Source organism: Neobacillus niacini (assembly GCF_030817695.1).
Taxonomy (GTDB): domain Bacteria; phylum Bacillota; class Bacilli; order Bacillales; family Cytobacillaceae; genus Neobacillus; species Neobacillus niacini_F.
Map to the genome: position 1 here is coordinate 4,060,193 of NZ_JAUSZQ010000002.1, position 57,671 is coordinate 4,117,863.

A 57,671-nucleotide genomic window follows, 5' to 3' on the forward strand; every position below is an offset into this window, starting at 1 on the left:
GGCAGTACTTCGGCAGAGAGGATTTTTTGTTTTCCCCAAACGCCCGCTGCTTATTTGAATCCATCATCTCACTAAATGTGTCATTAAAGATATTCCCCAGCTTGTATTCAGGATACATAAAGTGATCACATGAATACGCATCTCCATTGTGTTCAACTATTCCCGCCCTCCCACACGTTTCGGCAAAAAAACATGTTGTCGCTGGAAGTCCTAACCATGAGGTAAGAGCGTGCTCAAAGTTCATTACATGGATTTTACCGACATCTTTTCTTACCCACTCATCGAAAATAGCAATTAGAAAATCTCCATATTTTTCGGAATCTACTGTCCAGGCAGAGACAGCTTTCTGGGCTTCTTCCTGTTTTACAGAGGGTGGTGTGGCATGTCGAAGGCCAAGTTTTATCGCTTCGGTATCTGGCAATCTTTCCACTATAGGAATAAACTGTATGAACTCTACTCCCTCTTTCTTAAAAAAGTTATAAATTTCTAACGGATACCTAGAAGAATTCTTTGTTACACATACGAGTACATTAAAGGAAACATTATATTTTTTTAATAAATGAAGTGCATATAGCACCCTATGGAAAGTCGGTTTTCCACCACGGTCTACTCTATAGCGGTCATGGATGGATTCTGGTCCATCAAGACTCAAGCCTACAAGAAAGTTATGATCGGCCAAAAACTTGCACCATTCTTCTGTTAACAGGGTTCCGTTTGTCTGGAGCGAATTGGTGATTCGTTTTCCTGTCCCATATTTCTTTTGTAATTCAATTACCCGCTTGTAAAAATCAAGGCCCATTAATGTTGGTTCTCCGCCCTGCCATACGAACGGGATTTCATCAACATCTTGAGCTTTTATGTATTGGCTAATAAATTCCTCTAGTGTCTCATCTGACATTCGGAAACGACTTTTCCCTGAAAATAGTGCTTTCTTTTCCGTATAAAAACAGTAATGACAATCTAGGTTACAAATAGGACCTGATGGTTTAGCCAGTATATGAAATGCTTTCGTCGCAGTTTTTGTATTCTCCATCTTATCTTCCTCTTTTCTTTAAAATAAAAGCCAGTAACGCTGATGTATTGTTACTGGCTTCTTTATTTTCTTCCAATGGATCATGTTTCTATTCTATTGTAGTTCGTAAACTACTTTTTCAAGCTCGCCTGAAAACTCAAAATTCCCTTCATTTTCATAGAAAGGACTCACTGGATAATGAGTATCCCTGCCGATGTCCAATCCTTCAAAACTAATTTTAAATTTATGAGTTTGATCGATTGTTACATTTCCCGCCTCTTTCCCATTGATAAAGAGACTACCAATACCTGTATGAGGGGTAGCAGGTTTAAACTCATACTTGATCGTGGATTGGCCAACAGGGGCTTTTGATTCAATCCGATAAACCTTTGTCCCAACGTTATACTCATAAACTAGTTTGTTATCTTTAATATAAAGTGAATAGCCGCTCTCATAGTTTCCTAATGCTAGTAGGACACCTTCATCCGATTCTTCCCGATTAATCGGAACCGTAATCGAATAGTGACGGTTTATGATAAATGGTGAAGCACCTTCTGGCAGCAGTGACATTCCTGGATAGAAGGTAAAGGTATTCCGGGCACGATTAGAATCACTAGGAATCACTAAAAACCCATCTCCCATTATGTCGGTCATTGGCAGAACATCATATTTTTTTGCTTCTTTGTCCCATAACTTCTGAAGTTCTTTTAACTTTTCTGGATATTTTGCCGCTAGGTTGTTTGATTCCGTAGGATCTTCTACTAAATGGTAGAGCTGCCATAGGTCATTTTTATATGGCTGCCCCTTCGTATGAAGAGCAATGGCTTTCCAGCCGTCATGGTAGATGGCCCGCTGGCCGTTGTTCTCGTAATATTGTGTAACTTTTCCTGGAGTTTGACTATTGTTAAATGTATCAGCAAAACTCTCACCTTGAAGCGGAATTTGTTTTACTCCCCTTATTTCTTTCGGCACCTCGATTCCCGCTAAGTCATAGACAGTTGGAGTAATATCGCTTACGTGTACATACTGATTACGAATTTCCCCTTTCTCTTTAATTGCTGCCGGGTAATATACAATCATTGGTGTTTTAGTTCCCGCTTCATACATCGTAGATTTATACAATTTAAATGGCGTATTACTAACCTGTGCCCAGCCAGCCGGGAATTCAACTTTTGTTTTGTCAGTACCAAAATTATCTATATTTTCGACGATATCATTTATGGTTTCTGGCAAATCGTTGTATGCCAATGTATGATTGATCGAACCTGTAGCTTTCCCCATAGCACTCGCACCGTTATCGGATAAAAAGACAATCATTGTATTATCTAGTTCGCCGACAGAACGTAAATTATCAATAAAACGTCCAATTTGCTCATCGGTATGTGTTAAGAAACCTGCATAAGTTTCTTGTAGACGAGCAAAAGCTCTTTTCTCATCATCTGTAAGCTGGTCCCAAGGTTTTACTCCTGGGTTAAGCGGCGATAACACTGAATTATTTGGTATAATACCTAGTTCCTTTTGCTTGTTGAATCTGTCTTCACGGATTTTATCCCAGCCTTTGTCGTAGACCCCTTTGTACTTATCGATGTATTCCTGAGGAACCTGAACCGGCTGGTGTTGAGCGCCGAAGGCTAGATACAGGAAGAAAGGCTTTTCTGGACTAATCGAGGCTTGGTCAGTAACATACTGATTGGCTTTATCTACAATGTCCTCCGAAAAATGATAGTTTTCCTTTTCCGGTGCATCAATAAAACTATTATCTTGGACAAGTTCTGGCTTATACTGATCACTGGAATCTTCCAAGATTCCGTAAAAACGGTCAAAGCCCTTACCGAGCGGCCAATTTTCAAACGGACCCGCAGGAGTTGCCTGGTGGGATGGAGATAAATGCCATTTCCCCAATGCATAGCTATTATATCCTTCTTCCTTAAGTACCTCCGCGATCGTGCCCGCTTCGGGATTGATCCGTCCCCGTTTATTCGGATATTCTGGTCCCATATCAAAATTGGCTACCGTTGCCATTCCAATATCATGAGGATTCCGCCCCGTCAGCAAGGCAGCACGTGTTGGAGAACACACTGGTGTAACATGAGAATTGTTGTAGCGAAGCCCGTTCTCCGATAACATATCTAAGTTTGGTGTTTGGATTTCTGATCCATAGCTTCCAAGGTCTGAATACCCTGAATCATCTAAAACAATATACACGATATTTGGTTTTGGAGAGTCTTCTCCTTCTTTTTGCTTCCCATTTTCATTCTTTACATTGGTCTTGTTAGTTTCTGCTTTTACTTCCTGCTCCATAAAGTTTTTATATGAACATCCTGATAATAATGCTAAGGCCGAAGCAAATACGGTTAACTTCTGAAATGGTGATTTACTTAATACTTTTAAACGATTATCCAACATATTTCCTCCTCTATTCCGTGAGTCTGGCACCAGCCATAGTGCGCCATCTGTAACTATATGTTTCCTTCATAACAGGAGACACCCCTTTCTATGTTGTAGTGAATGTAACCATTCAGCCATCCAAAAGAATGAGGTGTCTTTAATTTTTAAGTAGCTTTATGAATTTAAGGTAACCTCTAAATCCTTTTTCGGTTTCATAACGGTTACCGCCCAAATTAGAGCTAAAAGAATTAATCCTACAGAACTAATTGCTATCGGGAAACGGCCAATATCTTGATTAAAAATATTTAGGATCACTTGAAATCCAAATGGTCCTAGGATACCGCCTAATCCTTGGCCCACTACGACTAACCCTACTTGAGGAGGAGCACCAACAGGAGTAAGTTCTGAGACTTTGGTAAATACTCCAGGAAGTCCTATTCCCATCCCAGCACCGCCGATGATACTGCCGGCAAAAATCATTGTTAAGTTAGGAGAAAAATAACAGATGACCATTCCTAAACCCGTTACAAAGACTCCGACTGGAAGGTAGAAGTTTGGAAGTGCATGTTTTACTTTTCCAAAAACAAACCCAGCTAGCAGTGTCCCAAAAGTAAATATAGAGATTGCTAAACCAGCCTCCGTTGCACTGCCTAATTTATCACCTTGAATAACAACAGAAATGTTTGTTACATAACCAAAAATTAATGCAGAAAAAATCACCTGTCCTAAACATACCCAATAGATTGCCTTAGGAAACTTGACCTTAGCCTTTGAGCCAGTCGCTTCTGATACCTTTTTCTTCTCAGGTTCAGGAAGATAAACAATAGTCAAAGCCAGTATCCATATTGGGAAAAGGTACGTAAGGAATCCATATTGCCAGCCAAAGGAATCTGCTAAAATTCCTCCGCCTAATTGGAAGAAGATTGCTCCAATACATGCAATCGTGGAGGTTCCAAAACCAATTAAGAAATCTCTTTCCCTGCCATCAAAGAAATCTGTAATAATATCTATTGATAACGGCATTGTTATCCCTACACCAAGCCCTAGTAGTCCTCTCATTGCAATAATTAACGGAAGGTTATCAATAAAAGTTGGGAGTGTTCCGCCGATAATAAATAAGGACAACCCGATAAATAACAATGTTTTCTTTTTAAACACTTTTGTTAGTTTTCCATAAAATAGAGCAGGTACAATTTGTATAAGACCCGGGAAAGTAGCTACCAACATGACAATGGTGGGATCATAATCTGGAAATGCCTTAATAATGTCGGCCATAATCGATCCTGCTACTCCTGCTGCAACATCTTGGAAAGCTAGAATGACGACCAAAAATTTAAGCATATTTCTACTGATATTTTTTGCCATTTTTTATCCCCCTTGTATTTGTTTTTAGTTTTCAAAAAGCAACTTGTAATCGTTTTCATTTAATTAAAAGAAAAATCACTCTGCTCTGCTTGTGGCCCGCAAGCAGCAATAGCTGAAATTTCAGTTTTTGCTCAAACTAAAATTTTACATTCCTACTTTTCACGATTTTACCGGTAAAAACCATGAAAAAAAGCACTTCCTTTAACTAACTGTAATTCTACAGTCGTATAAAATACTTGTCAATATATTCATAATCATTTTTATTTTCTGAATAATTAACTACACAATTTCTCAATTTAAATTAAAAAAACACACATTTTCTATTGATTTTTAGCTAATTTCTTTGTGAAAATCTGAACTCTATTAATATTTTTTTACTATGGAACAGAAGCTAAAATTATATATATTTTAATTTTTTTTAAATGTAAACGTCTTCACTTAGATTTAGTTGATTTAAAATTTAAGAAAATATGTTATATTCTAATAAATGAAAAATGGGAGTGAAAAAATGAATACACTTGTCCAGCGTGCCTATAACTTTAATGCAGGTCCATCTGCTCTTCCGTTAGCAGTTCTTGAGAAAGCCCAACAGGAACTTATCGATTTTCGTGGCACGGGTATGTCAGTCATGGAGCTCAGCCATCGTAGTGCTGCCTATGAAGAAGTACATAACAACGCCATTGCACTTCTAAAAGAATTGTTATCTATTCCGGAAAATTACGAGGTCCTGTTTCTCCAAGGAGGAGGAAGTCTCCAATTTTCAATGATTCCCATGAACTTTTTGAAACCAGGAGAAAAAGCAGGATATATCATGTCCGGGTCATGGTCTGAAAAAGCATATTCTGAAGCAAAACTATTTGGGGAGGCTTATCATGCTGCCTCTACGAAGGAAGGACAATATCGCCGTGTCCCTCAATTTGACGAGTTGAAATACAATCCGACAGATGCCTATATTCATCTCACATCAAATAATACGATATACGGGACACAATGGAAGGACTTCCCAGATACAGGTGATGTACCATTGATTGCGGATATGTCCAGTGATATCTTATCCAAGCCTATTGATGTCAGCAAATTTTCATTAATTTATGCCGGCGCCCAAAAGAATCTTGGTCCTTCTGGTGTTACAGTAGCAATCATTCGCAAAGATCTGCTTGAAAAAGCGAATCCTAACATTCCGACTATGCTAAAGTATAGCACCCATTCAAAAAACAACTCTTTATATAACACACCGCCTACATTCGGAATTTATATGCTTGGCGAAGTTTTGAACTGGATAAAAGAAACAGGCGGAATTAATGAACTAACCAAACGAAACGAGGAAAAAGCAAAACTCATTTATGACGCAATCGATCAAAGTAATGGGTTTTATGTTGGTCACGCCGAAGTCGAAAGCCGCTCACTTATGAATATTACTTTCCGAGTGAAGGATGAAGAATTAGAGAAGAAATTCTTAGCTGAAGCAAAGAATGAAGGATTTATCGGTGTAAATGGTCACCGCTCTGTTGGAGGCTGCCGTGCATCTACCTACAACGCTGTCCCATACGAAACATGTAAAGCATTTAGTGAATTCATGGTGAAATTTCAAAATGCAAATCAATAAGTAAAATAAAAAGGGAAATATATAATTTTATATACTTCCCTTTTTTATTTTTCTAAACAAACGATATCCTTTTCTGACACTGTTAATGATAAAGAAAGGTATAGGAATATTATATTTATAAATAAAAGGCAGATAAATTTTGTAATAAGCCTTTTTCAGGTCATCCCACTTACGGCATTTACCCTGTTTATAAAAATCTGATACATCTACTATATACCCTCTCCCATTACTCATCACAACATTTTTTCCGTGTACATCAAAGGGATTCAGTCCAACCGACCTTGCATACGCAATCCCCTTATCTACATCGTGAATAACAGACTCAGGAATTCGGATTCCTTTCACCACCGCATTGAATAGATTAACGCCATCAATCCTTCTTAAGATTAAATAATTATCTCCGTAATCAATTAATGAAGAAAAGGATGGATGATTTCCGAGCCTCTTATATACTTCAACTTCTTTTTTTAATTCCTCAGGATTTCTTCCATACACCTTTACAACCCATTTAGGATTTGAGTGGTGCAAAAAGACACCTGCATAATTCCCGCTCCCAATTGTTTGCCAAGTATTCGAGTAATTTTTTACAATAATGGGATCAAATGGGCCATCGGTTGATAATTGGATATTGGGCAATAATTCACTTCCAATTAATTTTGTATATTTCTCAATTTTCATTTGTACACCTCAAAACAAACTGATAAAATTTCTTTCCTTTTAGTATACATCTCATATACACTTAGAAAAGATAAAATATTCTTTACTTTTAAAAAAACTTTATTACCTATGTATAATGAGGTGTTACTGTGTTATTTCCCACTTTAGAAACAGAACGGTTAAAACTAATTGAAATTACTCCTATTCATGCTGGCAGCTTATTTGAAATTTTATCATTAGATGAAGTAACCAGATATTACGGGACAGATACTTTCAGATCTATTGAAGAAGCCAAAAAGTTAATTGACATGTTCCGGAAAAATTTCTATGAAAAACGTTCCATGCGCTGGGGAATCGCCCTCAATGAAAACAATAAATTTATCGGAACATTAGGCCTCAATGGGTTACAGCTAAAAAATAAAAAAGCTGAAATTGGCTATGAAATACATCCCTCCTATTGGAGGCAAGGCTATACTTCAGAAGCGATCAAAGAGGTTTTGCGCTATAGCTATCAAGAGTTGGGATTAAATCGCATAGGGGCTGTCGTTTATTTAGAAAACGAGGCTTCAAGTAATCTTCTTCAAAAATTAGGTTTTAAAAAAGAAGGGGAATTGCGTGATTATTTGTTTCAAAATAATTCATATCATACCACCAGTATGTTTTCTTTACTAAAGCGTGAATGGGAACTGCTTGCAGCTGAATCAATGGGTGCACAAGCTTAATAAAAAGCCAGGAAAATCTCCTGGCTTACTCTTCAAAATAATCTCTAAACGCTTTGGGATCATTGGTTTCTTTTCCCTGATAATAGGGATTATTTTCAGTAGAATCCTGCGGGTCGAGATTTGTCTTAATAATCAAGTGTGGTCCTGATGGCTGCTCCACAATGATTCTGTCGTTTAATTGGTCGAAATCAGGCAGTTTGTTATTTCCAGGTTGTCTAGGCTCCATAACTGTGACACCTCCTAAAAATAGGTTGCTGATTTTTCTTTTTTATCATACATTCTTTCTTTTATTATAAAATAATAAAAAAGAAAAAACTAGGAAGTAGAGACTTCCTAGTATGGTTATTCTTCTTCGACGCCGAGTAAGAAATCTGGGTTTAATTCTTCAAATTCTTCGTCGTCAACATCCATTCCCCAATCATCGTCATCATCATGGCATCCCTTTGGATTAATGGCGACACATACTTTTGTTTCGCCAATGACTTCCACGAGGAATTCCCTTTCAACATGAACAATAATTCGATTGCCATTCGGGGAGATAACGGCTTCACAACAATTTGGCTGCTGCAAGACTCGAGCACAAATTTCATTGTCATCCAAGCAATCATGGTCACGGTATCGTAACTTAATGACATCTGTATACTGAACCTTCTCAGTGACTACTTCTGTTCTGGTATTATCATTAAATGAATACCAAACGTTGATGTCATACGAGCCGTGTATCTCTACAGTTTTGCCGACTTTTTTCGCGTTGTATTTATGGTTGATAATCCAACATCCAAGAATGCTTGTTGGACTATGTGCCGGGCTAATCGTATGATTGGACTGGGTGAATTTACGCCCTTTCGCTACTACGGCCTTCGTAATTATCTCTCTGTATTCTCCCATTTCGCGCGAACCCTCCTCATTCATTTTCATTTCATCCTATGCAAGATATTAGACTAGTGTGCGATATATTTCTGCGAATACTGGTTAAAAGTTTAGTCATAGTTCATTTTATGCGGGAGCTTTAGGTAGGTTCCTTTTTAGGCATGTACTTTACGTAAAGGGGGTATTTTTCTATAAGGGCTATTTAACGCAAAAAAAACCAGGCTTTAGGAAAGCCTGGTTTGGTTTATTTAATGTTCGTGGTCATGGTCGTGATTTCCGCAAGATCCACCGTTATTTATACTTGCACCTGTTTCACCTTTTAACACATCTCCGCCAGTTGACTCAATAATAACATCTGTTACCTTATTAGAGATTGTAGTAGCGATCAACTGAAGCAATTCATTTACTTCCAATTGGGACTGCTTAAATTCTTGAACAACTGGAATTTCATCTAATTCCTGTTCAATCGAAGCAATTTTGTCTTCTACTTTTTTCAATGCCTCAGGCTTACCGTAATGCTGTAAATTAACAGCTTGCTTTTGCAAACCCTTAATATCTGAAATTAACGTACTAACCTTTGGGTTTACGTGAATCTGTGCTTCTGCACGTTTAAAGAAATCAACTTCCTCCGTATCAGCTATAATGCGCGCCAATTCTTGTGCACGCGCAATGATATCATCTTTTGTATACTTCGCCACTTTACTCCACCTCGACTGGTTCTAATTCTTCCACCATTTCTCCGTTTAATGACCATGTTTTTGTATCAGTAATTTTCACCTTAACAATTTTTCCTATTGCTGATTTAGGAGCTGCAAAATTCACAAGCTTGTTTCTAGAAGTGTATCCTGCAAGGACATCAGGGTTGTTCTTGCTTTCCCCTTCAACAAGAACTTCAACAATTTGGCCTTTATATTTTTTCATCGCTTCTGCAGATAGCTCGTTCACCAAAGCATTTAAACGCTGTAAACGTTCCTTCTTAACTTCCATTGGAACATTATCCTGCATTTTTGCAGCTGGAGTTCCTTCACGAGGAGAATAAATGAACGTATAAGCTAATTCATAACCCACTTCACGATATAAAGATAATGTTTCTTCAAATTGTTCATCCGTTTCATTTGGATAACCAACGATAATATCAGTGGTTAATGCAACATTTGGGATAGCCGCTTTAATCTTGCGAACTAGCTCTAAATATTGTTCTCTCGTATATTTACGAGCCATAATTTTTAAAACATCAGTTGATCCTGATTGAACAGGCAGGTGAATATGATCCATTAGATTACCGCCTTTTGAAAGGACTTCAATCAAATGATCATCAAAGTCACGTGGGTGACTTGTCGTAAAACGAATACGTGGAATATCAATCTTCCGTAATTCATCCATAAGGTCACCTAGACCATAGTTCATACCTTCTAAATCTTTTCCATATGCATTAACGTTTTGACCCAATAGAGTAACTTCCTGATAACCCTGTGCAGCTAAGTGACGTACTTCCTGGATAATCTCTTCCGGACGTCGGCTTCGTTCCTTACCACGTGTATAGGGAACGATACAATAGGTACAAAATTTGTCACAGCCATACATAATGTTAACCCACGCCTTAATATTTCCGCGTCTTACTTTTGGAAGGTTTTCGATAACGTCACCTTCTTTAGACCACACCTCAACAACCATTTCTTTGGACATGTACGCTTCATGTAAAATATTTGGCAGACGATGAATATTATGAGTACCAAAAATCATGTCAACTTGGTTATAGGTTTTTAAGATTTTATTGACAACAGATTCTTCCTGGGACATACATCCACATACACCTAAAAGTAAATCCGGTTTCTCTGTCTTCAAATGCTTTAAATGTCCTAGTTCACCAAACACTTTATTTTCAGCGTTTTCACGAATGGCACACGTATTTAAGAGGATAACATTCGCATCTTCTGTATTGTCAGTCGGTTCATAGCCTAAAGCCAAAAAGATACCAGCCATTACTTCTGTATCATGTTCGTTCATCTGGCAGCCATAGGTACGGATATAAAACTTCCTGCCTTCCCCCATGCCGCGAAACTCTTCAGGAATGGAGAAATCGTTATGGTATTTAACTTCTTCTTTACCACGTTTTTTAGCGTCTTTTAAGGAAGGCGCTGTAATGACCTGCTCAAAGTATTGACTGTAATCCTTGGCGGATTTTTTGTCCGAAGAATTAGTAGCTTCAATTTGTTTAGATTCTAAACGCTGTTTTTCATTCATTAGTAAAAAAATCTCCTTTCAATGGTTTTAGCAGATGGTGTCTATTAATATTAATAAAGTAAATTTTTACCTGTACATAGTGTTAGAGCGCTCCTAACATACTTCTGCACATTATTATAGTATAAAGGTTAATAGGATTGAAAACAATAGAAAATCCCGTAGCAGCACACTACGGGACGTTTTCAAATTGCTATTACATAAATTCGCCAACTAATTTATCAAAATATCCTTGATCAAGGTTTAAATCAGCCTTTGATAAAGGAGTTTCAGAGTAACCATTGATTAATTCCTGATAAGATTGACGTTCTGTGTTTTGATAAATTAAACCAGTAACTAAGCCATTGTGCTTCATCAAAGTCTGCATAGCTTCTTCACGGTTTGAAGGATCATAACCTTCAATATCGCTTAATTTCGTTAGATTTTCTTTAAACCAGTCATATGTGTTGACTTTATTATACGTTACACATGGGCTGTATACGTTAATTAAAGAGAACCCTTTATGCCTAATACCTGCTTCAATTAAAGCAGTCAAATCCTTTAAATCCGTTGAAAAACTTTGTGCAACAAACGTTGCTCCAGCAGTTAGGGCCATCTCCATTGGAGAAATAGCTTGTTCAACCGAACCCATCGGAGTTGATTTTGTTTTAAATCCAGCAGCGGAACGCGGAGACGTTTGTCCCTTTGTTAAGCCATAGATTTGGTTATCCATTACAACGTAAGTAATATCAATATTTCTTCGAATTGCATGGATTGTATGACCCATACCAATTGCAAAACCGTCTCCGTCACCGCCGGAAGCGATAACCGTTAAATCACGGTTTGCCATTTTCACACCTTGTGCGATTGGTAATGAGCGGCCATGAATTCCATGGAAGCCATATGAATTAATGTATCCAGAGATACGGCCAGAACATCCAATACCAGAAATAACAGCTAAGTTTTCAGGCTCAAGACCTACATTCGCTGCTGCACGTTGCATTGCCGCTTGTACAGAGAAGTCGCCACAGCCAGGGCACCAGTTCGGTTTTACATTATTTCTAAAGTCTTTAAAAGTGGCCATGTTTAGAACAACTCCTTACATTTTGTATATACTTCGTGTGGTAAGAACGGATTACCGTCATATTTTAAATGTTTAATAATCTTCTCTGCATGACCGACATTCATTTTCATAATGTTAGCCAATTGTCCAGTAGCGTTGTTCTCAACAACTACTACTTTTTTAGCTGAACGAACAAGTGGTAATACTTCGTCCGTTGGGAATGGGTGAATCAAACGAATCTGAGCATGGTTTACTTTTAAGCCATCGTTTTCTAAACGAACCATTGCTTCTTCAATTACACCACGAGTTGAATTGAATCCAACAAATAAGACGTCTGCATCTTCATGTTTCACATTTTTATAAACTGGTGTGTTGAAACGAATATTTTCCACCTTACGGAATCGCTTGTCCATCTGTGCAATTCTGTTTGCTGCCGATTCAGATGGTTTACCCGTTTCATCATGTTCAACACCTGTTACATGGTGGATACCATTTTTCATACCAGGGATGACACGTGGTGAAACTCCATCAGCCGTCACTTCATAACGTTTGAAATATCCTTTGTTTTCATTTTCAGGAATTTCATCTGTTACCAGCTTACCGCGTCTGATTTCAACTTTATCGATACTTAAAGGTTCAACTGTCTGCTTACCTAGAGAAAGTTGAAGATCTGTAAGAACAATTACAGGACATTGATATTCTTCAGCAAGGTTAAATGCTTCAGCAGTATCATAGAATGCTTCCTCTACAGTACTTGGAGCCATTACGATTTTAGGGATTTCTCCATGTGTTCCATAGATCATCGCCATTAAATCAGACTGTTCTTGCTTTGTTGGTAATCCTGTAGATGGACCTCCACGCTGGGTGTCAACAATAACAAGCGGAGTTTCTGTAATACCAGATAATCCGATTGCTTCCATCTTTAATGATAGTCCTGGCCCAGCAGATGCAGTAATTGTGCGAACACCAGCATAGTTGGCACCAATTGCCATTGTACATGCTGCAATTTCATCCTCTGTTTGAATAACCGAACCACCAAGTGCAGGAAGCTTTTTAATTAAATATTCCATTATTTCAGAAGCTGGTGTAATTGGGTAAGCGGCCATAAAACGGCAGCCAGCTGCGACAGCTCCTAATGCAATTGCGTCATTTCCAATCATGAACATGCGCTGCTTGCCGTCAGCTTTTTCAAGTTCCATTATTTCAACGCCATCTACAAGCTGTTTTTTCATATAATCATATCCAGCTTTAATGGCATCCATGTTTTTCGCAACTACTTGCGCACCTTTTTTACCAAAAATCTCTTGAACTACTTCTTCAAAAACATGAATATCGAGATTCAAGACAGCTGATGTAGCACCAATGGCTACCATGTTTTTCATTAGGGAAGTTCCTAATTCAGTAGCAATTTCTGTAAATGGAACCGCATACAATGATGCTTGTGTATCTTCTGGTTTCTTCGGCGTGAATTTTGCATCAGCAAGGATAACACCTTTGCTGTGTAACTCTTTGTAGTTTAAATCGATAGTTTCTTGGTCAAAAGCGACAAGAACATCAAGATCATCAGAGATTGAACGAACTTCTGTCGTACTTACTCTGATTTTGTTGTTTGTATGACCGCCTTTAATACGAGATGAAAAGTGACGATAACCATACAAATAATAACCTAGGCGATTCAATGCAATAGCAAATATTTCCCCTGTACTTTCAATACCTTCCCCTTGTTGTCCGCCAACTTTCCACGAAAGTTGATTGATCATGACTTACACCCCTTTGGATATGTAAAAAGTATATTTTAAAATCACTAATAGTGTAGCACTTTTCCGAGTAAATCACTAGAATTTAGTCTTTTAAAGTACTAAAGACTAAATAATATGAATTCAGAAGATGTACTAAACGCTTACAATTCTAGACCTCTAAACCAAAAATTGCAACCCTTTCAGACGAAATATTGTCTAAAATATGAATATTTTTTTATATTTAAAAAATTGACATTTAGTAATTCTGCATATCTCACTATAAAATTGCTATAAAACGTTGTTATTATGCGGTTTATGAAGGTATCTAATAAGATATACTACTTTAATACTCTATTATGGAAATCGCTTTCATTTATATTAGAATAGCATTATTATAATGATTTGTATATAAAAATACCTGCTTATAATTTAAGCAGGTAAAAGTTTATTATATTTATCCTGTTTCACATCTTTGATTCTATCTCCTTCATCTTGGTTCAACAATAAGCTTTATAGCCGTGCGTTCTTCACCATCAATCTGAATATCAGTGAACGCAGGGATGCAAATCAAATCAACTCCGCTAGGTGCTACAAATCCTCTTGCAATCGCTACTGCCTTAACAGCTTGATTCAATGCACCTGCACCAATCGCCTGTATTTCTGCTGCACCTCTTTCACGCAGAACTCCAGCAAGTGCACCAGCTACAGAATTAGGATTAGATTTTGCTGAAACTTTTAATATTTCCATTCCTAGCTCCCCCTTGTATAATCCCGATCCTGGCATGAGCAGTTTCATGAGCAAATCAGGTTTATAAGATTCCACTGCTACTATATTCATTCTGTAAAAGACATATTCCGGCTTGGACAAAAAAAGTGCTTTTTTACCAATAAAAAGAATAACCTTCCATAAGTGGAAGGTTAAGAATACCAAGGATTATCTTCATTAATTAAAATTCTTTCCATTTTTTTGCACTTGCCAGTTTTTCTGTCAAGTTCCATGTAGACTCCACTAAGCTGGGTTCTGCCAGCCTTAGGAACTTCAAATCTTACCGGTAGGCTTGTAAGGAACTTTGTGATGACCGCTTCCCTTTCCATACCAAGAATTCCATCATAAGGACCTGTCATTCCTACATCCGTTAAGTAGCCTGTGCCATTTGGCAGGACGCGGCTATCTGCTGTTTGCACATGCGTATGTGTACCCACGACAGCAGAAACTCTTCCATCTAAATACCAGCCCATAGCTTGTTTTTCACTTGTAGCTTCAGCATGAAAATCCACAAAGATAAAAGGTGTACGCTCTTGAGCGATTTCGATTAATTCATCTGCCTTTTTAAAAGGACAATCTAGAGGAGGCATAAAGGTCCGCCCTTGCAAATTGATGACAGCTACTTCTATGTCATTCACCTTAAAAAACGCTAACCCTTTTCCAGGAGTCCCTTCTGGAAAGTTAGCAGGACGTACCATATTTTTCGCTGATTCAATGAATTCAAAAATCTCCTTGTTATCCCATGCATGATTTCCAAGGGTTACAGCCTGAGCGCCAGAACCTAAAAACTCTCGATAGATTTTTTCTGTTATACCTCTGCCGCCTGCTGCATTTTCACCATTAATAATGGTGAAATTCGGTCGATATTTTTCTTTAATTTTTGGCACATACTCTTTTACCATATCTCGACCTGGTGATCCTACAACATCTCCAATAAATAATAAGTTCATTTGTTTTCCTTTCAAAAGCATTTATTTACTATAAATTGTATCACACTTTTATATTATTTAACCGTAAGTGGAATTACGAAAAAAATAAAGCAGTGCTTTGAGCACCGCTTTATTTTGCGTATTCTACAGCCCGTGTTTCACGGATGACTGTCACTTTAATATGTCCTGGATAATCAAGTTCTTCTTCTATTCGTTTTCGAATATCACGAGCCAAACGATGTGCAGCTAGATCATCAACCGCATCTGGTCTTACAATGATCCGCACCTCTCTGCCTGCTTGGATTGCAAACGACTTCTCAACACCATCATAGGACTCAGAAATTTCCTCCAGCTTTTCTAAACGGCGGATATAGTTTTCTAGAGTTTCACTGCGTGCTCCAGGTCTCGCAGCTGATAAAGCGTCAGCAGCAGCCACTAGAACGGAAATGGTTGATGTTGGTTCCGTATCACCATGGTGTGAAGCAATACTATTGATAACCACTGGGTGTTCCTTGTATTTTGTTGCAAGTTCAACCCCGATTTCAACATGGCTTCCTTCCACTTCATGGTCAATTGCTTTTCCAATATCGTGTAACAGACCTGCACGACGTGCAAGAGTCTCATCCTCACCAAGTTCAGCTGCAAGCAAGCCCGAAAGCTGTGCAACCTCCATTGAGTGCTTTAAAACATTTTGACCGTAACTTGTACGGAACTTTAAACGTCCTAGGATTTTAATAAGATCCGGATGTAATCCATGAACTCCGACTTCAAAAGTCGTTTGTTCACCGACTTCACGGATGTACTCATCCACTTCACGACGAGATTTCTCGACCATTTCCTCAATTCGTGCAGGATGGATACGTCCATCTTGGACTAATTTTTCAAGCGCTAATCGCGCCGTCTCTCGACGAATCGGGTCGAATCCTGATAGAATAACAGCTTCTGGAGTATCATCGATAATCAAGTCAATTCCTGTAAGTGTCTCTAGTGTACGGATATTTCTTCCTTCACGGCCAATAATACGACCTTTCATCTCATCATTTGGAAGGTTGACTACAGATACAGTCGTTTCCGCAACATGGTCAGCAGCGCAACGCTGGATTGCAAGCGATAGGATTTCCTTCGCTTTCTTATCTGCTTCCTCTTTCGCGCGGTTTTCGCTTTCCTTAATCATTATCGCAGTGTCATAGGTTAACTCCTGCTCCATTTTATCGATAATGATGTTCTTCGCTTCCTCACGAGTCAAACTCGAAATACGTTCAAGTTCAGTTTTTTGTGTTCGTACCAACTCGTCCACTTTGCTTTCCATCTGTTCAATATGCTGTTGTCTTTGGTTTAGAGAATCATCCTTCTTTTCTAATAGAATTTCTCGTTTATTTAACGATTCATCCTTTCGATCTAAATTCTCTTCTCTTTGCAGTAAACGGTTTTCTTGTTTTTGCAGTTCATTTCTTCGTTCACGAACCTCACGTTCGGCTTCTGTACGAAGTTTGTGAATTTCATCCTTTGCCTCAAGCAAAGCTTCTTTTTTCAATGAATCAGCATCTCGCTTTGCATCTTCAAGAATCTGCTCTGCAGCATTCTTTGCACCTGCTATTTTTGCCTCAGCAATGGATTTACGAACAAAATAGCCAACAACGGCACCGACGATAATACCAAGCAAAATGGAGATGATAGTAATAGGGTCCATCGTTACACCTCCTCTTGCTATGAACTTTTGTTACACTTTTTAAGTGTCGGCATGTACATTGGTTAGGTTCAACATACAGCAAGCACCAAGCTTTTCATTGTAATATTAACAAAAATGTAAAATATACATGTTAATTGTAAATGTGTGTATATTTATTGTCAAGGGTAACTCCTGACAGCTTTTTGAAATATTTAGACTTTGTTCATATTTTAACAATATAAAAATCATTAGGGCGCGAATAAATATACATAATAAATAATAAATATTCATTTTATTAAAAAAAGCAAAACCCAAATCAGGTTTTGCTCTTTTGTTAGTCTATTAATTCGAACTGTTCGTCGTCATCGGCTTCAGTGACAATCTTTTCACCGTCTAATCCGAAGTGTTCACGAATCTTTTGTTGAATTTCAAGGCGAACACTTGGATTTTCTCTTAAGAAAGTCTTTGCATTTTCACGGCCTTGACCTATTCTTTCCTCATTATAGGAATACCATGAACCGCTCTTTTGAACGATATCTAATTCAGAGCCGATATCAATAATCTCGCCCTCTTTAGAAATTCCTTCACCATACATAATATCCACTTCAGCTGTACGGAATGGAGGAGCAACCTTATTTTTAACGACCTTAATCTTGGTTTTGTTTCCAACCACGTCAGTACCCTGTTTAATAGCTTCTCCACGACGTACTTCCACACGAATCGTAGAGTAGAATTTTAACGCACGACCACCAGGTGTCGTCTCAGGGTTCCCAAACATGACACCAATCTTTTCACGAACCTGGTTAATAAAGATTGCGATTGTCTTTGATTTGTTTATGACACCAGAAAGTTTACGGAGTGCTTGAGACATCAAACGGGCTTGAAGACCCATGTGAGAATCTCCCATTTCTCCTTCAATTTCTGCTTTTGGAACTAGTGCTGCAACGGAGTCGACTACTAGAATATCAATTGCACCACTTCGTACCAGTGCTTCTGCGATTTCAAGCGCTTGTTCCCCAGTATCTGGCTGGGATAACAATAACTCATCGATATTTACTCCAAGTTTTTGTGCATATGCTGGGTCAAGGGCATGCTCAGCGTCGATAAATGCTGCTTGTCCGCCTGCAGCTTGTACTTCTGCAATTGCATGTAAAGCAACAGTTGTTTTACCAGAGCTTTCAGGTCCGTAAATTTCGATAATTCTTCCTCTAGGATATCCGCCAACACCAAGTGCTGAATCTACTGCTAATGAGCCACTTGGACTTGTTAAAATCCTTGTGTCTGTCTTCTCACCCATTTTCATGATGGAGCCTTTACCGAATTGCTTTTCAATCTGTTTTAGCGCCATTTCTAAGGCGGCTTTACGATCACTCACTACTTGTTCCTCCCTTATATATAAACCAAAAAGTTAATAGCCAAAAATCTATGTTTTAAATCCTATTAATAATATAACCTCTTTTTAATCATTTGTACAGCAAAAAATCGAACACTTATTCGACTTTTTTGGAACATAAAGTAATGTAAAAACAGGTAATTACTCCAGTCATTTTAATCTTTTCAATCATATTTTTTCTTGTATTTTACTTTTTCTTTTATTGTCTGATAATTATAAAATTACAGTCGGTTATACGAACTCTATAGTTACCGACAACCATTAAATAGTAGGGGCCGCGGGCACTATAAGAGCTCTATAGTGACCGAAAACCCCAAAATAGTAGGAGCTATGGTCACTATAACAGCTCTATAGTGACCGAAAACCCAAAATAGTAGGTATTACGGTCACTATACCTAATCAACATAAAAAATCACAGAGAGCTTAGTTAGCTTTCTGTGATTCTTTCAATTGCTTTATTAAATAATAGCAGCCATATTTCACCGAACGGCTCCGGTTTGCTTCTCTAGAACCGCCAAGTTCTAGCTTTTCAACAACTGTTTGCTTTCCTCTAATACAAATTCCAATGTAAACTGTCCCTACAGGTTTGCCCTCAAGCTCGTCAGGACCAGCAACACCTGTAAAACTAATTCCTATATCAGCAGATACTAAAGCCGCAACATTTTCAGCCAATTCTTTCGCACACTCATGACTTACAACACCATGCCGTTCAATGGTATCCTTTTTAACTCCTAAGACTTTCTCCTTAACCTCATTCGTATAACAAACTACTCCGCCCTTCAGGACTGAACTAACACCAGGTACACTCGTTAGTTCCTGCTGAAACAATCCTCCTGTTAAGCTCTCTGCAGCAGCAATAGTTAATTTCTTGTCTTTTAAAACTCTCATCAGTTCAGCTACTAGAGAAGTATTGTCATACCCATATATAAACTGACCTACGCGAGCTCTAATGTTACCCTCTACTTCATCAAGCATACCCTCTGCCGTTTGCAAATCTTGGTGCTTCGCGGTGAGCCTTAACGTACATTCCCCATCTGCAGCCAGCGGGGCAATGGTTGGATTTGTTTGCTGCTCTATTAAATCTATGATTTCCGTTTCTAACGCTGCCTCACCAATTCCAAAGAACCTTAAAACTCTAGAAACTATTTTCTCATCCGTTTTTACTTGTTTGGACAAAGCTGCAGTACCAAAGTGTAAAAACATTGGCTCCATTTCCTTCGGCGGCCCTGGCAGAAGCATATATACGCAATTACCATTGTCGACCATCATACCTGGTGCCATCCCATGATGATTTGGAAGGATAGTAGAATCCTCTAAAACAAGGGCCTGCTTCTTATTATTTTCAGTCATTACCCTATTTCCCTTTTTAAAATAAAGTTCAATAGATTCTAATGCTTCTTGATCCATTACTAGATTTTTCCCTAAATGCCGAGCAATTGTTTCCTTCGTTAAATCATCTTTTGTCGGTCCTAGCCCGCCGGTAAGAATAATCAAATTTGAACGTTTTTCCGCAATTTCTATTGCAGACTTTAATCGGTCAGGATTATCACCAACCACCGTATGAAAAAAAACATTAATACCTATTCCCGCGAGTTGTTGTGAAATAAATCGTGCATTACTATTAACGATTTGACCCAGCAGTAATTCAGAACCAACAGCAATAATTTCTGCATTCATATCCGTTACCCCAAGTTCTATTTAGAATTTTTAAATACATGCATATTCTTTGAAAAATAATCCCATCCAGACCAAATAGTAAATATTAACGCAACCCATAATGCTACATCATCAAACGGAAATCCAATCATCTCAAAAATAATATTATGTAATAAAAGTGCAGATATTGCGATAATTTGTGCCCAGGTTTTGATTTTTCCGAGGTTATTGGCAGCTACCACTTCACCACCCTCAACTAATAAGAGACGAAGACCCGTAACGGCAAATTCTCGGCTTATGATTAAAATAACAATCCAGGAAGCTGCATATCCCAGATCAACAAGAACAACAAGCGCTGCAGAGACAAGTAATTTGTCGGCAAGTGGATCGAGGAACTTCCCCATATTGGTAACAAGATTATATTTTCGTGCATAATAGCCATCTACCCAATCTGTTGCAGAAGCAAAAATAAAGATTAGTGCTCCAACAAAATGGGTTACCGGAAGATCTGCTCCCAGTAAATGCATGTTCCCCCAATCAAAGGGGAAGAGCATAATTATCAAGAAAATAGGTATTAGAAGAATCCTTGATATCGTTATTTGATTTGGTACATTCATTGTTTTGCCTCCAGGTAATATTAGAACGAAAAATAGTCATCACTAGATGACTATTCGTTCTTCGGAACATATTGAATCGTAATGTTCTGTTGAACCACATCAGCAGGTGGTATTGCAAACTCGAGCTTTTGGTCATTTACGTAAATTTCTGTATCGACGGTCCTACCAACAACAATGACTGCTTTGGTGTCGCCTGTTAAATCAACTTCTGTACTTTGTGTCCCAGTGGTGGATAATAAACCCTGGAATTTCGATTGACCAGCGCTATTTTTTACATTTACCCATGTTTGCCCGGTTGAAACCAGTTTCACTACAAATTTATCTGCATTTTTCAAATCATAGGTAGAGTTTTTTCCACTGTTTTGAACGGCTGTTAATTCTTGTTTTGGAGCTTCTACAACCGGTTCTTCCTCAACAGTCTTTTGTTCATCATTCTTTTCATCTTGATTTACTTTTGTGTCGTCGTTTTCTTTGGTATCTTCTTTTTCTGTCTCATCTGCTTTGTCCAGATTTTCAGAGCGTAGAAATTTCACAGGTTCATTTTCCTTATTAATCTGTTCATTGGCTTTGTCTCCAACGTTATTAACAAAGAAATAATACAGTAAACCAGCAGCGCCAATAATAAAGACCCCAATTAAAACCTTTGGGATGATATCAAAAATTTTCGAGGATCCTTCTGTTACCGTCTTTCGTGTTTTTACCCTAGATAGTTTCTCAGGTAAATCGTCATTATGAGTTGCTGGAATTTCGTTTTTATATGTTTCAAATATTTCTTCTGGATTAAGCTGCAGCGCTTCAGCGTATTGTTTGACAAAAGCACGAACATAAAAATTTCCCGGCATGCTAGAATAATTGCCTTCTTCAATCCCTATTAAATACCGCTTTTGAATTTTTGTGATTGACTGTAAATCCTCTAAGCTTAATCCTTTGGCTAATCGCGCTTCTTTTAGTCGATTACCTAATTCAGTCACTTTTTAACACCTTCCAATTAATTAAAATCCAAAATCTCCAAAATCAGAGCCAGAGAATAAGTTATTTTGGTCGACAATATCATACGTGATTTCTTCATCCGCATCGTTTCGGAGCTCGATAATATAATCGAAATCATCAAGTGTGTACTCAGAATTTTGAACAAAGATATCAGGGTGTTCGACCACTTTAACCGCCGGTAAACGCATGATTTCACGAACAAGCTGCCAATGTCGTTCACTAGCACGTTTGGTTGAGACAATTCCATCGAGAATAAACAAATTATTTTCGTTGTATTCATCTTGAATCAGCTGATTACGTATTGTTTGTTTTAGAAGAGTGGAAGATACGAACAGCCATCGTTTATTGGCACAAACGCTCGCTGCTACTACAGACTCCGTTTTACCTACCCGCGGCATCCCACGAATACCTATAAGTTTGTGTCCCTCCTGCTTAAATAACTCTGCCATAAAATCAACCAATACACCAAGTTCACTTCGAACAAACCGGAATGTCTTTTTATCATCCGCATCACGTTGTATGTATCGTCCATGGCGGACTGCCAGGCGGTCACGAAGTTTTGGTTCTCTAATTTTTATTACTTTTATTGTGTCCATTGTATTTAAAATTGACTCTAACCGTTTAATCTGGTTATCATCTTTTGCTAAAATCAATAAACCGCGTCGCCCTTCATCTACACCGTTAATTGTTACAATATTAATTGATAGCATTCCGAGCAGGGATGAAATGTCGCCCAATAAACCCGGACGGTTTTTTTGAATCTCATATTCTAAATACCATTCTTTTTTATCCATAAAAACCTCCTCAGGCGTATACGACAAATTTTTCATTTCCTCATCTATCCAATATAATATATGATTTTGATAGAAGATGAAAGCAAAAACAAGTTCAATCCTGAATTAAGTATGGAATACACCTAAGAAGCAAAAAAAAGAGAGGTTGCCCTCTCTCTTAACGACTGCCATTATTTTGAACTAATTTTACCATAATGTTTGCAATGGCTTGCTGCTCTTCTTTATCTGCAACAGACCAAAGATCTGCAAGGATTCTTTCTTGCTCGTTTTTCGGTTCTACCTGCTCTGCAAGGTAATCACCAATTTGTAATGCAAGCGCACTTATAGCACCCTCGCTCATCCCTTCATTTTGTGCTTGGTGAAGGCGGTCAGCAAGAAAATCTTCCCATTGCTTCCAGTTATCTAAAACAGACATAATAAACCCTCCTTTATAGTTGTACATTGTTATTTTGCAATGATAGGGAGGAATTTATTCATTAAAAATATATGTATAATTCATGCATACCATCCGCCATTTATTGAAAGAACTTGTCCTGTAATATAGGAAGATTCATTAGATAGTAAAAATTTAACACCATTGGCAATTTCCTCAGGAACACCTAACCTGCCCATGGGAATTTCGTATTGAAGAAGTTGTTTTTCCTCCTCAGAGAACTGGCTCATCATGGGTGTTTCAACCGCACCAGGAGCAATGGCATTCACTCGCACCCCATTTAATGCTACTTCTTTACTTAATGCTTTTACAAACGAAATTTGTGCCCCCTTGGCAGTCGAATAAACCACTTCGCAGGCAGCACCTGTTTGACCCCAGATGGAGGAAATAAGAATAACATTTCCTGACCGTTTCTGAATTAGTTTTGGCAGCAGTTCTTTCGTTATCATCAAAGGATTCATCACATGAACACTCATTATTGATTCTACGTCTTCCTGCTTAATATCCACTAGGAGGCCATAATGCGTATTACCGCTGCAATGAATAATGGCATCGATGGAAAAGATTTGCGAACAAATCCTTTTATAAGCCTCGTGTTCTTCTAAATTTGCTTGAATAGCAGTATATTCACCGCCAAAAGGTTTAAGTTGATTTAATAAATCCCTAATTGATGTTTCATTTTGATTAAAGTGCAGATACAAATTATAGCCGAGAGAGGCCAATTTCAAAGCCACCGCTCGTCCTATCCCGCCGCTTGCTCCCGTAATTAATGCGTATTTTTCCACATGCTTCACTCTTTCTATTCTAACTACTCCTCATCATAAACGAAAAGAAAAGCGCCGGCTAGCGACGCTTCTTTGTTATTTCTTAGGTATCACTTGGCAGACAGAGAAACGTTCTTCTGAAATAACTTCTGATGCCATTGTTTTAATATCATCCATTGTTATTTTCTCTAGTGTAGGAACGACATCGAATAAATTCATATCATTAAAAGCATATCTTGTGAATTGGTTAGCAATATATTCTGGTGAGTTCACAGCACGTAAGAATGCCCCAATTTTTTTCTTCTTAGCTCTTTCTAATTGCTCTTCAGTAAATGATGTTCCATTCTTAGCTTGAAACAGCATGTTTTTGAGCTCTTCCGCAAGTTTATCGGGATTTTCTGTGTCTCCGCCAACCATTGCAAACCCAAACCCTTGTTCCTGTGTATAATCATAAGAAAAGGTTTCATCGATCAGACCTTGATTATAAAGTTGATTATAATTTTCTGAGCTTTTTCCAAACAACAAATCAAGAAGTACATTCATGGTTAATTCATTCTTCAATAACTCAGGCCCCGTTTGGTCTACATGCAGTGCTTTCATCCCAATTAAACATTTAGATGTTTGCACATTCATCTCCAGTACTTGTTTTGGCTCAGCAGTCTGAAGTGGCTCCTCTTCAAATTTACGCTTAATTTCTGGCATTTCCTTATAATCCTTTTTCGCTTGGTTTTCACGTACTTGATTCATAAATTTATTAGGGTCAACTGGCCCAACAATGAATAATAACATATTGCTCGGATGGTAAAAGGTATTGTAGCACTCATAGAGCAAGTCTTTAGTAATATGTGATATTGATTCAATTGTACCAGCTATATCAATCTTAACAGGATGGTTTTGATATAAATTTTGAATCAGCCCAAAATATAGACGCCAATCTGGATTATCATCATACATAGTGATTTCTTGACCAATAATCCCTTTTTCCTTTTCAACTGTTTTTTCCGAAAAGTAAGGATCCTGAACAAAATCAACTAATGTTTCTAGGTTTTTCTCTACATCAGAAGTACTGGAAAACAAATAAGCAGTCCGGGTAAATGAGGTAAAGGCATTCGCGGATGCCCCCTGTTTGCTAAATTGTTGGAAAACGTCTCCATCTTCCTTTTCAAAAAGCTTATGCTCAAGAAAATGGGCAATACCATCTGGTACCTTTACATATTCTTCTTTTCCCAATGGCACAAAATGGTTATCAACGGATCCATACTTTGTCGTAAAGGTTGCAAACGTTTTGTTAAATCCTTTCTTTGGGAGGATATAGACATTTAAACCATTTGGTAACTTTTCATGGTAAAGTTCTTCTTGAAGCTGGTCAAAATTGATTTTCTCCATTATTTTACCGCCTCCGTTCCAGTTAAGAAGTAGATGGTATCAAGTTCAATTTTATTTGCAACAGCCACAATTTCTTCTTTTGTTGTTTTTTCCATATCATTGATCCACTGCTCAAGTTTTATATCCTTACAAGCCACAACATTATGGTAAAGAATCTCTGTTAATCCTCGGGAGGTATCAATGGTTTCAAGAATTTGATTTCGAATCACTGCTTTTGTTTGGTTTAATTCTTGATCAGAAAAGTCACCTTTTTTCATTGCTTCTAACTGATCACGAATGATTCCAACCGCCTGGTCATAGTTTTTCAAGTCTATTCCTGACGAGACCATCATAAGTCCCTTATGGCTCTCTAACCTGCTAGAGACATAATAGGCTAAGCTTGCCTTTTCACGGACATTGATAAACAACTTAGAGTGTGAAAATCCTCCAAAAATGCCATTGAACAATTGAAGTGCAAAATAATCGGAGTCACCATAGACAATATTGGTACGGTACCCGACATTTAATTTTCCTTGCTTTACATCCTGTTCTTCTTTAATTTCATTTACCTGTTCCTTTTTTTGAATATCAGCGGATACAACCTTTTTCAGTGTACGGTTTTCAAATTTCAATAGACTATCGACAAGACTTTTTACCTCTTCCTCCTTTACGTCACCAATGACATAAAGGTCCATTTCATCTTCGGAAAACGCTTTTTTATAATATTCGTATAAGTTTTCTGGTGTGATTGCATCCACATCCTCTGCTTCTCCATTCACTTGCAGAGCGTATGGCTCACCTTTACACATTTCTTGCAATAATCGGACATTAGAATAGCGCATTTTATCATCATAAACAGATTGAATTCTCTGTTTTAAAGTTCTTTTTTCTTTGTTCACTGTTTCTTGATCAAATGCATTGCCTGAAACATTTGGGTTTGTCAAAACTTCGAAAAGAAGTTCGAACCCTTTTTTCAATAATGGCGTAGGATCACTTAAGAATTTCTCATTTGCGATTTCAAGCGTAAAAGTAATGATTTGATATTCACCTTTTTTCGCTAAATCAATAAATAGCGTGGCACCATATAATTCATCCAAATAAGAACGTAATGCAGTTGTTGTCGGATATTTCGCGGAACTGCTTTGCAAAACATGAGGAAGCAGTGCTCTTTTTGTTACATCTTCCTTTGTTAAAGGTGCTTTCATTTTCCATACAAATGTATTCGTTTTGTATTTATCTGTTTCAATGACATGGAGTTTGTAGCCCTGCATATTGGTGATTTTTTCGGCAGTTGAATCCATCTCATAACCTCCTTCAGATTTCAAAATCCTTCTTATTATATATGTAAGCATTCATCGTGTTATTTTACATCTTTTCCATTGTATTTATCACTTATTCTTACTATAATTTGCCAGGCTTGGTTTTTACAAGCTTTAACCACTGACAATTTATATAAAACAAAGGCTGTGTTAAAATAGGCTGTTGATTTGCGCTCCAATCAACAGGTTCTTAAATCATGAGGTATCCACTAACACATCCAAATAAAAAAGGCTGACAAATATGTCAACCCTTTTACCTTATTATTATCGTTTTCCTGGATCGAATGGTTCTCCAGCTGCTTTAGGTGCTTGTGAAGATTTAGAGAAGATAACTAAAGCAATTAACGTTACTACATATGGGAAAATTTTTAGAATGATTGGCGGAATTACAGCCAGTTCAGGGATAACTTGAGATACGTTCGCGATTGTACTGGCAAATCCGAAGAATAATGTTGCTCCTAAGATTCCAAGTGGTCTCCATTGACCAAAAATTAAGGAAGCAAGCGCTAAGAATCCAAGACCTGAAACGGAACCAGTAAATTCGCCTGCGTAAGTTAAAATAATGATCGCGCCGCCTAATCCTGATAATGCACCAGAAATCATTACACCGATATAACGAATTCTTACAACATTTATCCCTGCTGCTTGAGCCGCCTGTGGAAACTCACCACAAGACTTTAAACGCAAGCCAAATTTTGTTTTATTAAGAATAAACGCACTAACAAGTAATACTAATAAAATAAACCAAGTTGTCGCATACGTTTTTGTAAACAATAAATCCCCAATAATCGGAATTTGAGATAAGATGGGCACATCAAATGGTGTGAAACCGCTGGTAATACGAATATTACCACTGCCTGTTATATTTCTGGCTAAGAAAACTGTTAAAGCCATTGCAATCATGTTAATCGCTGTCCCACTAATTACTTGGTCAGCACTTAAATTAATGCTGGCAAAAGCATGTAATAACGAAAACAAAATTCCTACTATCACTGCAACTAATAACCCAATCCATAATGCGGATGTAGTATCCATACTATCCTGTAAAAAGTTAACTGTAAGGGCACTCGCAAATGCTCCTGAAATCATTAAACCTTCTAAACCGATGTTTACGATACCGCTTCTTTCACTAAAAAGACCGCCTAATGCTGTTATAAGAAGAGGAATTGTAAAAACAATTGCGTAAGGGAATATTTGTTCAATTATGGTCCACATTTTATGCTTCTCCCTTCTTGCCAACAGGTCCATTTACATCATTTGCATTTGAACGAGTCTTGCGGAATTTATTTAATAAACGGTGAATCAGTACGCTGGTAGCAGCAAAATAAATAATAATCGCAATAATTGTATTTGCAAGTTCTGGTGGAATCTCAATCATTGCATTCATGAAGCCTGTTCCTGAATAAAGAATACCGAAAAGAAGTGCTGCAAAGAATACGCCAATTGGAGAGTTTGCTCCAAGTAAAGCAACCGCAATGCCATCGTATCCCTGTGATGGTAAAATACCAATCTGCATGCTGGAAGCATTACCAGTATATAATGCTACCCCGCCAAGACCTGCAAGTGCACCTGAAATTAACATAGATAAAATAATATTGCGATTTACTTTCATACCCGCATATTCTGCTGCGTGTCGATTGAACCCTACAGCTTTTAGTTCAAATCCTAATGTTGTTTTATTGATGATAAAAGCAATGATAAGAACAGCAATAACGGCAAAGAACAGACCTAAGTTAATATAGGAACCTTGAAACATTTCTGTCAGCCAAGGCGTTCTTAAAGTAGACTCTTCAGCTAGTTTGCGTGATTCAGTTTCTAAGAATTCACCTTTAAAATAACCTGGAACCACATAGTAAACGGTCCAATAAGCAATCCAGTTCATCATAATGGTTGATACTACTTCATGCACATTGAATCTCGCTTTAAAATAACCTGGAATAAATGCCCATAATCCACCACCGACAATACCAGCTAGGACCATAACTAAGATTAATATTGGTCTTGAAAGATCAAACGTTAATCCAACAGCAGTGGCACAAAGGCCGCCAATTAACATTTGACCTGCAGCACCGATATTAAATAGACCTGTACGGAAGGCAAAAGCGACAGCAAGTCCAGTAAAAACTAGTGGAGTTGCAGTTGCTAGAGTATCACCAATACGTGATATATTTTTTAATGCACCTTGAAATAAATACGTATAACCTTCAACTGGGCTTGCCCCAATAAAGAGCATTAATAATCCCCCAGCTATTAGTCCTAGAACAATTGATATTAACGATACAATGGTGTTTCTCATACGCTTCTCTCCTTACTCACTCCTGCCATCATTAGTCCTACCTCATTCTCATTCGTTTCAGAAGCATTAACTGTTCCAATCAACTCTCCATTATTAACGATGGCAATACGGTCTGAAAGCTGAAGAACTTCATCAAGCTCTAAGGAAACTAAAAGAACAGCCTTTCCTTTATCACGATGCTCGATTAATCTTTTGTGGATATATTCAATCGATCCTACATCCAATCCTCGAGTAGGTTGTACAGCGATAAGCAGATCAGGATCTAATTCCATTTCCCGGCCGATAATGGCCTTTTGCTGATTTCCTCCGGATAGAGTCCTTGCTATTGATGCTCCACCTTCACCTGAACGGACGTCAAAGTTTTCTAAAATACTTTTAGCATATTTCTTAATTGCTGCGCCATTTAGTAATCCAGCCTTTGCAAACGGCGGTTTATTATAAACCTCTAAAACCATGTTATTTTCTAGTGTATAATCAAGAACAAGTCCTCGTCTATGTCTATCTTCAGGGATATGGCCAATTCCGCTTTCAATTCTTTGGCGAATTGGAATATTTGTGATATCTTGACCTTTTAATAAAATTTTCCCTGATTCAGCTTTTCTAAGTCCGGTAATCGCTTCAACGATTTCTGATTGTCCATTCCCTTCGACTCCAGCGATACCGACTATTTCTCCTCTTTTGACTTCAAGGGAGAAGTTTTTAAGTCCCAATACTTTTCTGTTATTTTTTACAGAGATAGAATCTATTTGAAGTACAACCTCACCAGGTGTACTAGCTTTCTTATCCACTTTAAAGTTAACTTGACGGCCAACCATCATTTCTGCCATCTGTGCCTCGCTTGTTTCTTTTACGTTAACGGTTCCAATACCTTTTCCACGCCGAATAACCGTACAACGGTCTGCAACCGCTTTTATTTCTTTTAACTTATGAGTGATGATGATAATCGATTTACCTTCATTAATAAGATTACGCATAATTTTCATTAACTCTTCAATTTCATGCGGTGTTAGTACAGCTGTTGGTTCATCAAAAATAAGAACTTCGGCTTCACGATAAAGCATTTTCATGATTTCTACCCTTTGCTGCATTCCTACTGAGATATCTTCAATTTTTGCATGAGGGTCAACATTTAATCCATAATGCTTTGACAATTCTGCAATTCTTTTTGCAGCCTTATCTATATCTAGGACCATACCTTTTAACGGTTCACTGCCTAAAATGATATTCTCTGTGACTGTAAAATTTTCTACTAATTTAAAATGCTGATGGACCATTCCAATACCAAGCTGATTAGCTACATTGGGATTTGTAATTTTTACTTCCTTTTCTCGGATTTTAATGATTCCTTGTTCAGGTTGATACATACCGAACAATACACCCATTAATGTTGATTTACCGGCACCGTTTTCACCTAATAAGGCATGTATTTCCCCTTTTTTTAATGTTAGGGTAATATTATCGTTTGCTACAATACCAGGGAATTCTTTCCTGATATTCAGCATTTCAACCACATAACTCATAGTAGCACTCACCTTTTTATATAGACTCGAGTTTCTTCCTGAAAATAGGGAGTCCCCTATCACAACATCAAACTAAAGGATATTGAATCAGTTAGACATGAATTACTCTTGTAATATGGATATTGGACAGAACAATCATACATAAAGGACATAAAGAGACGGAAAAAACCGTCTCTTTATGATTTTTTATTACTTAAATAAACTTCCTTGTTCTGCAGCAACTTTGATTTCGCCAGACTTAATTTTTTCAAAAACTTCTTTTACTTTTGAAGTTGTTTCCTCGCTTAAGTTAGGATTTTCTGCAGGTAAGCCAATACCATCGTTTTTAGCATCGAATGTTAATGTATCACCGCCAGGGAATTCACCATTTATCTCGCGCTGAATCAGGTCAAATGTAACATTATCTAATTTTTTCATAGCAGATGTCAGGATAATTGATTTATCTCCATCATACTTACCATCTTCATATTGGTCAGAGTCAACACCAACGATCCAAACTTTTTCGCCTGCTTTTCCACGAGTTTTTGCTTCGTTGATTGCACCTACACCAACACCGCCAGCAGCTGTAAAGATTACATTAACACCACGGTCATACATTTGTGCAGCAATTTGTCCACCAGCAGCTACGTTATCGAATGAACCTTGGTAAAGCACGTTTTCAGCTTTAATGTTAAGTTTTGTACCTAGGTTATCGTTCGCGTATTTAACACCTTGCTGGAAGCCCCAGTTAAACTTTTGAACAGCTGGAATTTCCATACCACCGATAAATCCTGCTTCTCCTTCTTTTAATTCAAGAGCAGTAGCTACACCTGCCAAGAAGCCTGATTCATGTTCAGCAAAGAAAACAGCCACTGTGTTATCCTTAACAACTGGTTTAAAATCACCAGAATGTGGATTACCATCAAGAATTACAAATTTTGCATCCTTATATTTATCCTGTGCTTTGAAAACGGCAGTTTCAAACTTGAATCCAGGTAATACAATAAACTTATAACCTGCATCATATAAATTGCCCATTTCCTTTAGGTATTCTGCCTCAGTAGTACCAGCTGGCTTAAGGTATTTTTCTTGGATTCCAAGCTCATCTTTAGCTTGAAGTATACCTTCCCAAGTACCTTGGTTAAAGGATTTGTCATCAATTGTACCAGCATCGGTAACCATACCAACTTTAATAGCGTCTTTACCATTATCTCCACCAGTACCCTTGTCATCACCGCCGCCACATGCTGCTAATAATGTACTTGCAGCTAAAATCACTGACATAGCTAAGCCAAATTTACGTTTCTTCAAGGCAATTGACCCCCTATATTTTTGTTTGATTTAGTAGGAAATTTCAGAAAGCAGTTTGATTGCGTTTTCATCATCCACAAAAAATTAAAATCTTTTTCGCAAAACTTGAAAACTAAATTTATCTGCTTTAAAGTAGTTTACCGAGAAAAGGACTGGTTCATCCACTTCATCAAAATGCATTTGCTTTAAAACAAGCAAAGCCGTTTCTGGCTCACATTCTAAAATAGGTGAAATTTTCTCATGATAACCAATTGGTTCAATTTGAGCAACCGCGTAAGTAATCTTCCGATTGGCCTCTTCTTCCAAAATGGAGAATATTGATTCCTCTCCATGAGAAAAGGTCTCTGGCAAGATTTTTTCAGGTACCTTGTCGATACAGTAAACGACAGGTTCTCCATTTGCGGTTCTGACCCGCTCCATGACCACAATTTCCTCATCTGTAGAACATGAGAAACGACGAATATCCTCTTCAGTGGCTCCAACAGTTGATGAACTTAAGAAAATGGTGCCTGGTTTCATCCCAGCTTTAAAGATCATGTCCGTAACACTATTAAGTTGTTCAATCCCTGAGGTAAACAGAGGTTTCGCGTTAACAAACGTACCAACACCATGGCGGCGAATGATTACATTTTCCTCTTCAAGTATCCGTAGTGCTTCTCGAAGTGTAGCTCTACTTACACCCAGTTGTTTCGCAAGATCGAATTCAGATGGTAATTTTTCTTTTTCCTTGTAAACTCCTAGTTCGATATCTTGTTTTAACCGATCAATAACTTGTAGGTATAAATGTCGGTTATCTAGCTTAATAGACATGCAGGTACCTCCAACTCTTCCTAAGACATCAGACATCTGATGTATAATCATTCCTACTAATCGAAAATAATATACCATTTTTTAAGGCATAAGGAAATAGAATTTGTAACTTTTGTCGAAAAAAGCGAAATTGTCGAAAGATGTCAAAAATAATAGGACTTTTTACTCTGAAATCTGCTATATTTTATAGTTGTCTACAATCGAAAGGCAAAACATGTAAAAAAAAAGAGCCGCATGGCTCTTTTTTTAATTCACTTCTTCGTTTGGTTTAGAATGTAAAACAGTTCTTGGTTTACTGCCTTCATATGCTCCAACAATACCACGTGCTTCCATTTCGTCAATTAAACGTGCAGCTCTTGTATATCCAATTCGAAAACGTCGTTGCAGCATTGAAACTGAAGCAGTCTGCATTTCTATTACTAAATCAACAGCCTCTGAGTATAAATCATCGTCAACTTCGCCAACTGCCTCTGGTGTATCATCTGGTATCATCTCTTCTTGATATTGTGCCTTTTGCTGTCCAATTACAAAATTAACAGTATCTTCGACCTCATTGTCCGATAGAAATGCTCCTTGTACACGAACCGGTTTGGAAGCTCCTACAGGCAGGAATAACATATCCCCTCTGCCTAGCAGTTTTTCTGCACCGCCCATATCTAAAATCGTTCTGGAATCCGTAGCACTGGAGACAGCAAACGCAATCCTGGAAGGGATATTTGCCTTAATAACTCCTGTTATGACATCAACTGATGGTCGCTGTGTTGCAATAATTAAGTGAATACCCGCAGCACGAGCCATTTGTGCCAATCTAGTAATTGAGTCCTCTACATCTGATGAGGCTACCATCATTAGGTCTGCCAGCTCGTCCACAATGACAACGATATAGGGTAAAAGTGGCTGCTTGTCATTTTCCTCATTGTTATGCCTTTTAACATGGTCATTATACCCTTCAATATTACGGGTCCCTGTATGAGAGAACAGTTCATATCGTCTCTCCATCTCACTTACTACCTTTTTCAACGCTTGCGATGCTTTTTTGGCGTCTGTTACTACAGGCGCTAATAAGTGTGGTACGCCATTATAGACATTTAACTCAACCATCTTCGGATCAATCATCATTAACTTGACTTCGTGAGGTTTAGCTCTCATTAATATACTGGTGATAATACCATTAATACAAACACTCTTCCCGCTTCCAGTGGAGCCGGCTACAAGTAGATGGGGCATTTTATTTAATTCAGCAAGTACTGCTTCTCCAGTAATATCTCTGCCAAGACCAATTAGAAGCTTAGATTCCGGTTTATTATTTTGGGTTGCTTCTAATACCTCCCTCAGGGATACCATGGCAACCTCAGAATTAGGTACTTCAATCCCAATGGCTGATTTCCCAGGGATCGGAGCTTCTATTCGGATATCTTTAGCAGCAAGTGCCAATGCTAGGTCATCACTTAAACTAACAATTTTACTAACCTTAACCCCTACATCAGGGTGCACTTCATATTTCGTAACAGCTGGGCCAAGGTGCACTTGGGTTACTCGCGCTTTTACCCCAAAGCTCTGAAAAGTCCGTTCCAATTTAGCTGCATTTGCATGAATTAATTCGTATTCACCGCTCTGATCTGTTTTTTTCGGCAGCTTGAGAAGTTTCAAAGGCGGTAATTCATAGGCTACATTCTCTACTTCTGTGAAGGTAATCGGAGGAGTGGAATCTTCTTCGTCTATTTTTTGGTCATTCCCTTTATTTTTAGTATCCTCTTTTCTTCGTTTAGGTTTTTGTGACTCCTCGTCTGGATATGCACGATCTGCAAAACTTGAGATTAGGGGCTCAGGTGTAACCACTTCGTCCTGTATACTTTGCATGGGAGTAATGATTTCAGGCTGCACAGAAGCAGCACGGTTTTCCCGTTCACGCTGCTGCTGAATCCGTTTCTCCTCGCGTCGTTCTTGTTTTTTCTGCTTCCATTCTTCCATATCCAATAGAAAGGCGCTCCATTGCCCTTTTGAAAAATCAATTAGAGTTATACCTATTTTTGCAACAAATTCACCGAATGATTTTCCTGTGAGTAAAATAAATCCAATTAATATAAAGATAAATGCAATAATCTTGGTCCCAGTTTCAGCAAAAAGGTAATGAAACATAGCAAAAAGAACGGCACCAATCATTCCCCCGCCAAGATCAATGGTGCTCGTTTCTCCTTTAACTTCCATCATAAAAATTTCCCATGTGTTATTTATGACACTTGGGTTTTTAAAGTTCCCGTCATTTGTTAACAAATGAAAAAGTGTAACATGACTTAAAAGGAGTATAGAGGAAACAATTAAATATATGCCAACTAATTTAATATGAAAGACAAACGGTATAGTCCGTTTCCACATCAGATATATACTGAGGATTACGAGTCCAATCAGGCTGAGCATATACCATTCACCCATCCAAAATCGGAAAAATAACACTGTTGCCTCACCAACAGCTCCTAATTTTGCTATCGCTATAATCGCAAGTGCTAATAAGACAAGCGCGGAAAGTTCAAATTGAACGGTTTGTTTTAAATGATTCTCTCTTTTTTTTGATCTTCTCTTTTTTTTAGCCATCTAATCACCTGTCTATATAAGTGTAATACTATCATTATCATCCTAACGCATTATCAAACATGGATATAAATACAATAGGAAATAAGTAACCTCAAACGAAGAAAGCAGCCTGAATGGCTGCTTAAGCTTCTTATCCTAATTATACCATATATCCTGCTAGTTTGCGGACAATCCTTCAATGCTGGCACAAGAAATTTTAGCACCTGGACATATACGTTCATCAAGATAATGCTGCGGATCACTGCTTAATATACGAACTACCTGTACATTTTGTGAATCGGTTTGTTCAACGATTAGGGATACACCTTGATAGGTTACAGTTTGTTGTTTAGTAAACGATTCTGCTTCAGGAGGAAAAATAAATTCCTGCGGCATCGTGGTATAAAGAATCATTGAATCAACCCCTCGGTAGACGCCTTTCTTTGGTCTATTAATTCATTTAGCTTTTTCATCGCTTGACCTAGTCCGCCAACTTCATCAATTAACCCATATTCCACTGCATCCGGACCAACTACGTTTGTACCTATGTCGCGAGTAAGATTACCTTTAGCGAACATTAAGTCTTTAAACTTCTCTTCTGTAATATTGGAGTGCTTCGTTACAAAATTAACCACTCTATCTTGCATTTTATCCAAATATTCAAAGGTTGCAGGAACTCCAATTACGAGGCCTGTTAACCGGATAGGATGGATAGTCATCGTTGCGGTTTCAGCAATAAAACTGTAATCACATGAGACTGCTATCGGAACTCCAATGGAATGGCCTCCTCCTAAGACAATCGAAACAGTTGGTTTTGAGAGTGTAGCCAGCATTTCAGAGATGGCAAGTCCGGCCTCTACATCTCCGCCTACTGTATTTAATATAATAAGTACTCCTTCTATTTTTGGATTTTGTTCAATCGCTACTAATTGAGGAATCAAGTGTTCATACTTTGTAGTTTTATTTTGTGGAGGCAGTGCTAAATGACCCTCAATTTGTCCGATAATCGTTAAACAATGAATACTTGAATCGGACGATAGCTGTGGGACATTTGTTTGTCCAAGCTGTTGAATTTTTTCCATTAGAGAAGAAGGCTTATCCTCTTTTTGAGGTTCTTGCCCTTCTTGATTGCCCGATTCGCTTCTTTGTAAATCCTTAGTCATCATAAGTCTCCCTTCACGCATGATAACGTTAGTATTAACCTATGAAACAATTTCATTCTAAGATAGGAATAATCATTAAAATTGTTTGTCGAATGGAACGAAGAGTAACAGTGTGCCAATAAAGAAAGGCATTGGATTATCCAATGCCTCGCTTCTATTTATACTTCCATAATAATAGGAAGTATCATCGGTCTTCTTTTTGTTTTTTCAAATAAGTATCGGTTTAATCCATCTCTTATGTCCTGCTTTAGACTTGACCATTCAAAAGCTTCCCTTGAAATGTTCTTTTGGACGATGTCTCGAACTAATTTTGTTGATTCATCCATTAACTTTTCAGATTCTCGAACATAGACAAAACCACGTGAGATAATTTCAGGTCCAGCAGCTATTTTCTTATCCTGGCGTGTTAATGTAACAACCACAATTAATATACCATCTTGAGATAGCAGTCTTCGATCTCGTAATACGATATTTCCTACGTCACCAACACCAATACCGTCAATTAAAACATTTCCAGATGGTACCTTTCCACCGATAGTTAACCTTCCATCTTTAAATTCAACGATGTCACCACGGTCTGGAATAATAATATTTTCATCTTCTATTCCACAATCTAATGCGAGTTTCCTATGGGCTTTTAACATTCGATATTCCCCATGCACCGGGATAAAAAACTGTGGTTTCATAAGGTTAATCATAAATTTTAGTTCTTCTTGACTACCGTGACTAGAGACATGTATGGTCCTTTTTCCTGAAATAACATTGGCTCCCGCTCTAAAAAGCATGTCCACTGTTCTTGATATCAATAATTCACTGCCTCTAAGCGGCGAAGCAGCAATTAAAACTGTATCTCCAGGCTTGATATTTACATGTTTAGCAGATTGCTTAGCCATTTTTTGAAGGGCCTCAATAGGCTCGCCTTGACTGCCTGTCATCAAAACTACAATTTCTCTATCTTCGTAGTTGTTTATTTCAGTTACCGGGACAATTAGATCTTCTTCGACTTCTAAGTAGCCTAAATCGAGTGCAATATGATAAATTCTTTCTAGACTTTTTCCTACAACGGCGACTTTACGGCCGTTATCCCTTGCTGCATCAAAGATATGCTGAATTCTGTTTATGTCGGACGCAAAGCAAGCCGCAATCATTCTGCCTCGCGTATTATAAAAGGCTGTAGATAATTCCCGTTCCACGATCGCCTCAGATGTGGTGTATCCAGGTTTTTCTGCATTCGTACTATCAGAAAGTAAACACAGTACACCCTTTTCACCAATCGCAGCCATTTTTCCTATTTCAGGCTTATAAAGTTTTGTTGCTGCCTGGTCGAATTTAAAATCCCCTGTATAAACGATGCTTCCCTCTGATGTATGGACACAAACACCAACAGAATCCGGAATACTGTGATTGGTTCGGAAGAAGCTTACTTCCACGGAATCCATATTAATGACAGATTCCGATGTTACCTCAATAAAATTAGTCTTCCCGCTATATTCCTGCTCTTTTAACTTTGCATTTGCAAGAGCTAAAGTAAGTTTAGTTCCATACACAGGTACGTCTACTTGGCGGAGAAGATAGGAAAGAGCTCCGATATGATCTTCATGTCCATGTGTTAAGAATACAGCCTTAACTCTCTCTTTGTTTTCAGTTAAATAAGTGATGTCTGGAATAACGATATCAATGCCAAGCATTTCATCCTCGGGGAACATTAGCCCGGCATCAATGATAAAGATGTCCTTGTCCACCTCAACAAGATACATGTTTTTTCCGATTTCTCCAATACCACCAAGCGTAATAATCTTAATGGAACTATTTTTTCTATTTATCAATTTCCGTTTCCTCCTATGTTGATTGTCTGGCTCAAGCACTTTTTCACTAGAGGTCTTCGACATTTCAAAATTGCCCGATCGAAATCAGTTATGATTATTATACTTGATAGTTGAAAACCTTTACAACCAAATTTAGTGGTTTTTACCACTTGAGGGATACTTGATTGGACCGTTTTGCCCTTTCATTAGAAAAAAAACACAAAATGCCAACCGAATAAAATTCGATTGGCATATTTGCATTATTACAATAATTTACTTAAGGCAGCACGTTCTTGTTCAGTTAATGGTACCAGTGGCAGCCTTACTGAACCAACATCGAGCCCTTTCATTTGAAGTGCCGTTTTTACAGGTGCAGGACTAGGAGCAGCAAAAAGTCCCCGCATAATTGGGAGAAGCTTTTGGTGCAGCTTTGCTGCTTTTTCATTATCCCCATCTAAATAGCTCTTCACCATTTCTTGCATTTCATTTCCAATCACATGTGAGGCTACGGAAACTACCCCTGCCCCGCCGATGGAAAGAACCGGAATCGCGATTGCATCATCACCACTATACAGATCGAAGTCACGATCCGTATTTGCAATGATATGTGTCATTGCATTTAAATCACCGCTTGCTTCCTTTACCGCTACAATATTCGGTATTTTTGACAGCCTTATAATTGTTTCAGGATGGATATTTACGGATGCCCTTGATGGGATATTGTATACCATTACTGGTAAAGTAGTGGCTTCGGCAATACTTTTAAAGTGTTGATACAAACCTTCTTGATTCGGTTTATTATAATAGGGTGCGACTAACATGATACCATCCACGCCAAGCTGTTCCGCTTTTTTCGTCAGTTCTACCGAAGCGTGAGTATTATTGCTGCCTGTGCCAGCTATTACTGGTATTCTTTTTGCAGTTGCCTTTACAACATGATTAAATAATGCCAATTTTTCTTCCTTCGACAACGTTGGAGATTCACCGGTTGTTCCCGCAACCACAAGAGAATCTGTTCCATGATCTATTAGATAATTTACTAATTGTGTCGTCTTAGAAAAATCAATATGACCCTTTTTATCAAATGGTGTAACCATGGCTGTTGAAACCCGCCCAAAATGAACCATTTTACTACCCCTTTCAATTACGAAAATCCCGATGTGACATGACATTTTAGTATAATTAAACAGCCTATTGTCGTCTAAATATACTAGATATCCGTAAGCTTTATATCCAGGGTTTCTTCTTCTAGATGAAAGGCGTCATGTAATGCATTAACTGATTTAGCCAAGTCTTCCTGCTTCACTAAGACCCAAATCGTAGTGTGGCTGTCAGCGGATTGTAAAATGCGAATTCCATTCTCAGATAGAGCTGTAACGATTTTAGAAGTAACACCCGGAACACCAGCAATTCCAGCTCCAACGACAGAAACCTTTGCACAATGACGTTCTACAACAGGATCATGTCCGATTTCCTTTAAGACCCTAATTGCCCTGTCCGTCATTTCCTCCGTAACCGTATATACAACAGCATTAGGTGAAATGTTTATGAAGTCTACACTAATTTGTTCATTTGCCATTGCTTTAAAAACTTCGGATTGTAAATAGTATTGGTCTTTTTTAGCATATACTTTAATTTGCGTAACATTTGAGACATGTGCTATTCCAGTAACGGTTCTCTCTTTAATATCACTGCCCTGAGACTCTTTTGAGATGGATGTTACTAATGTTCCTAAATCATCAGAATAAGTGGAGCGGATCCGAATTGGAACTTTTGCCTGCATAGCTATTTCTACAGCTCTTGGGTGGATAACCTTTGCACCCTGATAGGCCATGTTACAAACTTCTGTATAGGTAACTACAGAAAGGCGTCTCGCGTTATCAGCTATTCTTGGGTCCGCTGTCATAATGCCTTCTACGTCGGTAAAAATATCAATCCATTCTGCATTAAGAGCCGCTCCTAATGCGGCAGCCGAAGTATCACTGCCACCTCGTCCAATTGTTGTAATGTCACCATTCTTTGCAGCACCTTGGAAGCCAGCAACCACAACAACATCATGATGTTCTAAGTCTCGCAGCAAGCGGTCACATTTCATTTCTACTATCTTTGCCTGTGAATGATCGCTATTGGTTCGAAAGCCTGCTTGAGCCCCAGTCAAAGCAATCGCATTTATGCTATTTTCTTGCAGCATATTAGCAAAAACAATGCTTGAAATAATTTCACCACATGATACAAGAAGATCTTGCTCACGTTTACTAACCCTACTTTCATTACTGCCAATTAATGAGAGAAGTGTATCTGTAGCATAAGGATCGCCCTTTCTTCCCATTGCAGATACTACAACTACCACCTTATATCCATCGGCTAATGCATTTTGGATATGTCTCTTGGCATGTTGCCTGCTCTCTTCATCCTTCACAGATGTCCCGCCAAATTTTTGTACGATGATTTTCATATTACCCTTAAACCTGCCTTTATAAATCAAGACTTTATTTTTTTTCTTTGATTAAACCCAGCTTTATTAAGCTCTCGGCGATTTGAACTGAATTCCAGGCAGCACCTTTTAGTAAATTGTCGGAAACAACCCACATATGGAAACCACGACTTTCGTTAAGGTCATTTCGAATTCGACCAACAAATACATCATTACTTCCCACACAATTCGCAGGCATTGGATATAATTGATTCTCAGGGTCATCTTGTAACACAACGCCTGGAGCCGTCTTTAATAACTCTTTTATCTCATTTGCACTTACGCCATCTGCTTCGATTTCAAAATAAACAGATTCAGAGTGACCCACTGCCACAGGTAAACGTACGCAAGTTGCAGCAACATGCAGCTCCGGTAAATGCATAATTTTCTTTGTTTCGTTTATCATTTTCATTTCTTCATATGTGTAGCCATTGTCCTGGAACTTGTCGATTTGTGGTATAGCATTAAAGGCGATTTGATAGTGGTTCTTGTCACCTTTTACCGGTAAAATCTTTGGTTCTACTGTTTCACCATTAATAATAGCTTTTGTCTGATTCTGTAATTCTTCAATTGCAACAGCTCCTGCACCAGAAACCGCCTGATAGGTTGAAACAATAACCTTTTTAAGTCCAAATTTTTGCCTAATTGGTTCTAACGCTACTACCATTTGGATAGTCGAACAATTTGGGTTAGCAATTATACCATTATGCTGGTGTAAATCATCTTCGTTTACCTCAGGTACAACTAACGGAATATCTTGATCCATTCTGAAAGCACTTGTATTATCCACTACAATAGCTCCGTGTTTTACTGCTTCAGGTGCAAGCTCTTTTGATATATTTCCTCCAGCCGAGAACAATGCGATATCTACACCAGCAAAGCTTTCTGGTTTAGCTTCCTGAACCGTATGCTCAACACCATCAACCGTCACTTTTTTTCCTGCTGAACGTGCGGAAGATAATAGAGTTAGTTGTCTAATTGGGAATTTTTCTTTCACTAACGTTTGGATCATTTGCTGACCCACCGCTCCTGTTGCTCCAACTACAGCAACATGATAACCATTACTTTGATTCATTTTTTAGTACCCCTTTCAATCTTTCATCTACTATTTATTGGTCTATTCTGTTTCATGGAAAATGAATCAGAATAGGTTAATATAAATTCTCATCAGTGAGATAAATGGTCTCACTGATGATTGAATTATAAATATATTAACATATTCCTTCAAAGAAATAACCATATTTGATGAAAGGAGTGTGAATTAGTGTGAATTAGTCTGTATCCTTATATCTTTCCACTAACACTGGTTGAATTTGCCTTCCTTCCATAGCGGCTTCTACTGTTTCCATTAACATAGGCATTCTTGCTACCATAGAGTTTGGCTTCTTGATTGGATCGTCTTGCCCGTATGGGATAAAATAGATATTTTTAGTTGCCATCAATCTCATTAGGTTTACACCATTTAGTCCTAAAGCATCATTGGTGGAAATTCCAAGGACGACTGGTTTTAAATTTCTCAAGGTCGCTTTTGCAGCCATTAAAACTGGGCTGTCATTCATTGCATTCGCAAACTTGCTCATTGATACACCTGTCAGCGGGGCAATAACCATACAATCTAAAGGAATCTTTGGACCTAATGGCTCTGCTTTTACGATTGAATCTATCGCTCTGTTTCCTGTTAAATCTTCGATTCTTTGAATCCAGTCCTCCCCTTTTCCAAAACGAGTTTCCGTATTTTTCACTGTAAATGTCACAACTGGCAAAACTTCTGCACCAGCTTGAACTAACTTTTCAATTTCCGGGAATACAGCGTCATACGTACAGTGAGAACCCGTTAACCCAAAGCCAATTTTTTTTCCTTTTAAACTCATTTTATTTTCCCCTTTCGCTTGCTTAAATCATCTTGAAGCAATTGGGCCAGAACATTCGCTAGTATTTGACCAGCAGATTTTGGCGCGACAATTCCAGGTAATCCTGGTGCTAGAAGTGCTTTTATACCTCTTTTTTCTGCATATCTAAAATCAGTTCCACCAGGCTTTGAAGCTAGATCAATAATCAGAGTATGAGCAGGCATTTTGGAAATAACCGAAGCACTTACAATTAGTAACGGTATTGTATTAATTAAAATATCTGTATCTTTAACCTCTTTTTCTAAGTCATTTAAATGAAAAGGCGTCAAAGCCATCTCCGTAATTCTGGCAAGATGTTCACTTTTCCTTGCACCTACCTTCACTTTTGCTCCAAGGGCATGGAAGGTTCTAGCCACACTCATCCCAACTCTTCCTAGACCTAATACATTAATATTTGAGCCGTGAATCGTGAAATCGGTATGCTGGATGGCCATCATGATGGTTCCCTCTACTGTCGGAATAGAATTGTATATAGCCACATCATCCCTCTCAAAAAGCTGTACAAGTTGACGTTTTGCTTCTTTGGTAATCTCGTTTAAATAAGCATTACTTATTCCGGAGTAAATGGTACAATGTTCAGGTGTTTTCATAAGCATTTCGGCTGTCAAAATGACCTTTTCATTAGAAAAGATTGTTTCTACATGGCCTTCTAAATTTGTACCGGGTACCGGTAAGATTAAGGCATCCATATTTGAGAAATCGACTTCATCCAACTTTTCCTTCACAGCGCCTGTGAATGCGTGGTCAAGCTGCTCGAAACCAATTAATGATAATCTGGCATCTAACTCGGTTAACTTCCGGATAATTTCCAGCTGTCTTGCATCTCCACCGATCACGGCTATCTGCATCCCTGTCAGCATGAAATCATTCACCTTCTTTTCAAAAAATCCAAGCAGGAAGTTTTTTTACTCTTATCACTTCAACATCTTATGTCAGAGTGAGTGAATCTGTGAGTTTTCCATGAACAGAATAAATAAAAAAAGCCCAAGCAAAATTTACTTTGCTTGGGCTTTTAGGTGTTTTCCTTTTTTTCTGCTACTCTTCATCATGTACATCAATAATAATCATATCGGAGCCTATCTTTTTTATATGCTGCCATGGAACTCTAATTTCTCCGCCTTGCTTTCTAAGTCCGAACCATTTTAATGAGGATGGAATCAGCAATGCTTGAATTTGTCCAGTATTTTCATTAATTTCAAGATCTGTTTGACCAAGAACTCCCAAACGCTCTGCCTTTTTGACATCCACTATTTCTTTTCCACTTAATTCACTTAACCTCATGTGATGTACTCCTCTCTATACACTCTTTACTATATGTTTATCGATTGAAGTCCTAATTTAGACTAGGGCTGTTAAATTTGTCTGCTTAAACATAGTTTAGACAAAAAGAAAAACAGTTCTGGTGGGAACTGTTTTTTCTCTTATCTTAGATTTTTCGGTAATTCGCCGTCTGGACTGATCAGGGAAACGGAATATTTGTTTGTAAATACAGATGTTGCCATTCCATCTACACTTTGCTTTGTTACTTGATCAATTTGCTCAATAATTTCATCCAACGACCGATGGCGCTTCAATAATAGCTCATTTTTTCCATTTCTGCTCATCCTGCTATTTGTACTCTCTAAACTTAACATTAAACTTCCTTTTAACTGCTCTTTACTATTAATTAATTCTTTTTCAGTAATTCCATCTTGTTTTAATTTATCAAGTGTTTCTTGAATGGTTTCAAATAACACATCCAGCTGCTTTGCACCAGTTCCTCCATAGACGGTGACAACTCCGTTATCCTGGTAAGCTGAATGGTAAGAGAATACAGAATACGCTAACCCACGCTGTTCACGAACTTCTTGGAACAATCTGCTGCTCATACTGCCGCCTAGAATGTTATTTAAAATAATTAAACTATATACATCTTCATGACCGATTTTTAAACCTTCGAAACCAATACATAAGTGTGCTTGCTCGGTTTCTTTCTTGCGTGTTAATCGATTGGAATGGAAAGTAGGAATGTTTTCAGTGATAGAACTTTTCCCGCCTTCATACGAACCGAAATACTTTTCCACTTCCTTAATAAAACTCTCCGAAACATTTCCAGCTATTGAAATGACAACATTTTCTGGCGTGTAATGATTATGAATATATTCTTTAAGGGTATCTCCAGTGAACGTATTTAGCGTTTCCTCTGTACCTAAAATCGGGTAACCAAGAGGATGGTCGCCATAAATAGCCCTGCTGAGTAAATCATGGACAATGTCATCAGGGGTATCATCATACATTTTAATTTCTTCAAGTACAACATTTCTTTCTTTATTTAATTCTTCTTCAACAAAGGTTGAATTGAAAAACATATCAGCTAAGACATCTAAAGCAAATTGGGCATGAGTATCCAAAACCTTTGCGTAGTAACAAGTGTACTCCTTTGAGGTAAAGGCATTTACTTGCCCTCCAATGCTATCAAAAGATTCAGCAATTTCTTTCGCAGATCTTGTTGTGGTTCCTTTGAAGAACATATGCTCTAAAAAGTGCGATATTCCATTTGTTTGGGGATTTTCATTTCTTGAGCCAGTGCCAATCCATACCCCAATGGCTACAGATCTCACTGTTGGAATATTTTCTAATACAATTCTTACTCCATTTTTGCAAGAATATTTGTTAATCATCAAAATCCTCCTATCGATAGAAAAGCGGAAACTGTGCTATTTTCCTTTATTATCTGGATTCTTTAGTTAATTTATTTCATAACTCTTTCTTCATTCATTAAATCGCTTACAGTACCTATTTTTAATCCTTTATCCTCGATTAGGGTAATCAAACGATCTAATGATTTGGCAGTAGACGCTGTTGGATGCATGAGCACCATAAAACCATTATCAATTTTAGAAATAACACGATTGATTAGTTGGTCAGGTGAAGGCTTTTGCCAATCTATTGTATCTACTGTCCACATAACTGTCTTCATCTTGTATTCGGCAGCTATTTTAACGGTTTCGTCCCTGTAACTGCCGCTGGGAGGTGCAAACCAAATACTTTTATTTCCTGTAGCTGCTTCAATTACTTCATTTGTTTTCACCAATTGCTCCCTCGTCTCGGCAGCCGTAATTCTTTTCATGTCAGGATGCGTATAGGAATGGTTCCCCACTTCGTGACCTGCACTCACAATCATTTTTGCCAAGTCAGGATTATTTTTTACCCATCTTCCCTCGAGGAAAAAGCTTGCTTTAACTTGGTGTTTTTTCAGTGCTGCAAGCATTTCAGGTAAATATTCATTTCCCCAAGCTACATTAATAATGAAGCTGACCATTGGTTTGTCAGGATGCCCGCGATAAATGGGAGATGGGGGCAAATCCTCAAGATGAACTGATGGTTTAGTTTGTTTAAATACTAATTTTTTTTCATCAAAAGTGCCGCTTTTTTTCATATTCTTATACGAAGCTTCAATATCGACAGTTAACCCATTATAGCCTGGGATTGCTTTCCACACTTTATCAATCTTTGCATTAGAAGGTGGTTTTTCATATGTAGAAGCATTTTTTATAATACTTTGATATAGCGGATTTTCTTGTTTTCCTACGGTAACTGCATTTCCTTTAAGTGACGTCACATATGTATCTACAAGCGGATTGTTAACAGCAAACCACGCTACGAGTAATAAGCAAGCAAACAAACCTAACTTCTTCATTTACCTTCCCCCTTCATACAGAGTATATGAATCAGGGGGACAAGTTAGAACTTAAAGCGGAAGCGCCTTGTCCAGGGGCGACAGGCATAAGACGAGCCGGCATGAAGGTTGCTCTTTAACCTTCTTGACGGATTGTCTGAAATGTGGAGGCGACTGTCCTGGGACGAAGGCATAAGACGAACCCTGCAAGAAGGCGCTTTTTGCCTTCTTCAGGGGGTGGCTTATGCCTCGGAGCTAGATATGATAGAACTAGCATAGAAAAAGTCAGGGTTCCCCCTGACCTTCTATTTAAGCCTATTGAAGCAGTTATTGTTTTTCCGCTGCTTTCTCAGCTTTCTCACGTTGTTCCTTTAATATGGCCTTACGTGATAAGTTTACACGTCCTTGTTTATCGATTTCAGTAACTTTGACTAAGATTTCGTCACCGATTGCAACAACGTCTTCGACCTTCCCAACTCGTTCCTCAGCCAATTCAGAAATATGGACAAGCCCATCTTTTCCAGCAAAAATTTCAACAAAGGCACCGAACTTTTCAATTCGTTTAACCTTACCTAGGTACATTTGGCCAACTTCAACCTCGCGTACGATGTCTTCAATAATTTTCTTTGCCTTTTGATTCATTGCCTGATCAGTTGAGGCAATAAATACAGTTCCATCTTGTTCAATATCAATCTTAACGCCAGTTTCCTCGATGATTTTATTGATTTGTTTACCACTTGGTCCAATAACGTCACGAATTTTATCTGGGTTAATTTTCATTGTTAAGATTTTTGGTGCAAATTTTGAAAGCTCGCTTCGTGGCTCTGAAATCGTTGCCAGCATAGAATCAAGAATATGCATTCTACCCTTTTTAGCCTGCTGAAGTGCTTCTTCTAGGATTTCACGAGATAGTCCTTTAATTTTAATATCCATCTGAAGTGCAGTTACACCCTTAGCTGTTCCTGCTACTTTGAAATCCATATCACCTAGGTGGTCTTCCATACCTTGAATATCAGATAAAACGGTGTAATGTTCCCCAGATTTTACTAGTCCCATCGCAATCCCAGCTACTGGCGCTTTAATTGGAACACCCGCATCCATCATCGCAAGTGTACTTGCACAGATACTTGCCTGAGAAGTAGAACCATTTGATTCAAGGACTTCAGAAACTAGTCGAATTGTATATGGGAAATCCTTTTCAGAAGGTACAATTGGTTCCAAGGCCCGTTCACCAAGAGCACCATGCCCGATTTCACGACGACCAGGTCCACGGATTGGTCCGGTTTCCCCAACACTAAATTGAGGGAAATTGTAATGATGCATAAAACGCTTTTCTTCTTCAATTCCTAAACCATCCAGAATTTGTACATCACCCATTGCTCCTAAGGTACAAATACTTAATGCTTGAGTTTGTCCACGAGTAAACAATCCTGATCCATGTGTTCTTGGTAAAATACCGATTTGTGAAGATAGTGGACGTATTTCATCAATTTTCCTGCCATCGGGACGAACCTTTTCAACGGTTATTAAACGACGGACTTCACCTTTAACAATCTTATCTAAAATTTGTTTTACTTGTTTCTTGTCATCGTCGGTTGCCTCGTTCTCCTCGAACTTAGCTAATACACGATTCTTTACTTCTTTAATGGCGTCTTCACGGGCATGTTTTTCTTGCACCTGAATAGCCGTGACCATATCTGCTTCACACATTTCTCTCACTTCAGCTTCAAGGTCTTTATCGATTTCGTATAAAATTACTTCTCTTTTTTCCTTACCTGCCTCAGCCATAATCTTTTCTTGGAATTCAATGAGGCGCTTAATCTCTTCATGTCCAAACATGATGGCTTCAAGCATTACTTCCTCTGAAACTTCATCAGCACCAGCTTCAACCATGTTAATCGCATCTTTAGTTCCAGCTACCGTTAAGTGAATGTCGCTCATTTCAGCTTGTTCAACAGTTGGATTAATCACAAACTCTCCGCCGACTCTGCCAACGATAACACCAGCAATTGGTCCCTCAAATGGAATGTCAGATGTACATAGAGCTAATGAGGACCCAAACATTGCTGCCATCTCTGATGAGCAATCTTGATCTACACTCATAACAATGCTGATTACTTGCACATCATTACGGAATCCTTCAGCAAAAAGTGGACGAATAGGACGATCTATTAATCGACTAGCTAAGATTGCCTTTTCGCTCGGACGACCTTCACGTTTAATAAATCCGCCAGGAATTTTACCCACCGCATATAATCGCTCTTCGTAGTTACATGTTAACGGAAAAAAGTCTAAGTTTTTAGGTTCTTTTGAAGCTGTAGCAGTGCTTAGAACTGCAGTATCTCCATAACGGACCATTACGGCTCCATTTGCCTGTTTGGCAAGTTGGCCGATTTCGACGGTTAATTTACGTCCAGCCCAATCCATGGAATATTCATGTTTCGTTTGTTCCATATTGTTACCCCTCTCTATCCAAATCACTTTAGAGGATAATGCGAAAAAGAATCGCTCTAATCATCTAATATAAAAAAAGCGTTTATAGCTTATGTTATCAATACAAATATACTTATAGTATGCTCAAAATTTTGCGACTTAAAATATGTATATAATATATTTATCTTTGGCTATCTTTTTTAAACCTAACAAAAAAGCGGGAAAAATCCCGCTTCTTTTGATTATCGACGAAGTCCTAGCTTATTGATTAATTCACGGTAACGTTGAACATCTTTATTACGTAAGTACGTTAAAAGATTACGACGCTTACCAACCATTTTCAACAGACCGCGACGTGAGTGGTGGTCCTTCTTATGAGTACGTAAGTGCTCATTCAAATTGTTGATTGATTCAGTAAGGACAGCGATTTGAACCTCTGCAGATCCAGTATCGGCTTCATGAGTTTTGTACTCATTGATTAGTTCGTTTTTACGTTCTTGAGTGATTGCCATCCTATTCACCTCCTAAATTTACTATCCCCTGTTACTGAGCAAGCGTCGGTGACTCGACTTGCCAAGCAAAGGTTATTTTTAATACGTTAATAAGAATACAACTTTTTACGACAAAATGCAAGTTCTATCGATAGAAAAGCTATTTATTAAAGTATTTTATAGCATTTTGTTTGTCTTTTTCTATTTGGGTAACTAGTTCTTGGATTCCTGAGAATTTTTGTTCTTTTCTTAGGTATTGGTGCCATTCGATGGTTACTTCGGCGCCATAAATATCTTTTTGGAAGTTAAAGATATGGACTTCTACTGAGACCTTTAAAGCATCATTATTGAATGTTGGTTTGGAGCCAACATTGCATACACCCTCGTACCAGTCTTCACCAATTTTGATTTTTACGGCATAAACACCCAGCGGGGGTGTAATATATTCATTCTTTGTATCCACGTTTGCAGTTGGAAATCCAATTGTCCTGCCTCTTTTATCCCCATGAACGACTATGCCGGGGGTCTTATAGAATCTTCCGAGTAATTCTGGCAGCTCAGCGGTTTTTCCGTTTTTTATATATTGGCGTATGCGAGTAGAACTTACTTTTTCATCTCCGCTGGTGAATTTATCAACAATAGTGAAAGTGAATTTTTCTCTTGAATGGAAGGGTAAAATTTCCATCGTTCCTTTCCCCATACGGCCATATGAGAAATCAAATCCGGCAACTACATGTTTAACATTTAAATCAATAACATACTGGTCAATAAATTCTTGTGGAAGCAGGTTTGCAAATTCTGATGTAAAATGGACGATAAAAAGATAATCAATGCCTAATTCCTCAATTATTTTAATTTTATCGGCTAAGGGTGTTATATATTGAACATGTTTTTCATTTTTACCTAAAACTATAGATGGATGTGGATCAAAGGTCATAACTGCGGACCGAAGTCCTTTTTGATTGGCTTGTTTTTTAGCTTCAAGGATTACCTTTTGATGCCCAAGATGAACACCGTCAAAATAACCAAGTGCCATTGATAATGGAGGTATTTCATTTTTATCTATATTTATTGGGAATTCTAGTTTTATTACTTCCAATGAAACTCACCTTTTCTTGACCGTAACCTTTTTAACCTTGATCATTACGCAAAACTTTAACCGGTTTTAGCAGCCCTGGCTTGTTCGGGTGTACCGAATAAATGGCAAGAGCTTTTCCTTCTTCTGTTTCAACGCTAATAGGTCCGTTACTATTTTTTAAATGCTCTGGTACTGGTAAAATTGCGCCATTTTTCACTTTCTCTGCTACTTTATCATTTATTATGTATTTCGGCAAATGAGAAAGTGCCATTTCTAAAGGCCGTAAACAGGAAGAAATAGACCCCGTCTCCATCAACTTTTCAATTTCTTCGAACGTTAGACAATCATCAATCATAAATGCCGCTGACTGGATCCTGATTAAACTGGACATATGAGCAGGGTAACCGAGACTTTCGCCAATCATTACCGCTAAAGTCCTGATATAGGTACCTTTACTGCAGCTAACTCTAAATCGAAAGGAGATGGTTTCCCCTGAATACTCTTCTCGCTCATCAAGCAGTTCTATCGAATAAATGTTCACCTTTCTAGTCGGGCGTTCCACTTCAATCCCTTTACGGGCATATTCATAAAGACGAGTGCCCCCTACTTTTACGGCCGAATACATCGGAGGAGTTTGTTCTATTTCACCTGTTAAAGAATTAAGAACCTGAAGAATTTCTTTCCTGCTGATCGTACCTTCAATTTTCTTTTCCTCGACTTTTTCTCCAGAAGCATCTTCTGTTGTTGTGGAATAACCAAGGGTTACTTCACCCTCATAACTTTTCCCGGCGTCCGTTATGTATTCTGCTACTTTTGTTGCCCTTCCTATACAAATAGGAAGAACTCCGGTTACATCTGGGTCCAGTGTACCAGTATGTCCGACCTTTTTCGTTTTTAGTATTTTCCTTAATCTGAACACACAATCATGCGACGTCAGCCCAGCGGGTTTATATAAAGGTAAGATTCCTTCCATCGCGGGTCACTCCATTTCTATTTTGTATCGAAAAAAAAGGATAGACAATTGTCTATCCAGTTATTCTTCTTCATTTTTTTCCATGCTTCTATCTTCATGGTGCAATTGATGAATGAGAGAATTGATACGATTTCCGTAATCCATGGATTCATCCCATTCAAAAAGGATCTCTGGTGTTTTGCGCAAGCGGATACGATGTCCAATTTCAGTTCGAATAAATCCTTTTGCCTTTGCAAGACCTTTAAGAGTGTTTTCCTTTTGCTCTTCATCGCCCAAAACAGAAATATATACTTTTGCTTGCTGTAGATCTCCTGATACTTGAACATCTGTAACCGTCACAAAGCCGATCCGGGGATCTTTAATTTTTCGACCGATGATGTCACTTAGTTCTTTCTTCATTTGTTCTCCAACACGATTTGCTCTGTGGCTCATCACTTCACCTCTTAACTTAAAGCCATTCTACATCGGTGATTGTTCTTTCTATTTCAGGAAAAGAATCAATAAATTTAAGTGCATTTTGCAGCTCCAGTTCAGTCATTACCCGGTTGGATGTTACCGCAGCAATGGCTATTTTCGTCCGTTGCCATACATCCTGATAATCAACTTCTGAAACCGATACATTAAATTTTTGTTTTAACCTGGTAAGAATTCGCTGCAAAACCGCACGTTTTTCTTTTAAAGAATGTGCATCGTATATGATACATTCACAAACAGCGATACCTACAATCATTTACGCTCTATTTCTTCCATTACGTATGCTTCAATAATATCTCCTTCTTTAACATCATTGAAGTTTTTAATGGTAATACCACATTCATAACCTTGTGAAACCTCTTTTGCATCATCTTTAAATCGTTTTAATGCATCGATATTTCCTTCAAAGATGACAACACCATTACGAATTAAACGAATTCCGCTATCACGAGTAATTTTCCCGTCTGTTACATAAGAACCAGCAATCGTTCCAACCTTAGATACTTTAAAGGTTTGGCGAATTTCGGCCTGACCAATGACTTTTTCTTTAAATTCAGGGTCGAGCATACCTTTCATAGCGGCTTCAATTTCTTCAATTACTTTATAAATAATGCTGTGCAGGCGAACATCTACCTTTTCTTGTTCAGCTGCACGCTTCGCATTGACATCAGGGCGAACGTTAAAGCCAATCACAATCGCATTAGACGCGGAGGCAAGTGTAATATCCGACTCATTGATGGCACCTGCACCACTATGAATAATTCTGATATTTACACCTTCAACGTCAATTTTTTGCAGGGAAGCTGCAACGGCTTCGGCCGAACCTTGAACGTCAGCTTTTAGGATGATATTTAGATCCTTCATCTCGCCTTGCTTCAACTGTTCAAATAAATTATCGAGGCTGACAATCGATTTTTCACCACGCTGCGCTGCCAGTGCTTGCTGTGCACGTGCTTCACCGACTTGACGGGTCTGTTTTTTCATCATCAAATACAACGAAACGGTCACCTGCTTGTGGAACATCACTTAAGCCTGTAATTTCAACTGGTGTAGACGGTCCAGCTTCTTTCACACGGCGCCCTAGGTCATTTACCATTGCACGAACACGACCATACGTGTTTCCTACAACAATAGGGTCACCTATTTTCAGTGTACCATTCTGAACGAGCAGCGTAGCCACTGATCCACGACCTTTATCTAATTGTGCTTCAATTACTGTTCCAACTGCTTTACGATTAGGGTTTGCTTTCCATTCTTCCACTTCACTAACAAGAAGAATCATTTCCAGCAGATTATCGATTCCTTCTCCTGTTTTCGCGGATAATGGAACAAAGATTGTATCTCCGCCCCAAGCTTCAGAAACTAATCCATGCTCGGTAAGCTCTTGCATAACACGGTCGGCGTTGGCAGCTTCTTTATCCATTTTATTAACCGCAACGATAATTGGAACCTCTGCAGCCTTCGCATGGTTAATAGCTTCAACTGTTTGCGGCATTACACCATCATCAGCAGCTACAACAAGAATGGTGATATCTGTGATTTTCGCACCACGCGCACGCATAGTGGTAAAAGCAGCGTGTCCTGGTGTATCAAGGAATGTTATCTTCTTCCCATTTTCGACAACTTGGTAAGCACCAATATGCTGGGTGATTCCACCTGCTTCACCTTCAGTTACCTTTGTGTTACGAATAGAATCCAGCAATGTCGTTTTACCATGGTCAACGTGACCCATAATCGTAACAACAGATGGTCTTTCCACAAGGTCTTCTGGTGCATCTTCAGTGAAATAAACTTCAAGATCTGTTGTGTCAATCTTTATTTCTTCTTCGACCTCGACTCCGTATTCACTGGCAATTAATTCAATCGCATCTTTATCTAAAACCTGATTAATTGTTGCCATAACTCCTAGTAAAAAGAGCTTCTTGATGATTTCAGAAGGTTCGCGGTAGATTTTTTTAGCAAGTTCACCAACAGTAAGAGATTCACTAAAAGTAATTTTAGCTGGAAGCTCTTTTACTTTCTTTACCTGTGGCTGTGCTTGCTGCACCGGTGTATGGTTCTTTTTCCGGTTGTTATTATTATTACGATTTTGATTATTATTATTAAAAGGTTTTTTATTCCCTTTTCCAGCACTAAAAACTTTATTTTCCTTAGATTGGAACTGTTGATTATGCTTTTTACTTTCAACCGTTTTTGGTGGTGATACCACTTTTACCTTGCTAGGAGTTGTGGTCTTTGAGTCGTCATCCTCAAAAGCTTTTGGGCTTGTTTTAATTTGCACTTGTGGTTTAACTCCCTGCTGCTGTGGTCTTTGGTTTTGGCGATTTTGCTGTTGCGGTATAGCTTGCTTTTGTTGAGGTTTACTTTCGCTTTTATTAAAGGTTGCGTCTAGCTTTACAACTGCCGCGTCCTCAATTGTTGCCATATGATTTGAAACCTCTATGTTCATTTCTTTTAATTTATTTATTACATCTTTACTTGAAATATTGTGTTTTTTTGCATACTCATAAACACGTATTTTACTCATATTTTCACCCCCGCTAAAATTAATCGAGCAACGTCATCAATTTTTTTGCAAATCCATCGTCCAGTACAGCTACAACAACGCGGGCTTCTTTGCCAATCGCTTGGCCTAGAAGGTGGCGATCTTCCACTAGTTTATATGGAACTTCGTATGACTTACATTTATCTGTAATTTTCTTTGTCGTATTTGCAGATGCATCTGCCGATAAAAGTACGAGCTTTGCTTTTCCGCTTCGTATCTCCTTAACAGAAAGCTCCTCACCCGAAATGATTTTCCGTGCTCGATTTGCTAAGCCAAGTAACGACATCCATTGATTTGTATTCATATGGATTGCCTGTTATCCTTTTCTATCAATTCCAAAAGTTCCTCGTATAAAGTTTCACTGATTGAAACCTCTAAATGATTAGATAGGATGTTTTTTTTCTTGGCCAGTAGGACCGCTTCCTTGTCCTTTGAAAGGTATGCACCTCTGCCCGACTTTTTCCCTGTTAAGTCGATAGATACATCCCCTTCTTTTGAGCGAACGATGCGAACGAGTTCTTTTTTCGGCTTCATTTCACCGGTTGCGACACACTTCCGCATAGGAACTTTTTTACGATTGTTCACGATCATTCACCTCACTTCTTATTCCTTTTCTTCTTCGTCATTAAAGTCTACATCTACTTGATCATCAAATAGTCGTATCATTTCTTCGCGTGGATAGATTCCTAATTCACGTGCTTCTGTTTCTGATTTAATATCTATTTTCCAACCTGTTAACTTTGCAGCCAAACGGGCATTTTGTCCACGCTTTCCAATTGCCAGTGAAAGCTGATAATCTGGTACAACTACAGTGGTTGCCTTTTCAGATTCATTCACCATGACATCTAATACCTTAGATGGGCTTAAAGAATTTGCAACAAAGATGACAGGATCGTCGGACCATTTAACAATATCGATTTTTTCACCTTTTAATTCATTCACAACGGCTTGAACTCTTGTACCTTTTGGACCTACGCAAGATCCAACTGGGTCAACCTCATTGTTATCCGAATGAACTGAAATTTTAGAACGGTCTCCTGCTTCACGCGCAACTGATTTTATCTCGACGGTACCATCATATATTTCTGGAACTTCAATCTCGAACAATCTTTTCAGTAATCCAGGATGGGTACGAGAAACGAAAATTTGAGGACCTTTCGTTGTCTTCTCAACCTTCGTAATAAAAACTTTTATGCGGTCATGCGGTTTATACCGTTCATTTGGCATTTGTTCATTAACTGGGAGCAGAGCTTCTATTTTTCCAAGACTCACATAAATAAACTTTGAATCAAGTCTTTGCACAATTCCGGTCATGATATCTTCTTCACGATCAATAAACTCGGAATAAATAATGCCTCTTTCAGCTTCTCTAACTCTTTGAGTAACAACCTGTTTGGCTGTTTGAGCTGCAATTCTTCCGAAGTCCTTAGGAGTTACTTCCATTTCCACTACATCTTCAACAGCATAATTAGGGTTAATATTTCTAGCATCTGCTAATGATATTTCAAGACGAGGGTCAAACACTTGATCTACTACTTCTTTTCTGGCAAAAACACGCATGGAGCCTGTTGCCAGATTTAAATCAATTCGAACATTTTGGGCTTGATTGAAATTGCGTCGATATGCCGAGATCAGTGCGGCTTCAATCGCATCGATTAATACATCTCTAGAAATGCCCTTTTCTCTTTCTAGTATTGTAAGAGCATCTAATAATTCGCTGCTCATTTGATCATATCCCCCTATCTTTCATATATATTTATCTTTTATTATGAAAAAATAACTGCCAGCCTTGCACTAGCCACTTTTTCAAAAGGAATCTCGATGACTTTTTTACGGGTTTTGATTTTGATTTCTACTTTTACTGTCTGTCCATCATAATCAAGTAACTTTCCTTCAAATCCCTTTTCACCGTCAATGGGCTCGTATGTTTTAATAAACACATTTTTACCAATTGCCTTTTCAAAGTCCTTCGCCTTTTTCAGCGGTCTTTCTGCACCAGGAGAGGAAACCTCAAGAAAATAATTTTGGGTTATCGGGTCAAGCTCATCGAGTTTTTCACTAAGCCGTTCACTGACAATGCCACAGTCCTCAATATCAACACCGTTTTCTTTATCAATATATACGCGGAGAAACCAGTTTTTCCCTTCTTTGACAAACTCAATTTCCACCAATTCTAATTCTAATTCTTGCAAAATTGGCTGCGTTAGCTCTTCTACTACTTCCGTTACTTTGCTCATTGTTTAACCTCCTTTACCGACATTTTCACCCATATTATACGTATTTCACGGAAAGTTTTATCAATAACTCTGTAAAATTATCCAATACAAAAACGAAAGAGCGGGTTTCCCCACTCTTTAACACGAGAGTATTTCTTAGTATTTCCAATAAAACTATACCATAACCAAATTTTATATGCAAACCGAAACGCATAGCATCAAGGTTTATACTATTTAGAAAAGGGAAAGCTGATTTTGATCTGGTAATGCACCTAAGCAGCCTTGTTTATCTAAATATTCTAGTATAGTTTTTGATACTTTACCACGTTGCTGTAAATCCTCTTTAGAAAGAAACTCTCCATCTTGTCTCGCCTTGACAATATTATAAGCGGCATTGGTTCCAAGTCCTGGTATTGAATTAAATGGAGGAATTAATGAGTTTCCTTCAATGATAAACTCAGATGCATCGGATTTATATAAATCATAGTTTTGGAAAGTAAAGCCCCTTTCCGTCATTTCAAGTGCAAGTTCGAGTACTGTCAGCAAGTTTTTTTCCTTGTTTGACGCTTCAAGTCCCTTTGCATTAATTTCTTCGATTTTCGCACGGATCGATTCAGAACCGCGTGACATTGCTTCAATATCAAAGTCTTCTGCACGGACGGTAAAATAGGCTGCATAATATAAAAGTGGAAGATGTACCTTGAAATAGGCAATTCTAACTGCCATTAAAACATAGGCAGCTGCGTGGGCCTTAGGGAACATATATTTAATCTTTTTACAAGAATCAATATACCATTCCGGTACTTCATTACGACGCATTTCCGCTTCCATTTCTTCCGTGAGACCTTTCCCTTTACGGACTGACTCCATGATTTTAAAAGCAAACGATGGTTCTAGTCCCTGATAAATAAGGTAGACCATGATATCATCACGACAGCCAATAACTTCACTCAGATTACAGATGTTGTTATGAATTAATTCTTGTGCATTTCCCAGCCATACATCTGTTCCATGTGACAGACCGGAAATTTGGACAAGTTCCGAAAAAGTCGTTGGTTTTGTATCTTCTAGCATTTGGCGGACAAAACGTGTACCGAATTCAGGAATCCCAAGTGTACCGGTTTTACACATAATTTGCTGTTCGGTTACACCTAATGATTCGGTTCCGCTAAAAATTTTCATTACTTCTGGATCATCCGTTGGAATCGTTTTTGGATCCATTCCACTTAGGTCTTGCAGCATTCTTATTACCGTTGGATCGTCGTGCCCAAGTATATCCAGCTTTAAGACGTTATCGTGAATGGAATGGAAATCAAAATGAGTTGTCTTCCATTCTGAATTTCGATCATCCGCAGGAAACTGTATTGGTGTAAAGTCATAGACATCCATGTAATCAGGAATAACGATAATACCGCCTGGATGCTGACCAGTTGTCCTTTTTACACCTGTACAGCCAGAAGCAAGTCGTTCTACTTCGGCTCCGCGTAATTGCAAATTATTATCCTGCTGATATGCCTTTACATATCCAAAAGCCGTTTTATCTGCAACCGTTCCTATCGTACCCGCTCGAAATACATTATCTTCTCCAAAAAGAACCTTCGTGTAGTTATGAGCACGCGGCTGATACT

Annotated in this window: 54 protein-coding genes (2 of these 54 running past the window's edge); 2 read left to right on the plus strand and 52 right to left on the minus strand. The window is 38.2% G+C overall.

All coding sequences use genetic code 11. The annotated features are described in order from the left end of the window. The 3 genes from QFZ28_RS20390 to QFZ28_RS20400 all read right to left on the minus strand — a co-directional run. Positions 1 to 1,033: the 5' portion of an anaerobic sulfatase maturase gene (locus QFZ28_RS20390; RefSeq protein ID WP_307196344.1), read on the minus strand. It extends 224 nt beyond the left edge of the window; only the first 1,033 of its 1,257 coding nucleotides appear in the window; its start codon is at positions 1,031 to 1,033; its stop codon lies off the left edge, out of view. A gap of 93 nt (positions 1,034 to 1,126) precedes the next feature. Then, positions 1,127 to 3,418, minus strand: coding sequence for an arylsulfatase (locus tag QFZ28_RS20395; RefSeq protein ID WP_307196345.1), 2,292 nt, complete (start codon positions 3,416 to 3,418; stop codon positions 1,127 to 1,129). Positions 3,419 to 3,574: 156 nt separating this feature from the next. After that, the gene (locus QFZ28_RS20400; RefSeq protein WP_307196346.1) at positions 3,575 to 4,765 is read right to left on the minus strand and encodes an MFS transporter; all 1,191 of its coding nucleotides are present in this window, start codon (positions 4,763 to 4,765) and stop codon (positions 3,575 to 3,577) included. 508 nt (positions 4,766 to 5,273) lie between these two features. On the opposite strand from QFZ28_RS20400, the gene serC reads away from it, so the two are divergent. Next, positions 5,274 to 6,371, plus strand: coding sequence for a 3-phosphoserine/phosphohydroxythreonine transaminase (gene serC / locus QFZ28_RS20405; RefSeq protein WP_307196347.1), 1,098 nt, complete (start codon positions 5,274 to 5,276; stop codon positions 6,369 to 6,371). Positions 6,372 to 6,398: 27 nt separating this feature from the next. On the opposite strand, the gene QFZ28_RS20410 is transcribed toward serC, so the two are convergent. After that, on the minus strand, positions 6,399 to 7,049 hold the full coding sequence (locus QFZ28_RS20410) for a serine/threonine protein kinase (protein ID WP_307196348.1): 651 nt from the start codon (positions 7,047 to 7,049) through the stop codon (positions 6,399 to 6,401). Positions 7,050 to 7,177: 128 nt separating this feature from the next. Between QFZ28_RS20410 and QFZ28_RS20415 the strand changes: the two genes are divergently transcribed. Then, positions 7,178 to 7,750, plus strand: coding sequence for a GNAT family N-acetyltransferase (locus QFZ28_RS20415; RefSeq protein ID WP_307196349.1), 573 nt, complete (start codon positions 7,178 to 7,180; stop codon positions 7,748 to 7,750). A 25-nt stretch (positions 7,751 to 7,775) separates the two neighbouring features. On the opposite strand, the gene QFZ28_RS20420 is transcribed toward QFZ28_RS20415, so the two are convergent. The 48 genes from QFZ28_RS20420 to QFZ28_RS20650 all read right to left on the minus strand — a co-directional run. Further along, positions 7,776 to 7,976 carry a hypothetical protein gene (locus QFZ28_RS20420; protein WP_307196350.1) on the minus strand — a complete coding sequence of 67 codons (201 nt, stop codon included), beginning with the start codon at positions 7,974 to 7,976 and terminating at the stop codon, positions 7,776 to 7,778. A 116-nt stretch (positions 7,977 to 8,092) separates the two neighbouring features. Continuing rightward, positions 8,093 to 8,638 carry an outer spore coat protein CotE gene (locus QFZ28_RS20425; RefSeq protein ID WP_307196351.1) on the minus strand — a complete coding sequence of 182 codons (546 nt, stop codon included), beginning with the start codon at positions 8,636 to 8,638 and terminating at the stop codon, positions 8,093 to 8,095. A gap of 230 nt (positions 8,639 to 8,868) precedes the next feature. Continuing rightward, complete coding sequence (locus QFZ28_RS20430; RefSeq protein WP_307196352.1) at positions 8,869 to 9,318, minus strand: RicAFT regulatory complex protein RicA family protein; 450 nt, start codon at positions 9,316 to 9,318, stop codon at positions 8,869 to 8,871. Between the two features lies 1 nt (position 9,319). Next, a complete protein-coding gene (miaB, locus tag QFZ28_RS20435) occupies positions 9,320 to 10,864 on the minus strand; it encodes a tRNA (N6-isopentenyl adenosine(37)-C2)-methylthiotransferase MiaB (RefSeq protein ID WP_307196353.1) in 1,545 nt (514 codons plus the stop codon). Positions 10,865 to 11,057: 193 nt separating this feature from the next. Then, on the minus strand, positions 11,058 to 11,924 hold the full coding sequence (locus tag QFZ28_RS20440) for a 2-oxoacid:ferredoxin oxidoreductase subunit beta (RefSeq protein WP_307196354.1): 867 nt from the start codon (positions 11,922 to 11,924) through the stop codon (positions 11,058 to 11,060). Between the two features lie 2 nt (positions 11,925 to 11,926). Then, positions 11,927 to 13,663, minus strand: coding sequence for a 2-oxoacid:acceptor oxidoreductase subunit alpha (locus tag QFZ28_RS20445; protein WP_307196355.1), 1,737 nt, complete (start codon positions 13,661 to 13,663; stop codon positions 11,927 to 11,929). A 466-nt stretch (positions 13,664 to 14,129) separates the two neighbouring features. Beyond that, entirely contained in the window at positions 14,130 to 14,390 is a 261-nt protein-coding gene (gene spoVS, locus QFZ28_RS20450) for a stage V sporulation protein SpoVS (RefSeq protein WP_003181955.1), read from the minus strand. A gap of 170 nt (positions 14,391 to 14,560) precedes the next feature. Beyond that, the gene (locus tag QFZ28_RS20455; RefSeq protein WP_307196356.1) at positions 14,561 to 15,358 is read right to left on the minus strand and encodes a TIGR00282 family metallophosphoesterase; all 798 of its coding nucleotides are present in this window, start codon (positions 15,356 to 15,358) and stop codon (positions 14,561 to 14,563) included. Between the two features lie 109 nt (positions 15,359 to 15,467). Then, the gene (gene rny / locus QFZ28_RS20460) at positions 15,468 to 17,027 is read right to left on the minus strand and encodes a ribonuclease Y (RefSeq protein ID WP_307196357.1); all 1,560 of its coding nucleotides are present in this window, start codon (positions 17,025 to 17,027) and stop codon (positions 15,468 to 15,470) included. A 313-nt stretch (positions 17,028 to 17,340) separates the two neighbouring features. Continuing rightward, the gene (recA, locus tag QFZ28_RS20465) at positions 17,341 to 18,381 is read right to left on the minus strand and encodes a recombinase RecA (RefSeq protein ID WP_179602312.1); all 1,041 of its coding nucleotides are present in this window, start codon (positions 18,379 to 18,381) and stop codon (positions 17,341 to 17,343) included. A gap of 441 nt (positions 18,382 to 18,822) precedes the next feature. Beyond that, the gene (locus tag QFZ28_RS20470; protein WP_307196358.1) at positions 18,823 to 20,076 is read right to left on the minus strand and encodes a competence/damage-inducible protein A; all 1,254 of its coding nucleotides are present in this window, start codon (positions 20,074 to 20,076) and stop codon (positions 18,823 to 18,825) included. Between the two features lie 17 nt (positions 20,077 to 20,093). After that, positions 20,094 to 20,672, minus strand: coding sequence for a CDP-diacylglycerol--glycerol-3-phosphate 3-phosphatidyltransferase (gene pgsA, locus QFZ28_RS20475; RefSeq protein ID WP_307196359.1), 579 nt, complete (start codon positions 20,670 to 20,672; stop codon positions 20,094 to 20,096). 50 nt (positions 20,673 to 20,722) lie between these two features. Continuing rightward, positions 20,723 to 21,643 (minus strand): helix-turn-helix domain-containing protein, encoded by a 921-nt coding sequence (locus QFZ28_RS20480; RefSeq protein WP_307196360.1) that lies wholly within the window; start codon positions 21,641 to 21,643, stop codon positions 20,723 to 20,725. 21 nt (positions 21,644 to 21,664) lie between these two features. Further along, positions 21,665 to 22,456: a DUF3388 domain-containing protein gene (locus QFZ28_RS20485; protein ID WP_307196361.1), complete on the minus strand. Its 792-nt coding sequence runs from the start codon at positions 22,454 to 22,456 to the stop codon at positions 21,665 to 21,667. A 157-nt stretch (positions 22,457 to 22,613) separates the two neighbouring features. Next, positions 22,614 to 22,871, minus strand: coding sequence for a DUF3243 domain-containing protein (locus tag QFZ28_RS20490; RefSeq protein WP_034676717.1), 258 nt, complete (start codon positions 22,869 to 22,871; stop codon positions 22,614 to 22,616). An 80-nt stretch (positions 22,872 to 22,951) separates the two neighbouring features. Continuing rightward, entirely contained in the window at positions 22,952 to 23,674 is a 723-nt protein-coding gene (gene ymfI, locus QFZ28_RS20495) for an elongation factor P 5-aminopentanone reductase (RefSeq protein ID WP_307196362.1), read from the minus strand. A 75-nt stretch (positions 23,675 to 23,749) separates the two neighbouring features. Then, positions 23,750 to 25,039: an EF-P 5-aminopentanol modification-associated protein YfmH gene (yfmH, locus tag QFZ28_RS20500; protein ID WP_307196363.1), complete on the minus strand. Its 1,290-nt coding sequence runs from the start codon at positions 25,037 to 25,039 to the stop codon at positions 23,750 to 23,752. Further along, complete coding sequence (yfmF, locus tag QFZ28_RS20505) at positions 25,039 to 26,319, minus strand: EF-P 5-aminopentanol modification-associated protein YfmF (RefSeq protein WP_307196364.1); 1,281 nt, start codon at positions 26,317 to 26,319, stop codon at positions 25,039 to 25,041. The genes yfmH and yfmF overlap by 1 nt, the downstream gene beginning before the upstream one ends. Positions 26,320 to 26,601: 282 nt before the next feature. Beyond that, positions 26,602 to 27,552, minus strand: coding sequence for an ABC transporter permease (locus QFZ28_RS20510; protein ID WP_307196365.1), 951 nt, complete (start codon positions 27,550 to 27,552; stop codon positions 26,602 to 26,604). 1 nt (position 27,553) lies between these two features. Continuing rightward, positions 27,554 to 28,633: an ABC transporter permease gene (locus QFZ28_RS20515; RefSeq protein ID WP_307196366.1), complete on the minus strand. Its 1,080-nt coding sequence runs from the start codon at positions 28,631 to 28,633 to the stop codon at positions 27,554 to 27,556. Then, complete coding sequence (locus tag QFZ28_RS20520) at positions 28,630 to 30,153, minus strand: ABC transporter ATP-binding protein (protein ID WP_307196367.1); 1,524 nt, start codon at positions 30,151 to 30,153, stop codon at positions 28,630 to 28,632. Before QFZ28_RS20520 ends, QFZ28_RS20515 begins: the two co-directional genes overlap by 4 nt. A 189-nt stretch (positions 30,154 to 30,342) precedes the next feature. Continuing rightward, entirely contained in the window at positions 30,343 to 31,416 is a 1,074-nt protein-coding gene (locus tag QFZ28_RS20525; RefSeq protein ID WP_373428153.1) for a BMP family lipoprotein, read from the minus strand. 111 nt (positions 31,417 to 31,527) lie between these two features. Then, a complete protein-coding gene (locus QFZ28_RS20530) occupies positions 31,528 to 32,253 on the minus strand; it encodes a GntR family transcriptional regulator (protein ID WP_307196369.1) in 726 nt (241 codons plus the stop codon). A gap of 246 nt (positions 32,254 to 32,499) precedes the next feature. Continuing rightward, a complete protein-coding gene (locus QFZ28_RS20535) occupies positions 32,500 to 34,845 on the minus strand; it encodes an FtsK/SpoIIIE family DNA translocase (protein ID WP_307196370.1) in 2,346 nt (781 codons plus the stop codon). Between the two features lie 156 nt (positions 34,846 to 35,001). Continuing rightward, entirely contained in the window at positions 35,002 to 35,238 is a 237-nt protein-coding gene (locus QFZ28_RS20540) for a YlzJ-like family protein (RefSeq protein ID WP_307196371.1), read from the minus strand. Then, a complete protein-coding gene (locus tag QFZ28_RS20545; protein WP_307196372.1) occupies positions 35,235 to 35,987 on the minus strand; it encodes a ClpP family protease in 753 nt (250 codons plus the stop codon). The genes QFZ28_RS20540 and QFZ28_RS20545 overlap by 4 nt, the downstream gene beginning before the upstream one ends. Before the next feature lie 158 nt (positions 35,988 to 36,145). After that, positions 36,146 to 37,813, minus strand: coding sequence for a ribonuclease J (locus QFZ28_RS20550; RefSeq protein ID WP_307196373.1), 1,668 nt, complete (start codon positions 37,811 to 37,813; stop codon positions 36,146 to 36,148). A gap of 242 nt (positions 37,814 to 38,055) precedes the next feature. Then, entirely contained in the window at positions 38,056 to 38,919 is an 864-nt protein-coding gene (dapA, locus tag QFZ28_RS20555) for a 4-hydroxy-tetrahydrodipicolinate synthase (protein WP_307196374.1), read from the minus strand. An 83-nt stretch (positions 38,920 to 39,002) separates the two neighbouring features. Continuing rightward, complete coding sequence (gene dapG, locus QFZ28_RS20560; RefSeq protein WP_307196375.1) at positions 39,003 to 40,247, minus strand: aspartate kinase; 1,245 nt, start codon at positions 40,245 to 40,247, stop codon at positions 39,003 to 39,005. A 34-nt stretch (positions 40,248 to 40,281) separates the two neighbouring features. Beyond that, on the minus strand, positions 40,282 to 41,340 hold the full coding sequence (asd, locus tag QFZ28_RS20565; protein ID WP_307196376.1) for an aspartate-semialdehyde dehydrogenase: 1,059 nt from the start codon (positions 41,338 to 41,340) through the stop codon (positions 40,282 to 40,284). Positions 41,341 to 41,536: 196 nt separating this feature from the next. After that, entirely contained in the window at positions 41,537 to 42,136 is a 600-nt protein-coding gene (gene dpaB / locus QFZ28_RS20570) for a dipicolinate synthase subunit B (protein WP_307196377.1), read from the minus strand. Further along, positions 42,133 to 43,035 carry a dipicolinic acid synthetase subunit A gene (gene dpaA / locus QFZ28_RS20575; protein WP_307196378.1) on the minus strand — a complete coding sequence of 301 codons (903 nt, stop codon included), beginning with the start codon at positions 43,033 to 43,035 and terminating at the stop codon, positions 42,133 to 42,135. The genes dpaB and dpaA overlap by 4 nt, the downstream gene beginning before the upstream one ends. Before the next feature lie 175 nt (positions 43,036 to 43,210). Beyond that, a complete protein-coding gene (locus tag QFZ28_RS20580; protein ID WP_307196379.1) occupies positions 43,211 to 43,456 on the minus strand; it encodes a YlmC/YmxH family sporulation protein in 246 nt (81 codons plus the stop codon). A 140-nt stretch (positions 43,457 to 43,596) separates the two neighbouring features. Beyond that, the gene (locus QFZ28_RS20585; RefSeq protein WP_307196380.1) at positions 43,597 to 44,835 is read right to left on the minus strand and encodes a M16 family metallopeptidase; all 1,239 of its coding nucleotides are present in this window, start codon (positions 44,833 to 44,835) and stop codon (positions 43,597 to 43,599) included. A gap of 71 nt (positions 44,836 to 44,906) precedes the next feature. Next, positions 44,907 to 45,854, minus strand: coding sequence for a polysaccharide deacetylase family protein (locus QFZ28_RS20590; RefSeq protein ID WP_307196381.1), 948 nt, complete (start codon positions 45,852 to 45,854; stop codon positions 44,907 to 44,909). Positions 45,855 to 46,160: 306 nt separating this feature from the next. Further along, positions 46,161 to 48,287 carry a polyribonucleotide nucleotidyltransferase gene (gene pnp, locus QFZ28_RS20595; protein WP_307196382.1) on the minus strand — a complete coding sequence of 709 codons (2,127 nt, stop codon included), beginning with the start codon at positions 48,285 to 48,287 and terminating at the stop codon, positions 46,161 to 46,163. A 221-nt stretch (positions 48,288 to 48,508) separates the two neighbouring features. Beyond that, positions 48,509 to 48,778: a 30S ribosomal protein S15 gene (rpsO, locus tag QFZ28_RS20600; protein WP_307196383.1), complete on the minus strand. Its 270-nt coding sequence runs from the start codon at positions 48,776 to 48,778 to the stop codon at positions 48,509 to 48,511. A gap of 139 nt (positions 48,779 to 48,917) precedes the next feature. Further along, positions 48,918 to 49,856 carry a bifunctional riboflavin kinase/FAD synthetase gene (gene ribF, locus QFZ28_RS20605; RefSeq protein WP_307196384.1) on the minus strand — a complete coding sequence of 313 codons (939 nt, stop codon included), beginning with the start codon at positions 49,854 to 49,856 and terminating at the stop codon, positions 48,918 to 48,920. A 31-nt stretch (positions 49,857 to 49,887) separates the two neighbouring features. Further along, the gene (gene truB / locus QFZ28_RS20610; RefSeq protein ID WP_307196385.1) at positions 49,888 to 50,808 is read right to left on the minus strand and encodes a tRNA pseudouridine(55) synthase TruB; all 921 of its coding nucleotides are present in this window, start codon (positions 50,806 to 50,808) and stop codon (positions 49,888 to 49,890) included. Between the two features lie 60 nt (positions 50,809 to 50,868). Then, positions 50,869 to 51,240, minus strand: a complete 372-nt coding sequence (gene rbfA, locus QFZ28_RS20615) for a 30S ribosome-binding factor RbfA (RefSeq protein WP_307196386.1) — start codon at positions 51,238 to 51,240, stop codon at positions 50,869 to 50,871. A gap of 16 nt (positions 51,241 to 51,256) precedes the next feature. Beyond that, positions 51,257 to 51,538, minus strand: a complete 282-nt coding sequence (locus tag QFZ28_RS20620) for a DUF503 domain-containing protein (RefSeq protein ID WP_063254313.1) — start codon at positions 51,536 to 51,538, stop codon at positions 51,257 to 51,259. Next, complete coding sequence (locus tag QFZ28_RS29875) at positions 51,535 to 52,266, minus strand: translation initiation factor IF-2 (RefSeq protein WP_373428093.1); 732 nt, start codon at positions 52,264 to 52,266, stop codon at positions 51,535 to 51,537. The genes QFZ28_RS20620 and QFZ28_RS29875 overlap by 4 nt, the downstream gene beginning before the upstream one ends. Further along, the gene (infB, locus tag QFZ28_RS20625; protein ID WP_373428094.1) at positions 52,238 to 53,809 is read right to left on the minus strand and encodes a translation initiation factor IF-2; all 1,572 of its coding nucleotides are present in this window, start codon (positions 53,807 to 53,809) and stop codon (positions 52,238 to 52,240) included. The genes QFZ28_RS29875 and infB overlap by 29 nt, the downstream gene beginning before the upstream one ends. Positions 53,810 to 53,828: 19 nt before the next feature. Continuing rightward, positions 53,829 to 54,131 (minus strand): YlxQ family RNA-binding protein, encoded by a 303-nt coding sequence (locus QFZ28_RS20630; protein ID WP_307196387.1) that lies wholly within the window; start codon positions 54,129 to 54,131, stop codon positions 53,829 to 53,831. Then, a complete protein-coding gene (rnpM, locus tag QFZ28_RS20635) occupies positions 54,128 to 54,412 on the minus strand; it encodes an RNase P modulator RnpM (protein ID WP_307196388.1) in 285 nt (94 codons plus the stop codon). Before rnpM ends, QFZ28_RS20630 begins: the two co-directional genes overlap by 4 nt. 18 nt (positions 54,413 to 54,430) lie before the next feature. Beyond that, on the minus strand, positions 54,431 to 55,552 hold the full coding sequence (gene nusA / locus QFZ28_RS20640) for a transcription termination factor NusA (protein ID WP_307196389.1): 1,122 nt from the start codon (positions 55,550 to 55,552) through the stop codon (positions 54,431 to 54,433). Positions 55,553 to 55,593: 41 nt separating this feature from the next. Next, positions 55,594 to 56,064 (minus strand): ribosome maturation factor RimP, encoded by a 471-nt coding sequence (gene rimP / locus QFZ28_RS20645; protein WP_283864486.1) that lies wholly within the window; start codon positions 56,062 to 56,064, stop codon positions 55,594 to 55,596. Between the two features lie 213 nt (positions 56,065 to 56,277). Continuing rightward, positions 56,278 to 57,671, minus strand: partial view of a PolC-type DNA polymerase III gene (locus QFZ28_RS20650; protein ID WP_307196390.1) — the 3' portion only. 2,929 nt of this gene lie beyond the right edge of the window; the window shows 1,394 of its 4,323 coding nt (coding positions 2,930-4,323); its start codon lies beyond the right edge, outside the window; its stop codon occupies positions 56,278 to 56,280.

What these genes read in the sequence shown, in the direction of transcription:
- QFZ28_RS20395 (WP_307196345.1), bottom strand. Translation starts at nt 3,418, where the DNA reads ATGTTGGATAATCGTTTAAAAGTATTAAGTAAATCACCATTTCAGAAG.
- QFZ28_RS20400 (WP_307196346.1), bottom strand. Translation starts at nt 4,765, where the DNA reads ATGGCAAAAAATATCAGTAGAAATATGCTTAAATTTTTGGTCGTCATT.
- serC (WP_307196347.1), top strand. Translation starts at nt 5,274, where the DNA reads ATGAATACACTTGTCCAGCGTGCCTATAACTTTAATGCAGGTCCATCT.
- QFZ28_RS20410 (WP_307196348.1), bottom strand. Translation starts at nt 7,049, where the DNA reads ATGAAAATTGAGAAATATACAAAATTAATTGGAAGTGAATTATTGCCC.
- QFZ28_RS20420 (WP_307196350.1), bottom strand. Translation starts at nt 7,976, where the DNA reads ATGGAGCCTAGACAACCTGGAAATAACAAACTGCCTGATTTCGACCAA.
- QFZ28_RS20425 (WP_307196351.1), bottom strand. Translation starts at nt 8,638, where the DNA reads ATGGGAGAATACAGAGAGATAATTACGAAGGCCGTAGTAGCGAAAGGG.
- miaB (WP_307196353.1), bottom strand. Translation starts at nt 10,864, where the DNA reads ATGAATGAAAAACAGCGTTTAGAATCTAAACAAATTGAAGCTACTAAT.
- QFZ28_RS20440 (WP_307196354.1), bottom strand. Translation starts at nt 11,924, where the DNA reads ATGGCCACTTTTAAAGACTTTAGAAATAATGTAAAACCGAACTGGTGC.
- QFZ28_RS20445 (WP_307196355.1), bottom strand. Translation starts at nt 13,663, where the DNA reads ATGATCAATCAACTTTCGTGGAAAGTTGGCGGACAACAAGGGGAAGGT.
- spoVS (WP_003181955.1), bottom strand. Translation starts at nt 14,390, where the DNA reads ATGGAAATATTAAAAGTTTCAGCAAAATCTAATCCTAATTCTGTAGCT.
- QFZ28_RS20455 (WP_307196356.1), bottom strand. Translation starts at nt 15,358, where the DNA reads ATGAACTTATTATTTATTGGAGATGTTGTAGGATCACCAGGTCGAGAT.
- rny (WP_307196357.1), bottom strand. Translation starts at nt 17,027, where the DNA reads ATGGACCCTATTACTATCATCTCCATTTTGCTTGGTATTATCGTCGGT.
- QFZ28_RS20470 (WP_307196358.1), bottom strand. Translation starts at nt 20,076, where the DNA reads ATGAATGCAGAAATTATTGCTGTTGGTTCTGAATTACTGCTGGGTCAA.
- pgsA (WP_307196359.1), bottom strand. Translation starts at nt 20,672, where the DNA reads ATGAATGTACCAAATCAAATAACGATATCAAGGATTCTTCTAATACCT.
- QFZ28_RS20485 (WP_307196361.1), bottom strand. Translation starts at nt 22,456, where the DNA reads ATGGATAAAAAAGAATGGTATTTAGAATATGAGATTCAAAAAAACCGT.
- QFZ28_RS20490 (WP_034676717.1), bottom strand. Translation starts at nt 22,871, where the DNA reads ATGTCTGTTTTAGATAACTGGAAGCAATGGGAAGATTTTCTTGCTGAC.
- yfmH (WP_307196363.1), bottom strand. Translation starts at nt 25,039, where the DNA reads ATGGAGAAAATCAATTTTGACCAGCTTCAAGAAGAACTTTACCATGAA.
- yfmF (WP_307196364.1), bottom strand. Translation starts at nt 26,319, where the DNA reads ATGGATTCAACTGCCGAAAAAATCACCAATATGCAGGGCTACAAACTC.
- QFZ28_RS20510 (WP_307196365.1), bottom strand. Translation starts at nt 27,552, where the DNA reads ATGTGGACCATAATTGAACAAATATTCCCTTACGCAATTGTTTTTACA.
- QFZ28_RS20515 (WP_307196366.1), bottom strand. Translation starts at nt 28,633, where the DNA reads ATGAGAAACACCATTGTATCGTTAATATCAATTGTTCTAGGACTAATA.
- QFZ28_RS20520 (WP_307196367.1), bottom strand. Translation starts at nt 30,153, where the DNA reads ATGAGTTATGTGGTTGAAATGCTGAATATCAGGAAAGAATTCCCTGGT.
- QFZ28_RS20525 (WP_373428153.1), bottom strand. Translation starts at nt 31,416, where the DNA reads ATGTCAGTGATTTTAGCTGCAAGTACATTATTAGCAGCATGTGGCGGC.
- QFZ28_RS20530 (WP_307196369.1), bottom strand. Translation starts at nt 32,253, where the DNA reads ATGTCTATTAAGCTAGATAACCGACATTTATACCTACAAGTTATTGAT.
- QFZ28_RS20535 (WP_307196370.1), bottom strand. Translation starts at nt 34,845, where the DNA reads ATGGCTAAAAAAAAGAGAAGATCAAAAAAAAGAGAGAATCATTTAAAA.
- QFZ28_RS20540 (WP_307196371.1), bottom strand. Translation starts at nt 35,238, where the DNA reads ATGATTCTTTATACCACGATGCCGCAGGAATTTATTTTTCCTCCTGAA.
- QFZ28_RS20545 (WP_307196372.1), bottom strand. Translation starts at nt 35,987, where the DNA reads ATGACTAAGGATTTACAAAGAAGCGAATCGGGCAATCAAGAAGGGCAA.
- dapA (WP_307196374.1), bottom strand. Translation starts at nt 38,919, where the DNA reads ATGGTTCATTTTGGGCGGGTTTCAACAGCCATGGTTACACCATTTGAT.
- dapG (WP_307196375.1), bottom strand. Translation starts at nt 40,247, where the DNA reads ATGAAAATCATCGTACAAAAATTTGGCGGGACATCTGTGAAGGATGAA.
- asd (WP_307196376.1), bottom strand. Translation starts at nt 41,340, where the DNA reads ATGAATCAAAGTAATGGTTATCATGTTGCTGTAGTTGGAGCAACAGGA.
- dpaB (WP_307196377.1), bottom strand. Translation starts at nt 42,136, where the DNA reads ATGAGTTTAAAAGGAAAAAAAATTGGCTTTGGGTTAACGGGTTCTCAC.
- dpaA (WP_307196378.1), bottom strand. Translation starts at nt 43,035, where the DNA reads ATGCTGACAGGGATGCAGATAGCCGTGATCGGTGGAGATGCAAGACAG.
- QFZ28_RS20580 (WP_307196379.1), bottom strand. Translation starts at nt 43,456, where the DNA reads ATGAGGTTAAGTGAATTAAGTGGAAAAGAAATAGTGGATGTCAAAAAG.
- QFZ28_RS20585 (WP_307196380.1), bottom strand. Translation starts at nt 44,835, where the DNA reads ATGATTAACAAATATTCTTGCAAAAATGGAGTAAGAATTGTATTAGAA.
- QFZ28_RS20590 (WP_307196381.1), bottom strand. Translation starts at nt 45,854, where the DNA reads ATGAAGAAGTTAGGTTTGTTTGCTTGCTTATTACTCGTAGCGTGGTTT.
- pnp (WP_307196382.1), bottom strand. Translation starts at nt 48,287, where the DNA reads ATGGAACAAACGAAACATGAATATTCCATGGATTGGGCTGGACGTAAA.
- rpsO (WP_307196383.1), bottom strand. Translation starts at nt 48,778, where the DNA reads ATGGCAATCACTCAAGAACGTAAAAACGAACTAATCAATGAGTACAAA.
- truB (WP_307196385.1), bottom strand. Translation starts at nt 50,808, where the DNA reads ATGGAAGGAATCTTACCTTTATATAAACCCGCTGGGCTGACGTCGCAT.
- rbfA (WP_307196386.1), bottom strand. Translation starts at nt 51,240, where the DNA reads ATGAGCCACAGAGCAAATCGTGTTGGAGAACAAATGAAGAAAGAACTA.
- QFZ28_RS20620 (WP_063254313.1), bottom strand. Translation starts at nt 51,538, where the DNA reads ATGATTGTAGGTATCGCTGTTTGTGAATGTATCATATACGATGCACAT.
- QFZ28_RS29875 (WP_373428093.1), bottom strand. Translation starts at nt 52,266, where the DNA reads ATGAAAAAACAGACCCGTCAAGTCGGTGAAGCACGTGCACAGCAAGCA.
- infB (WP_373428094.1), bottom strand. Translation starts at nt 53,809, where the DNA reads ATGAGTAAAATACGTGTTTATGAGTATGCAAAAAAACACAATATTTCA.
- QFZ28_RS20630 (WP_307196387.1), bottom strand. Translation starts at nt 54,131, where the DNA reads ATGAATACAAATCAATGGATGTCGTTACTTGGCTTAGCAAATCGAGCA.
- nusA (WP_307196389.1), bottom strand. Translation starts at nt 55,552, where the DNA reads ATGAGCAGCGAATTATTAGATGCTCTTACAATACTAGAAAGAGAAAAG.
- rimP (WP_283864486.1), bottom strand. Translation starts at nt 56,064, where the DNA reads ATGAGCAAAGTAACGGAAGTAGTAGAAGAGCTAACGCAGCCAATTTTG.